At 70.7% G+C, this 55,737-nt stretch carries 52 protein-coding genes, 1 tRNA gene and 2 pseudogenes; 30 read left to right on the top strand and 25 right to left on the bottom strand.

Features of this window, described 5'->3' with window-relative positions:
- Positions 1-76 precede the first annotated feature (76 nt).
- Positions 77-529, bottom strand: coding sequence for a MarR family transcriptional regulator (locus AB0N14_RS04955; RefSeq protein WP_366024312.1), 453 nt, complete (start codon positions 527-529; stop codon positions 77-79).
- A gap of 99 nt (positions 530-628) precedes the next feature.
- Between AB0N14_RS04955 and AB0N14_RS04950 the strand changes: the two genes are divergently transcribed.
- From AB0N14_RS04950 to AB0N14_RS04940, 3 genes are all read left to right on the top strand, one after another.
- Positions 629-1,651 (top strand): NADP-dependent oxidoreductase, encoded by a 1,023-nt coding sequence (locus AB0N14_RS04950; RefSeq protein ID WP_366024311.1) that lies wholly within the window; start codon positions 629-631, stop codon positions 1,649-1,651.
- A gap of 224 nt (positions 1,652-1,875) precedes the next feature.
- Complete coding sequence (locus AB0N14_RS04945; protein ID WP_366024310.1) at positions 1,876-2,739, top strand: hypothetical protein; 864 nt, start codon at positions 1,876-1,878, stop codon at positions 2,737-2,739.
- Between the two features lie 83 nt (positions 2,740-2,822).
- Positions 2,823-3,620 carry an EI24 domain-containing protein gene (locus tag AB0N14_RS04940; protein ID WP_366024309.1) on the top strand — a complete coding sequence of 266 codons (798 nt, stop codon included), beginning with the start codon at positions 2,823-2,825 and terminating at the stop codon, positions 3,618-3,620.
- A gap of 572 nt (positions 3,621-4,192) precedes the next feature.
- Here AB0N14_RS04940 and AB0N14_RS04935 read toward each other — a convergent pair.
- Positions 4,193-5,200 carry an aldose epimerase family protein gene (locus AB0N14_RS04935; protein ID WP_366024308.1) on the bottom strand — a complete coding sequence of 336 codons (1,008 nt, stop codon included), beginning with the start codon at positions 5,198-5,200 and terminating at the stop codon, positions 4,193-4,195.
- Positions 5,201-5,210: 10 nt separating this feature from the next.
- Complete coding sequence (locus tag AB0N14_RS04930) at positions 5,211-6,101, bottom strand: SGNH/GDSL hydrolase family protein (RefSeq protein ID WP_366024307.1); 891 nt, start codon at positions 6,099-6,101, stop codon at positions 5,211-5,213.
- 203 nt (positions 6,102-6,304) lie between these two features.
- Here AB0N14_RS04930 and AB0N14_RS04925 point away from each other — a divergent pair, with 203 nt between their 5' ends.
- Positions 6,305-6,799: a DUF3145 domain-containing protein gene (locus AB0N14_RS04925; RefSeq protein ID WP_366024306.1), complete on the top strand. Its 495-nt coding sequence runs from the start codon at positions 6,305-6,307 to the stop codon at positions 6,797-6,799.
- Between the two features lie 88 nt (positions 6,800-6,887).
- Here the strand turns inward: AB0N14_RS04925 and fabF are convergent, their stop codons facing one another.
- The 5 genes from fabF to fasR form a co-directional block, all read right to left on the bottom strand.
- Entirely contained in the window at positions 6,888-8,159 is a 1,272-nt protein-coding gene (gene fabF, locus AB0N14_RS04920) for a beta-ketoacyl-ACP synthase II (protein WP_366024305.1), read from the bottom strand.
- Positions 8,160-8,279: 120 nt separating this feature from the next.
- Positions 8,280-8,528: an acyl carrier protein gene (locus tag AB0N14_RS04915; RefSeq protein ID WP_043440034.1), complete on the bottom strand. Its 249-nt coding sequence runs from the start codon at positions 8,526-8,528 to the stop codon at positions 8,280-8,282.
- 103 nt (positions 8,529-8,631) lie between these two features.
- The gene (locus tag AB0N14_RS04910) at positions 8,632-9,699 is read right to left on the bottom strand and encodes a ketoacyl-ACP synthase III (RefSeq protein WP_366024304.1); all 1,068 of its coding nucleotides are present in this window, start codon (positions 9,697-9,699) and stop codon (positions 8,632-8,634) included.
- Positions 9,700-9,715: 16 nt separating this feature from the next.
- The gene (locus tag AB0N14_RS04905; protein WP_366024303.1) at positions 9,716-10,660 is read right to left on the bottom strand and encodes an ACP S-malonyltransferase; all 945 of its coding nucleotides are present in this window, start codon (positions 10,658-10,660) and stop codon (positions 9,716-9,718) included.
- Between the two features lie 89 nt (positions 10,661-10,749).
- On the bottom strand, positions 10,750-11,955 hold the full coding sequence (gene fasR, locus AB0N14_RS04900; protein WP_366024302.1) for a fatty acid biosynthesis transcriptional regulator FasR: 1,206 nt from the start codon (positions 11,953-11,955) through the stop codon (positions 10,750-10,752).
- 85 nt (positions 11,956-12,040) lie between these two features.
- Between fasR and AB0N14_RS04895 the strand changes: the two genes are divergently transcribed.
- Positions 12,041-12,694: a pirin family protein gene (locus AB0N14_RS04895; protein WP_366024598.1), complete on the top strand. Its 654-nt coding sequence runs from the start codon at positions 12,041-12,043 to the stop codon at positions 12,692-12,694.
- A gap of 179 nt (positions 12,695-12,873) precedes the next feature.
- On the opposite strand, the gene AB0N14_RS04890 is transcribed toward AB0N14_RS04895, so the two are convergent.
- A complete protein-coding gene (locus AB0N14_RS04890; RefSeq protein ID WP_366024301.1) occupies positions 12,874-13,695 on the bottom strand; it encodes a serine hydrolase domain-containing protein in 822 nt (273 codons plus the stop codon).
- Positions 13,696-13,714: 19 nt separating this feature from the next.
- Positions 13,715-14,212 carry a GNAT family N-acetyltransferase gene (locus tag AB0N14_RS04885; protein WP_366024300.1) on the bottom strand — a complete coding sequence of 166 codons (498 nt, stop codon included), beginning with the start codon at positions 14,210-14,212 and terminating at the stop codon, positions 13,715-13,717.
- 96 nt (positions 14,213-14,308) lie between these two features.
- Here AB0N14_RS04885 and AB0N14_RS04880 point away from each other — a divergent pair, with 96 nt between their 5' ends.
- Both AB0N14_RS04880 and AB0N14_RS04875 read left to right on the top strand, forming a co-directional pair.
- On the top strand, positions 14,309-14,785 hold the full coding sequence (locus AB0N14_RS04880; RefSeq protein WP_366024299.1) for a MerR family transcriptional regulator: 477 nt from the start codon (positions 14,309-14,311) through the stop codon (positions 14,783-14,785).
- On the top strand, positions 14,782-15,798 hold the full coding sequence (locus AB0N14_RS04875; protein ID WP_366024298.1) for an aldo/keto reductase: 1,017 nt from the start codon (positions 14,782-14,784) through the stop codon (positions 15,796-15,798). The genes AB0N14_RS04880 and AB0N14_RS04875 overlap by 4 nt, the downstream gene beginning before the upstream one ends.
- Before the next feature lie 23 nt (positions 15,799-15,821).
- Here AB0N14_RS04875 and AB0N14_RS04870 read toward each other — a convergent pair whose 3' ends face one another.
- The 3 genes from AB0N14_RS04870 to AB0N14_RS04860 form a co-directional block, all read right to left on the bottom strand.
- Complete coding sequence (locus AB0N14_RS04870; protein ID WP_366024297.1) at positions 15,822-16,670, bottom strand: DUF4429 domain-containing protein; 849 nt, start codon at positions 16,668-16,670, stop codon at positions 15,822-15,824.
- A gap of 65 nt (positions 16,671-16,735) precedes the next feature.
- Positions 16,736-17,953: an alpha/beta hydrolase gene (locus AB0N14_RS04865; RefSeq protein WP_366024296.1), complete on the bottom strand. Its 1,218-nt coding sequence runs from the start codon at positions 17,951-17,953 to the stop codon at positions 16,736-16,738.
- 258 nt (positions 17,954-18,211) lie between these two features.
- A complete protein-coding gene (locus AB0N14_RS04860) occupies positions 18,212-18,853 on the bottom strand; it encodes a TetR family transcriptional regulator (protein ID WP_366024295.1) in 642 nt (213 codons plus the stop codon).
- 112 nt (positions 18,854-18,965) lie between these two features.
- On the opposite strand from AB0N14_RS04860, the gene AB0N14_RS04855 reads away from it, so the two are divergent.
- A complete protein-coding gene (locus AB0N14_RS04855) occupies positions 18,966-20,582 on the top strand; it encodes an MFS transporter (protein WP_366024294.1) in 1,617 nt (538 codons plus the stop codon).
- Positions 20,583-20,775: 193 nt separating this feature from the next.
- Entirely contained in the window at positions 20,776-21,075 is a 300-nt protein-coding gene (locus AB0N14_RS04850; RefSeq protein WP_366024293.1) for a small hydrophobic protein, read from the top strand.
- A gap of 171 nt (positions 21,076-21,246) precedes the next feature.
- On the opposite strand, the gene AB0N14_RS04845 is transcribed toward AB0N14_RS04850, so the two are convergent.
- Both AB0N14_RS04845 and aceE read right to left on the bottom strand, forming a co-directional pair.
- Complete coding sequence (locus tag AB0N14_RS04845; protein WP_366024292.1) at positions 21,247-21,990, bottom strand: potassium channel family protein; 744 nt, start codon at positions 21,988-21,990, stop codon at positions 21,247-21,249.
- Between the two features lie 104 nt (positions 21,991-22,094).
- Positions 22,095-24,842, bottom strand: coding sequence for a pyruvate dehydrogenase (acetyl-transferring), homodimeric type (gene aceE, locus AB0N14_RS04840; RefSeq protein WP_366024291.1), 2,748 nt, complete (start codon positions 24,840-24,842; stop codon positions 22,095-22,097).
- A gap of 426 nt (positions 24,843-25,268) precedes the next feature.
- On the opposite strand from aceE, the gene AB0N14_RS04835 reads away from it, so the two are divergent.
- From AB0N14_RS04835 to AB0N14_RS04810, 6 genes are all read left to right on the top strand, one after another.
- Positions 25,269-25,706, top strand: coding sequence for a DUF3052 domain-containing protein (locus tag AB0N14_RS04835; RefSeq protein ID WP_200417185.1), 438 nt, complete (start codon positions 25,269-25,271; stop codon positions 25,704-25,706).
- A gap of 208 nt (positions 25,707-25,914) precedes the next feature.
- Complete coding sequence (locus tag AB0N14_RS04830) at positions 25,915-26,373, top strand: peroxiredoxin (RefSeq protein ID WP_366024290.1); 459 nt, start codon at positions 25,915-25,917, stop codon at positions 26,371-26,373.
- Between the two features lie 162 nt (positions 26,374-26,535).
- Entirely contained in the window at positions 26,536-27,111 is a 576-nt protein-coding gene (locus AB0N14_RS04825) for a TerD family protein (protein WP_366024289.1), read from the top strand.
- Positions 27,112-27,802: 691 nt separating this feature from the next.
- Complete coding sequence (locus AB0N14_RS04820; RefSeq protein ID WP_366024288.1) at positions 27,803-28,378, top strand: TerD family protein; 576 nt, start codon at positions 27,803-27,805, stop codon at positions 28,376-28,378.
- Positions 28,379-28,553: 175 nt separating this feature from the next.
- Positions 28,554-29,702 carry a DUF475 domain-containing protein gene (locus tag AB0N14_RS04815; RefSeq protein ID WP_366024287.1) on the top strand — a complete coding sequence of 383 codons (1,149 nt, stop codon included), beginning with the start codon at positions 28,554-28,556 and terminating at the stop codon, positions 29,700-29,702.
- Positions 29,703-29,811: 109 nt separating this feature from the next.
- Positions 29,812-30,543 (top strand): Tellurium resistance, encoded by a 732-nt coding sequence (locus AB0N14_RS04810; protein WP_366024286.1) that lies wholly within the window; start codon positions 29,812-29,814, stop codon positions 30,541-30,543.
- Between the two features lie 254 nt (positions 30,544-30,797).
- Here AB0N14_RS04810 and AB0N14_RS04805 read toward each other — a convergent pair whose 3' ends face one another.
- The gene (locus tag AB0N14_RS04805; RefSeq protein WP_366024285.1) at positions 30,798-31,697 is read right to left on the bottom strand and encodes a TerD family protein; all 900 of its coding nucleotides are present in this window, start codon (positions 31,695-31,697) and stop codon (positions 30,798-30,800) included.
- A gap of 189 nt (positions 31,698-31,886) precedes the next feature.
- Between AB0N14_RS04805 and AB0N14_RS04800 the strand changes: the two genes are divergently transcribed.
- From AB0N14_RS04800 to AB0N14_RS04785, 4 genes and pseudogenes are all read left to right on the top strand, one after another.
- Positions 31,887-33,053 carry an HpcH/HpaI aldolase/citrate lyase family protein gene (locus AB0N14_RS04800; RefSeq protein WP_366024284.1) on the top strand — a complete coding sequence of 389 codons (1,167 nt, stop codon included), beginning with the start codon at positions 31,887-31,889 and terminating at the stop codon, positions 33,051-33,053.
- Between the two features lie 17 nt (positions 33,054-33,070).
- Entirely contained in the window at positions 33,071-35,515 is a 2,445-nt protein-coding gene (locus AB0N14_RS04795; RefSeq protein WP_366024283.1) for a phosphoribosyltransferase, read from the top strand.
- Positions 35,512-36,324: an HAD family hydrolase gene (locus AB0N14_RS04790; RefSeq protein WP_366024282.1), complete on the top strand. Its 813-nt coding sequence runs from the start codon at positions 35,512-35,514 to the stop codon at positions 36,322-36,324. The genes AB0N14_RS04795 and AB0N14_RS04790 overlap by 4 nt, the downstream gene beginning before the upstream one ends.
- Positions 36,315-36,452 (top strand): annotated as a pseudogene (locus tag AB0N14_RS04785) (O-methyltransferase); the annotation flags it as partial. The gene AB0N14_RS04790 and the pseudogene AB0N14_RS04785, both read left to right, overlap by 10 nt.
- A gap of 71 nt (positions 36,453-36,523) precedes the next feature.
- Here the strand turns inward: AB0N14_RS04785 and AB0N14_RS04780 are convergent.
- Positions 36,524-36,748, bottom strand: a complete 225-nt coding sequence (locus AB0N14_RS04780) for a zinc ribbon domain-containing protein (RefSeq protein WP_366024281.1) — start codon at positions 36,746-36,748, stop codon at positions 36,524-36,526.
- A gap of 545 nt (positions 36,749-37,293) precedes the next feature.
- Here AB0N14_RS04780 and AB0N14_RS04775 point away from each other — a divergent pair.
- The 3 genes from AB0N14_RS04775 (at position 37,294) to AB0N14_RS04765 (ending at position 42,132) form a co-directional block, all read left to right on the top strand.
- Positions 37,294-39,486 (top strand): transglycosylase domain-containing protein, encoded by a 2,193-nt coding sequence (locus AB0N14_RS04775; protein WP_366024597.1) that lies wholly within the window; start codon positions 37,294-37,296, stop codon positions 39,484-39,486.
- Positions 39,487-39,540: 54 nt separating this feature from the next.
- On the top strand, positions 39,541-40,839 hold the full coding sequence (locus AB0N14_RS04770; protein ID WP_366024280.1) for a hypothetical protein: 1,299 nt from the start codon (positions 39,541-39,543) through the stop codon (positions 40,837-40,839).
- Positions 40,840-40,992: 153 nt separating this feature from the next.
- Entirely contained in the window at positions 40,993-42,132 is a 1,140-nt protein-coding gene (locus AB0N14_RS04765; RefSeq protein WP_366024596.1) for an amidase domain-containing protein, read from the top strand.
- Between the two features lie 30 nt (positions 42,133-42,162).
- Here the strand turns inward: AB0N14_RS04765 and AB0N14_RS04760 are convergent, their stop codons facing one another.
- Both AB0N14_RS04760 and AB0N14_RS04755 read right to left on the bottom strand, forming a co-directional pair.
- Positions 42,163-43,512, bottom strand: coding sequence for a hypothetical protein (locus tag AB0N14_RS04760; protein ID WP_366024279.1), 1,350 nt, complete (start codon positions 43,510-43,512; stop codon positions 42,163-42,165).
- Between the two features lie 200 nt (positions 43,513-43,712).
- Positions 43,713-44,309 carry a DUF4097 family beta strand repeat-containing protein gene (locus AB0N14_RS04755; protein ID WP_366024595.1) on the bottom strand — a complete coding sequence of 199 codons (597 nt, stop codon included), beginning with the start codon at positions 44,307-44,309 and terminating at the stop codon, positions 43,713-43,715.
- 354 nt (positions 44,310-44,663) lie between these two features.
- Between AB0N14_RS04755 and AB0N14_RS04750 the strand changes: the two genes are divergently transcribed.
- Positions 44,664-44,735, top strand: a tRNA-Val gene (locus AB0N14_RS04750).
- Positions 44,736-44,897: 162 nt separating this feature from the next.
- On the opposite strand, the pseudogene AB0N14_RS04745 reads toward AB0N14_RS04750, so the two are convergent.
- Positions 44,898-45,296, bottom strand: a pseudogene (locus tag AB0N14_RS04745) (DUF4396 domain-containing protein); the annotation flags it as partial.
- Between the two features lie 148 nt (positions 45,297-45,444).
- Here AB0N14_RS04745 and AB0N14_RS04740 point away from each other — a divergent pair.
- Positions 45,445-45,954: a hypothetical protein gene (locus AB0N14_RS04740; RefSeq protein WP_366024278.1), complete on the top strand. Its 510-nt coding sequence runs from the start codon at positions 45,445-45,447 to the stop codon at positions 45,952-45,954.
- 166 nt (positions 45,955-46,120) lie between these two features.
- Here AB0N14_RS04740 and AB0N14_RS04735 read toward each other — a convergent pair whose 3' ends face one another.
- Entirely contained in the window at positions 46,121-46,474 is a 354-nt protein-coding gene (locus tag AB0N14_RS04735) for a hypothetical protein (RefSeq protein ID WP_366024277.1), read from the bottom strand.
- Between the two features lie 176 nt (positions 46,475-46,650).
- Here AB0N14_RS04735 and AB0N14_RS04730 point away from each other — a divergent pair, with 176 nt between their 5' ends.
- From AB0N14_RS04730 to AB0N14_RS04720, 3 genes are all read left to right on the top strand, one after another.
- Positions 46,651-47,100: a MarR family transcriptional regulator gene (locus AB0N14_RS04730; protein ID WP_366024276.1), complete on the top strand. Its 450-nt coding sequence runs from the start codon at positions 46,651-46,653 to the stop codon at positions 47,098-47,100.
- A gap of 114 nt (positions 47,101-47,214) precedes the next feature.
- Positions 47,215-47,802: a hydrolase gene (locus AB0N14_RS04725; RefSeq protein ID WP_366024275.1), complete on the top strand. Its 588-nt coding sequence runs from the start codon at positions 47,215-47,217 to the stop codon at positions 47,800-47,802.
- A 58-nt stretch (positions 47,803-47,860) separates the two neighbouring features.
- Positions 47,861-48,112: a DUF2277 domain-containing protein gene (locus AB0N14_RS04720; RefSeq protein ID WP_366024274.1), complete on the top strand. Its 252-nt coding sequence runs from the start codon at positions 47,861-47,863 to the stop codon at positions 48,110-48,112.
- On the opposite strand, the gene AB0N14_RS04715 is transcribed toward AB0N14_RS04720, so the two are convergent.
- From AB0N14_RS04715 to AB0N14_RS04705, 3 genes are all read right to left on the bottom strand, one after another.
- Positions 48,084-48,683 carry a VTT domain-containing protein gene (locus AB0N14_RS04715; protein ID WP_366024273.1) on the bottom strand — a complete coding sequence of 200 codons (600 nt, stop codon included), beginning with the start codon at positions 48,681-48,683 and terminating at the stop codon, positions 48,084-48,086. The genes AB0N14_RS04720 and AB0N14_RS04715 overlap by 29 nt on opposite strands.
- A 242-nt stretch (positions 48,684-48,925) precedes the next feature.
- On the bottom strand, positions 48,926-49,378 hold the full coding sequence (locus tag AB0N14_RS04710) for a DoxX family protein (protein ID WP_366024272.1): 453 nt from the start codon (positions 49,376-49,378) through the stop codon (positions 48,926-48,928).
- Positions 49,379-49,691: 313 nt separating this feature from the next.
- Positions 49,692-50,336, bottom strand: a complete 645-nt coding sequence (locus AB0N14_RS04705) for an HNH endonuclease family protein (protein WP_200417163.1) — start codon at positions 50,334-50,336, stop codon at positions 49,692-49,694.
- A gap of 408 nt (positions 50,337-50,744) precedes the next feature.
- Between AB0N14_RS04705 and AB0N14_RS04700 the strand changes: the two genes are divergently transcribed.
- Positions 50,745-51,326 (top strand): TMEM165/GDT1 family protein, encoded by a 582-nt coding sequence (locus AB0N14_RS04700; protein WP_366024271.1) that lies wholly within the window; start codon positions 50,745-50,747, stop codon positions 51,324-51,326.
- A gap of 199 nt (positions 51,327-51,525) precedes the next feature.
- The gene (locus AB0N14_RS04695; RefSeq protein ID WP_366024270.1) at positions 51,526-52,185 is read left to right on the top strand and encodes an HAD-IA family hydrolase; all 660 of its coding nucleotides are present in this window, start codon (positions 51,526-51,528) and stop codon (positions 52,183-52,185) included.
- A gap of 60 nt (positions 52,186-52,245) precedes the next feature.
- Here AB0N14_RS04695 and AB0N14_RS04690 read toward each other — a convergent pair whose 3' ends face one another.
- Positions 52,246-52,914, bottom strand: a complete 669-nt coding sequence (locus AB0N14_RS04690) for a peptidoglycan-binding protein (protein WP_366024269.1) — start codon at positions 52,912-52,914, stop codon at positions 52,246-52,248.
- Between the two features lie 596 nt (positions 52,915-53,510).
- Between AB0N14_RS04690 and AB0N14_RS04685 the strand changes: the two genes are divergently transcribed.
- The gene (locus tag AB0N14_RS04685; RefSeq protein WP_366024268.1) at positions 53,511-55,646 is read left to right on the top strand and encodes an MDR family MFS transporter; all 2,136 of its coding nucleotides are present in this window, start codon (positions 53,511-53,513) and stop codon (positions 55,644-55,646) included.
- Positions 55,647-55,737: the final 91 nt, after the last annotated feature.

The raw sequence follows: 55,737 nt of genomic DNA, 5'->3' as shown, positions 1-55,737 counted from the left end.
GGTACCGGGCGGCGGGCCCCCGCCGATCGATGCCGGGGCGGGCCCCAGGTCAGTGGGCACCGGGGGCGAGCCCCCGTCAGTCGGCACCGGCAGCGGAGCCGTCCAGCATGCGGCGCAGCAGATCCCGCAGGGACAGCCGTTCCTCGCGGGACAGCCCCGCCAGCGGCTCCCGCGCGAAGTCCAGCGAGTCGCGCAGCCCGCGAGCCACCCGCCGCCCCTCCTCGGTCGCCGCCGCCAGCTTCACCCGGCGGTCCGCCGGATCCGGGCGGCGCTCCACCAGGCCCCGGGCCTCCAGCCGGTCCACGATCCCGGTGACGTTCGACGGCTCGCACTTCAGCTTCTGGGCGAGCCGCCGCATCGGCAGCGGCTCCAGCGACAGCAGGCTCAGCAGCCGCGCCTGCGCCCCGGTCAGCGCGTGCTCGGCCGCCGCCTCCTCGTACTCCTCGTGGTAGCGGGCCACGACGCTGCCGATGAGCTCCACGACCTCCAGCGTCACGGGGTCGATACGGGGTGTCTTCTGCGCGGCCATGCCGCCAACACTACCTCTTTACTTGACAGGATGAAATATTCAGGAGCATGGTTGTTTCAGGTACTGAAACATTCTGAGCCGCACGTGAGGAAAGGCGCCATGACCGACACCCCCACGCCCCCCGCCGTCAGCCGCGAATGGCACCTGCTCAGCCGCCCCGTCGGCTGGCCCAAGTCCGAGGACTTCGCCCTCGTCGAGGCCGAGGTGCCGCAGCCCGGTGAGGGCCAGGTGCTGGTCCGCAACGAGTACCTCTCCGTGGACCCGTATATGCGTGGCCGGATGAGCGCCGCGAAGTCCTACGTCGCGCCCTTCGAGCTGAACGAGCCGATGCAGGGCGGCGCGGTCGGCGAGGTCGTCGCCTCGAACGTGGACGGTATCGCGCCCGGCGACCACGTCCTGCACTTCATGGGCTGGCGCGAGTACGGCCTCGTCGACGCGGGGCAGGCCGTCAAGGTCGATCCGGACGCCGCGCCGCTGTCCACCTACCTCGGCGTGCTGGGCATGACCGGCCTCACCGCCTACGCCGGCCTCCTGCGCACCGCCGCCTTCAAGGAGGGCGACTCCGTCTTCGTCTCCGGAGCCGCGGGCGCCGTCGGCAGCCAGGTCGGCCAGATCGCCAAACTCAAGGGCGCCTCCCGGGTCATCGGTTCCGCGGGCTCCGACGAGAAGGTCAAGCTGCTGCTGGAGGAGTACGGCTTCGACGCCGCCTTCAACTACAAGAACGGCCCCGTGAGCGAGCAACTCCGCGCCGCCGCCCCCGACGGGATCGACGTCTACTTCGACAACGTCGGCGGTGATCACCTGGAGGCCGCCATCGGCTCCCTCAACCGCGGTGGGCGCATCGCCGTCTGCGGCATGATCTCCGTCTACAACAACACCGAGCCCGCCCCCGGCCCGAGGAACCTCGCCCGGCTGATCCAGACCCGCGGCCGGATCGAGGGCTTCCTGGTCGGCGACCACTACGACCTGCAGCCGCAGTTCGTCGAGGAGGTCGGCGCCTGGGTCCGCTCCGGCGAGCTGAAGTACCGCGAGACCGTCGTCGAAGGCATCGAGAACAACCTGGAGGCGTTCTTCGGCGTCCTGCGCGGCGACAACGTCGGCAAGATGATCGTCAAGCTCTGACCGGCGGAACACCACCCGCCTCACCGTGACGCCCGCCTGACCACGGTCGTTGCGTACGGCGAAGGCCGCACCCTTGGACGTGGGGTGCGGCCTTCATCATGCCGTCCGCCGGGGGGAATCGCCGCCTCCGGGAGACGGGGACGTGGCCCCGCGGTAACGGATGCCCGAACTCGGCGGCCCCGGCGGCCCCGAGCGGGCATCCTGAGGAGCGAGGAGGGCCGCCCATGTCCCCGATTCCGACGCTCCCCCGCTGGCACGACGTGGTGCGCCTGGCGCGCGGCACCACCGACGTCGCAGGCCAGCTCCTGGACACGGCAGGGAACATCACCACGATCGCCGTCAACACCCTTGATCCCCGCGACGGTTCGGGCGCCGAGGCGCTGCGCATGCTGCGGCAGACGACGGCGGAGCTTGCGGACGCGAGCGGGTCACCGCAGGCGCAGCAGGCGTTCTACCGGATCGTCGACACCCTGACCCGGCTGGGCACCACCGGCGCGCCGCTGGCCGTGCACCCGGTGAGCGAACCTGCGCAGGCCCTGCTGGCCGCCCTCGGCGAGGGCCTGCTGCCAGTGCTCGACGCCGTCGAACCGGCGATGGAGGAGGTCGCGGCGGTCGTCGGGGAACTGATGGAGGCCACCGCCCCGCTGCTGCCCGCGGCGGCCGGCCTCGCGGCGGGCACGCTTCTCGCGCTGACCCCGCTGGTCCGCGCCGCGGCGGAGGTCCTGCGGGACTCGGCGCCCGAACTCACGCGGATCGCCGAGGCGTTGACGGCCGCGCTGGCCCCGCTGCTGCCGCTCCAGGAGGACCTGACGGAACGGGCCGCGGCCACGGGGGCGACCCTGGTCCGGGCGGCCCTGCCACCCCTGGCGGACCTCACGGAAGCGGCCGCCGCGACGACGAAGGCGGCTCGCCCGGTCCTGCTGGCGGGCGAGGAACTCCTCGTCACGGGCCTGGAGCAGATCCAGCCGCTGCTTCTGGCGGCGGCTGCGCGCGCGGGCCACGTCACCAGGGCGGCGGCGGTACGGGTGTCGGCGGCGATGAGCCCGGCGGCGGAGCGGGCGGTCGTGGTGACGGTGACACCGGCATGACGGGGGAGGGGCGACACGAGCATGACGGGCGACGGTGACGCCACCATGACAATCGAAAGGCCGACCGTCGATAGGGTTTTCCCATGCATGATCTGGGCGCGGGACTCGGCTATCTCCTCAAGGGCCAACGCTGGGTGGCCCGTCACGGCAAACAGTACGGCTTCGGCATCCTGCCGGGCCTGATCACACTCGTCCTGTACGCGGCGGCGCTCGTCGCACTCGCCCTGTGGGGCGATGACCTGGTCACCTGGGCCACCCCCTTCGCCGACGGCTGGCCGGACCCCTGGCTCGGGCTCTTCCGCGGTTTCCTCACCGTCGTGCTGTTCGCCCTCGCCCTCCTCCTCGCCGTCCTCACCTTCACCGCGGTCACCCTTCTCATAGGCCAGCCCTTCTACGAGAACCTCTCGGAGAAGGTCGACCGCGACGTCTCCCCCGACGGCACGGCACCCGAGTCGGGCCTGCCCCTCCACCGGGAGATGTGGATATCGGCCCGCGACAGCCTCCGCGTCCTCGTACGGGCCGCACTCTGGGGCGTCCTCCTCTTCGCCCTCGGCTTCCTGCCGTTCGTCGGCCAGACCGTCGTCCCGGTCGTCGGCTTCTTCGTCACCGGCTTCTTCCTCACCGAGGAACTCACCGCCGTCGCGCTCCAGCGCCGGAGCGTCGAACTCCGCGACCGCCTCACCCTGTTGCGCTCCCGCAAGCTGCTCGTCTGGGGCTTCGGCACACCCCTCAGCCTGGCCTTCCTCGTCCCGTTCGTCGCCGCCTTCCTGATGCCGGGCGCGGTCGCGGGCGCCACACTGCTGGCCCGGGACCTGCTGGGCGAGGAGAACGCCCGGGAGACGGAGGACGCCCCCGAGGACGAGCAGATCACCCACCTCTGAGGGCGCCCCCGGGGACGTACGCCGCCGCCTCCCGCAAGGCCGCCACGAACGCCTCCCCGGCCGGAGACAGGACCGGCGCCCGCAGCCGGGGAGTGACGCGCCGGAGGGACGCCGAAGATCTGGGACGAGCGCCCGCCCACGTGGACCTTTGTGAAGGGTTCGTACGAAATCCAGGGCGGACGCTCGATCGCCGACCACCGGGTCACCACGGCGATTAACGTCTGGGGCGGGACCGAGTCCCCCTACGAGCAGCCCCGGTCCGGGACCTGACGGCCGGACCGGGGCTCGTCGCTCGTTCGGGCCGAGCCCCTATGTGCCCCAGCAGGCAACGTTCGCCCCGTCGCGACGCCCGGCACTCCCCCAAGCTCTCGGCTTCGCTCGAGCAGGGGGGACCCCCACCCCCAAGCTCTTCGAGCAGGGGGGACCCCCACTCGCCGCACCGGCCGAAAGCCCAAGTACGTCCAGTACGAGGGCTTCCGGCCGGCACTCCCCCAAGCTCTTCGAGCAGGGGGTACCCCCAGAGCACGCACCGGACGCCGCTCCTTGACGGGCAAACGTTACCTGCCGGGGCACTAGCGCACCGAGAAGCCGTACACCGTCTCCGACCGGTACACCTCGCCAGGCCGCAGCCGCGTGCTCGGGAAGTCCGGGCGGTTCGGGGAGTCCGGGAAGTGCTGGGTCTCCAGTGCGATGCCGTCGCCGGGGGCGAACGGGGCGCCGAGGTGGTCCGCCGTGTACAGCTGCAGGCCGGGCTCGGTCGTGGACACGGTGAGCAGACGCCCTGACGCCGGGTCGTGCAGCTCGGCGACCTCCACCGGGGTGCGCGTCACACCCTTGTCGAGCACGAAGTTGTGGTCGTAGCCGGAGCCCACCTTCCGGGATTCCCGGAAGTCGAAGCGGCTGCCCTCGACGGTCTCCAGCGCTCCCGTCGGGATCAGGTCCGCGTCCACCGGGGTGTACCGGGAGGCCGCGATGCTCAGCTCGTGGCCGCCCGCGTTCCCGGAACCCGCCAGGTTCCAGTACGAGTGGTTCGTCAGGTTCACCACCGTCGGCGCGTCCGTGACCGCCTCGTACGCGATTCGCAGCGCGCCGCCCGCGTCGAGGGTGTACGTCGCCGAGACCTCGAGTCGGCCCGGGAAGCCCTCCTCGCCGTGCGGGCTGACCCGGAACAGCCGGACGCCGTGCTCGACCGGCTCCACGTCCCACACCCGCTTGTCGAACCCTCGCGACCCGCCGTGCAGTGAGTTGGGGCCGTTGTTCGGCTCCAGCGCGTAGCTCCGGCCGTCGAGCGGGAAGCGGGCGCCCGCGATGCGGTTGGCGTACCGCCCGACCAGAGCCCCGAGGAACGGCTCCGGATGGCGCAGATAGCCGTCCAGATCCGGGAAGCCCAGCACCACGTCCGCCCGGCCCCCTCCCCCACTCTCGGCTTCGCTCGAGCGGGGGGACCCCCATCGATCCGGGACCTCCGCCGACTGCACGATCCCGCCGTACGACAGGACGCGCACCCGCACCCCGCCCCGGTCCAGCGTCCAGCGGTGGACCGCCGAGCCGTCGGGAAGTGTGCCGAAAAGTTCGCTCATGTGGGAAACCCTAGGTCACGGGATCCTCGGCGGTGACGGCACGGTAGGCGATCTCGGCGAGTCGTGCCTGACCGTTCCTGCTCGGGTGGAACCAGTCCCAGGGGCTCAACTGCGCGGGCCCGAAGCGGTAGTCGAAGACCGCGTTGCCGTCGAAGCGGCACCGCCGGTCCTTCGCGCACACCTCCTTCAGGGCCCGGTTGTACTCCTCCACCCGCGACTGCACGGTGGCGCGCCGCTGGGTGGACGCGGCGTCCAGCGCGTCCGCGTCGCCCAGCATCGACGGGCAGATGCCCAGCTTCCACACCTGCTTGCCGAGCGCGCTGGTGCGGCCCTCGGACCACAGCCGCATCAGGTTCGGCACGCTGGAGACGTACACCTGCGCCTTGGGCAGCGACCGGCGCAGGACGGCCATCGCGTCCTTGAACTGCTCGCGGAAGTCGTCGACCGGGGTCATCGCCGAGGTGGAGGAGCGGCAGGCGTCGTTGGCCCCGACCATCACCGTGACCAGCTCCGGCCTGCGCTGCACCGCCTCCGCGACCTGCCCGGCCAGGTCGGCCATCCGCGCCCCGGTCACCGCGTAGTTCCAGCTGCGCTCCGCCGCCCCGGTCCCCCCGAGCAGCCGTACGGCCAGGCTGTCGACGCCGGTGTCGGTGCCCGTCGCCCACGACACCTGAGGGCAGTCGGACAGCACGGTGCAGGCGTCGAAGCCGCGCGTGATGGAGTCGCCGACGGCGGCGATCGAGTCGGGGGAGCGGTTCCAGACCGGCTTCGGGGACGGCCGTGACGACGGCGCGGTGCCCCGCCCCCCGTCGCCGCCCGAGGCGTCGCATCCGGCGAGCCCCAGGACGACCGCGGCCGCGACCGCGGCGACGGCCCTGAAGCGGTGGCTTCGCTTCCGCATCCCTGGTCCCCTCGTTCGGCAGCGCTTCGAACACGCTGGGTCAGACCCGCGTCCCCTTGGGTGAAACCTCGGCATTCACGGGCAACGGGACCGACGGTACGTCACACTCCTCGGCCCGCCGCACGGTAGCCTCGCCCCGTGGCCGCCCTTGCCACGCCCGTTCCGTAAAGTTACAAGATGTGGCGCTCTGCCCGGAGGTTCAGGTGACGACACGTGGAGTCCTGTACGTGCACTCCGCGCCCCGCGCACTGTGCCCGCACGTCGAGTGGGCCGTCGCGGGCGTGCTGGGCACCCGCGTCAACCTCGACTGGATCCGGCAGCCCGCCGCCCCCGGCACCTGGAGATCGGAGTTCTCCTGGCAGGGCGAGGCCGGCACCGCCTCCAAGCTCGCCTCCGCGCTGCGCGGCTGGCAGCTGCTGCGCTTCGAGGTCACCGCGGAACCGTGCCCGACCGCCGAGGGCGAGCGCTACAGCTGCACCCCCGGCCTGGGCATCTTCCACGCGGTCACCGGCATCCACGGCGACATCCTGATCCCCGAGGACCGGCTGCGGGCGGCCCTCATCCGCTCCCAGCGCGGCGAGAGCGACCTGGAGGCGGAACTGGCCCGGCTCCTGGGCAAGCCGTGGGACGACGAACTGGAACCGTTCCGGTACGCGGGCGAGGGAGCGCCGGTGCGCTGGCTGCACCAGGTCGTCTGAAGACCTCCGCACACGACATGAGGGGCCCCCACCAGCCGGTGGGGGCCCCTCATGCACAGGGTCCGGGGTCCTGGCGGCGGGACGCTGCTCAGACCGTCCGGAACGCCAGCACCACGTTGTGGCCGCCGAACCCGAACGAGTCGTTCAGCGCGGCGATCCGGCCCTCGGCCCGCAGCTTCCGGGCCTCCCCGCGGACGACGTCCGCGTTGGCCTCGGCCTCCGGGTCGATGTTCTGCACGTTGATCGTCGGCGGCGCCACCCGGTTGTACAGCGCGAGCACGGTCGCCACCGACTCCACGCCGCCGGCACCACCGAGAAGGTGACCGGTCATCGACTTGGTCGCGGAGACCGCGATGTGGTCCGCGTGGTCCCCGAACACCTTCCGCAGCGCCTTCAGTTCGGCGATGTCACCGGCCGGCGTCGAGGTGGCGTGCGCGTTGACGTGCACGATCTCCGCCGGGTCGAGGCCGCTGTTGTCCAGCAGGTTGTGCAGGGCGTGCGAGATGCCGCGGCCCTCGGGCTCGGGCTGCACGATGTCGTGGCTGTCGGCGGAGATGCCCTGGCCGACCGCCTCCGCGTAGACGCGGGCACCGCGCTTGGCGGCGTGCTCGGCGGACTCCAGGACCAGGACGCCCGCGCCCTCACCGAGGACGAAGCCGTCACGGTCGACGTCGTAGGGACGCGAGGCGCCCTGCGGGTCGTCGTTGTTCTTGGACATCGCCATCATGTTGCCGAACGCGGCGATGGGCAGCGGGTGGATCGCCGCCTCCGTACCGCCGGCGACGACCACGTCGGCGCGGCCGGTGCGGATCATCTCGATGGCGTAGCCGATGGCCTCCGCGCCCGAAGCGCAGGCGGAGACCGGGGTGTGCACACCGGCGCGGGCGCCCACGGCCAGACCCACGTTCGCGGACGGGCCGTTCGGCATCAGCATGGGCACGGTGTGCGGGGAGACACGGCGGACGCCCTTCTCCTTCAGCACGTCGTACTGGTCGAGGAGGGTCGTCACACCGCCGATGCCTGAGGCGATGACCGCGCCGAGCCGGTCGGGGTCGACGCTTGCGTCCTCGCCCGCCTTGGCGGTGAAACCGGCGTCCGCCCAGGCCTCCTCGGCCGCGATCAGCGCGAACTGCGCCGAACGGTCCAGACGGCGGGCCTGGGGCCGCGGGATGACCTCGGACGGCTCCACGGCGATCTGCGCGGCGATGCGGACCGCCTGCTCGGCGGCCCACTCCTGCTCCAGGGGTCCGACACCGGACTTGCCGGCGATCAGGCCCTCCCAGGTAGAGGCCGCGTCGCCACCCAGCGGTGTGGTTGCGCCGATACCGGTGACGACCACGGTGCGATTGGTCGAGCTCACGGGAATTCTTTCTCCAACGGATACGAGGATTCAGCGGCGCCACCGCCGGGTGGCGGGGCAACGGCCCGGCGGCCGGACCATCGGCCCGGCGCCTGGCTGTCAGCCCAGGTGATCGGTCGATCAGGCCTGGTGCTTGAGGATGTACTCGGCGGCGTCACCGACCGTCTTGAGGTTCTTGACGTCGTCGTCGGGGATCTTGACGTCGAAGCGCTCCTCGGCGGCGACGACGACCTCGACCATGGACAGCGAGTCGACGTCCAGGTCGTCGGTGAAGGACTTGTCCAGCTGGACGTCCTCGGTGGGGATCCCGGCGATCTCGTTCACGATCTCGGCGAGACCGGCGACGATCTCTTCCTGAGTGGCGGCCATGTCAGGCGCTCCTTCGTAGATATCCATCAGGGTGTGGCGCCCGCCGCGTCAGCGGCAGGTGGTGCAGTTCCCGCACCGGACCGCATGATCCGGCACGGAGTGCCTAGGGGAGGGTAACGACCGTGGCGGCGTAGACGAGACCCGCCCCGAAGCCGATGACGAGCGCGGTGTCGCCGCTCTTCGCCTCGCCGGTCGCCAGGAGCCGCTCCATCGCGAGCGGGATCGAGGCGGCCGAGGTGTTGCCGGTGGTGCGGATGTCACGGGCGACCGTGACGTGCTCCGGCAGCTTGAGAGTCTTCACCATCGAGTCGATGATCCGCACGTTGGCCTGGTGCGGGATGAAGACGTCCAGGTCGTCCGGGGTGATCCCGGCCGCGTCCAGCGCCTGCTGGGCGACCTTCGCCATCTCGAACACGGCCCAGCGGAACACCGCCTGGCCCTCCTGCGTGATCGCGGGGAACTTGACGTTGCCCTCGCTGTCCACCGGGAGCTTGGAGACGTCGCCCGTGGGGGTCCCCCCGCTCGAGCGAAGTCGAGAGTGGGGGAGGAACTCGTTCCACGGCACCGTCTGCTTGATCGTCTCGGACTTGTCGCCCTCCGAACCCCACACCGTGGGGCCGATGTGCGGCTCCTCGGAGGGACCCACGACGACCGCGCCGGCACCGTCGCCGAACAGGAAGGCGGTGGCCCGGTCCTCTAGGTCCGTCAGGTCCGACAGTCGCTCCACGCCGATGACAAGGACGTACTCGGCGGAACCTTCCACCACCATGCCCTTGGCGAGCGTGAGGCCGTAGCCGAAGCCCGCGCAGCCCGCCGAGATGTCGAAGGCGGCGGCCTTGTTCGTGCCGAGCTTGTCGGCGATCTCGGTGGCGACGGCCGGGGTCTGGCTGAAGTGGGAGACGGTGGAGACGACGACCGCGCCGATCTGGTCGGCAGCGATCCCCGCGTCGGCGATCGCCTTCCCGGCCGCCTCGATCGACATCGCGGCGACGGTCTCCTCGTCGTTCGCCCAGTGCCGGGTCTCGATGCCGGAGCGGGAGCGGATCCACTCGTCGGAGGAGTCGATCTTCTCCAGGATCACCTCGTTCGGCACCACCCGGACCGGACGGTACCCGCCGACGCCGAGGATGCGCGCGTAGGGGGCGCCTTTGCGTGCCTTGATCTTCGACATGCTCTCGCTCTCCTGATCAGGCGCCGTGCTCGGCGATGAGTTCGCGAGCCGCGTCGAGGTCGTCGGGGGTCTTCAGGGCGAGGGTCTTGACGCCCGGCAGCGCGCGCTTGGCGATGCCGGTGAGGGTGCCCCCGGGGCACACCTCGATGAGCGCGGTCGCGCCCAGCTTCTCGAAGGTCTCCATGCACAGGTCCCAGCGGACCGGGTTGGCGACCTGGCCGACCAGGCGCTTGAGCACCTCGGTGCCGGTCTCCACGGTCTGCCCGTCCTTGTTGGAGACGTACGTGACCTGCGGGTCGGCGGGCGTCAGCGCCTCGGCGGCGTGCGCGAGGGCGTCGACCGCGGGAGCCATGTGGTGGGTGTGGAAGGCGCCGGCCACCTTCAGCGGAACGACCCTGCGCACACCCTGCGGCTTGTCCGCCTCCAGGGCGGCGAGCTGCTCCAGGGTGCCGGCGGCCACGATCTGCCCGGCGCCGTTCACGTTCGCCGGGGTGAGGCCCAGCTTGTCCAGGTGCGGGATCGTCGTCTCGGGGTCGCCGCCGAGCAGGGCCGACATGCCGGTCGGCGTGATCGCGGCGGCGTCCGCCATGGCCAGGCCCCGCTTGCGGACCAGGGTGAGCGCGGCCGTGTCGCCGAGGACGCCCGCGAAGGCCGCCGCGGTGATCTCGCCGACGCTGTGCCCGGCGACGGCGACGGCGCCGGGGACGCCCGCCGCGTCAGCGGCAAGTGTGTCGGTACCGAGTGCCGCTGCGGACAGCAGCCCGGCGGCCACCAGCAGGGGCTGGGCCACGGCGGTGTCCCGGATGGCGTCGGCGTCGGCCTGCGTGCCGTAGTGGACGAGGTCCAGTCCGATGGCCTCCGACCAGGCGCCGACGCGGTCGGCGGCGCCTGGGAGGTCGAGCCAGGAGGTCAGGAAGCCGGGCGTCTGGGCGCCCTGGCCGGGAGCGACGAGTACGAGCACTCTCACACTCTCTCTTGGAGACGGCCGGGGCCGCCCGTGGGGACAAGGACGAAGAACCGCAGGGGGATTTGTGGGCCCCCGACAAAAGACTAGGTCTGGGGATCACCGTCGGCCAGACGCCCCAGGATCAGCGCGATCCGCAACGTGAACGCGGAGCGTACATCAGAGGGTGACCAACCGGTGACGTCAGTCACACGTCGGAGCCGGTAGCGGACGGTGTTCGGGTGAACGAAGAGCATGCGTGCGGCGCCCTCGAGACTGGACGCCTGCTCCAGATACACGCTGAGCGTTTCCAGCAGCGCCGAGCCCGCCTCTTCCAGCGGTCTGTAGATCTCCTCCACCAGTTGCTCGCGCGCACTCGGATCGCCTGCGATCGCGCGCTCCGGCAGCAGATCGTCCGCCAGGACCGGGCGCGGTGCGTCCTGCCAGGCAGAACATGCCTTCAGGCCCGCGGCGGCGGCCTGCGCGGACCGGGTCGCGGCGAGCAGATCGGGCACGATCGGCCCGGCGACGACCGGCCCGGCGGCGAACGGCCCGATCAGCGACTTGGCGACGGCGAGCGGATTGTCACTGCCGCCGGCGACGACCACGAGCCGGTCCCCGAGCACCCCGGTGAGGACCTGCAACTTGGCGTGCCGGGCAGCCCGTCGAATGGCATCCACCGTCAACTCGCTGTCACCGTCGGGCGCCGTACCGAGCACCACGCACACATGTTCAGGCGAGTTCCAGCCAAGTGCGGCGGCCCGGCTGACGGCCCCCTCGTCGGCCTCCCCGCTGAGCACGGCGTTCACGACGAGCGACTCGAGCCGCGCGTCCCAGGCGCCGCGGGCCTCGGCGGCCTGGGCGTAGACCTGCGCGGTGGCGAAGGCGATCTCCCGCGCGTACACGAGGAGCGCCTCGCGCAGCACGGACTCGTCACCGGGAGCGGCCACCTCGTCGATGGCCGACTCCATGACCTCGATGGTGGTGCGCACCATCTCCACGGTCTGCCGCAGGGTGATCGCCCTGGTCAGCTCGCGCGGGGCGGTCCCGAACACATCGGTGGAGATGGCCTGCGGGGCGTCCGGGTGCCGGAACCACTCGGTGAACGCGGCGATGCCCGCCTGAGCCACCAGCCCGATCCAGGAACGGTTCTCCGGAGGCATCGCCCGGTACCACGGCAGCGTCTCGTCCATGCGCGCGATGGCCTGCGCGGCGAGGCTTCCGGACGATTTCTCCAGCCGCTTCAGGGTCGCGGCGTGCGGATGGATGGAATGCGCTGCGGGCTCGGTGAGGCGGGCTTCGGGTTCGGGCACGGGGACAAGACTGCCTTATCGGGACGGGACCGTGTGGCGGGGGTCCCGAAGCGCGGGAGGTACGGGGGCTACGGTGGGGGCTGTGATGGACGTACGGCGCGCCGGCGAGCGCTACCGCGGAGGGGACCCGGCGGCCGGGATCGAGTCCCTGCACGCCTTCAGCTTCGGCCCGCACTACGACCCGGACAATCTCCGCTTCGGCGCGGTGATCGCCTGCAACGAGGAGCGGCTCGCACCGGGCGCCGGCTTCGACGAGCACCCGCACAGCCACACGGAGATCGTCACATGGGTGGTGGAGGGCGAACTGACCCACCGCGACTCCACGGGCCACACGTCGGTGATCCGCCCCGGCGACGTCCAGCGCCTGAGCGCGGGGGCAGGCGTACGCCACGTCGAACGCAACGACGGTGACGCCCCCCTGGTCTTCGTCCAGATGTGGCTGTCCCCCCTGACACCCGGCGGCGACCCGGTCTACGAGGTCGTCCACGGCATCGCCGACTCCACCCCGTACGCGGTCCCGGAGGCGGGCGCGATGCTCCATGTACGGCGCCTGGGCCCGGGGGAGCGGACGGCGGTTCCGGATGCGGCGTATGCGTACGTGCACGTGGTGCGGGGCGAAGTACGGCTGGACGGGGAGGAGTTGGGGCCGGGGGATGCGGCGAGGGTGACGGGGGCGAAGGGCCTGGAGCTGGTCGCGGCAACGCGGGCGGAGCTGCTGATCTGGGAGATGACCACGTAGCTGCGGGCAGTCGTGCCTCCCCCAGTGCCTCAACTCCTGGGGGGACCCCCAGGGCGGCACGGGTGGCCGCTGGGGGTCCCCCTGCTCGAAGAGCTTGGGGGAGGCACCTCGCACCGCCGAGCCACGGAACCAGCCCCCGGGCACCCCCACCCCCGGGTGCCCCCACCCCCGGGCGCCCCTCAGCCGCGCACCTCCCCGAGCACCGCGTCCGTGAACGGCGTCCACGCCTCGATCGCCCAGGGGCCGAACGCCCGGTCCGTGAGGGCCACGCACGCCACCCCCGCGTCCGGGTCGATCCACAGGAACGTCCCCGACTGCCCGAAGTGCCCGAAGGTCCTCGGCGAGGACGAACTCCCCGTCCAGTGCGGCGACTTCGAGTCGCGGATCTCGAACCCCAGCCCCCAGTCGTTCGGGTTCTGGTGCCCGTACCCGGGCAGCACCCCCTTCGTCCCCGGGTACTGCACCGTCATCGCCTCCGCCACCGTCCGTACATCCAGCAGCCGCGGCGCCTGCACCTCCGCCGCGAACCGCGCCAGGTCCGCCACCGTGGAGACGCCGTCCTTCGCCGGGGAGCCGTCGAGGGTCGTGGACGTCATGCCGAGCGGCTCCAGGACCGCCTGCCGGGCGTACTCGGCGAACGGGATGTCCGTCGCCTTCGCCACATGGTCGCCCAGCACCTCGAACCCGGCGTTGGAGTACAGCCGCCGCTCCCCGGGCGCCGACGTCACCCGGTGTTCGTCGAACGCCAGCCCGGAGGTGTGCGCGAGCAGATGGCGCACCGTCGCGCCGGACGGCCCGGCGGGCTCGTCCAGCTCGATCGCCCCCTCCTCGTACGCGACGAGCACCGCGTACGCGGCGAGCGGCTTGGTCACCGAGGCCAGCGGGAAGCGGTGGTCGACCGGACCGTGCGTACCGAGCACGGTGCCGTCCGCGCGGACGACCGCCGCGGCGACGGTGGGGACGGGCCAGTTGTCGATCAGCGCCAGGCTCTGCAGGGGCATGCCCCCGAGCCTAAGCGGCTCACAGCTGCAACCGCATCGAGGGGTCCGGCTTGCGTACGAAACCCAGCGACGCATACAGCGGCTCTGCCTCGGCGGACGCGTTCAGGTCGACCTGAGGGACGCCCTGCTCCCGGAACCAGCCCAGCAGCTCCTCCATGCAGGCGCGGGCATAGCCGCGGCGGCGCACGTCGGGATCGGTGGCGACGCTGAAGACATGCCCCACCCGCCCGCGTGGATTGCCCGCCCGCCCGATCCGGTACTCGATCGTCCCGGCCGTCAGCGCCGCCAGCGCCCCCGGCCGCTCCGGATGGTCCACGACGAACGCCGCGAAGCCACCGTCCGGATCGGCGAGCCGGCCGCGCAGGGTCGGCAGGGACTCCTCGTGCCACTTTGTGGAGGAGGCGGGGGAGGCGGGGGAGGCGGAGGAGTCGGACGAGAAGACCGAATCGATCATCACCTGGCGCAGGCGCAGCACTTCGTCGGCGTCCTCGGGCACGGCCCGGCGTACGAGACTCATGTCCCGCACGCTAGTCACAGCCCGTCGTTCGGGTCTCGCCATTTTCATTACATTCCGCTTGCTTGGAGTGCACTCGAAGGCCCTAGCGTGGAGGCCATGACGGTGATCGAGACCTTGGCCCAGGCGGCCGAAAACGGGACCGACATCTGCGGCGTACCGCCCGGGCGGCACCCCCGCCCCGATGGGCAGGACAGTTACACGATCAGCGAGGTCGTCGCCTTCACCGGTCTGACGGCGCACACCCTGCGCTGGTACGAGCGGATCGGGCTGATGCCCCATGTGGACCGTTCGCACACCGGCCAGCGCCGCTACTGCAACGCCGACCTGGACTGGCTCGACCTCGTCGGCAAGCTACGGCTCACCGGCATGCCCGTCGCCGACATGGTGCGCTACGCCGAGCTGGTCCGCGCCGGAGACCACACGTACGCCGAGCGCTACGAGCTCCTGGAGGCGACCCGCCGGGACGTGCTCGCCCGGATCGCGGAGCTCCAGGACACGCTCGCGGTGCTGAACCGAAAGATCGATTTCTACGCGGACGCCGGGCGCGCCCTGGCGTCGGAAAGGCCCCGATGACGGACAGCAGGATCACGCAGGTGCGGCTCGGCGACGACGGCCCCGAGGTGGGTGTGCAGGGACTCGGCTGCATGGGCATGAGCTTCGCGTACGGCCCCGCGGACGCCGAGGAGTCGCGTTCCACCCTGGAGCGGGCGCTGGAGCTCGGCGTCACCCTGTACGACACGGCGGACATGTACGGCGCGGGGGAGAACGAGAGGTTCCTGTCGCCGTTCTTCAAGGCGCACCGGGACGAGGTCGTCATCGCCACCAAGTTCGCGATCTCCACCTCGCCCGACGACCCGTTCAAGCGGATCATCCGCAACGACCCGCCCTACATCCGCCAGTGCGTCGAGGCGAGCCTGAAGCGCCTGGACGTCGACGTGATCGACCTCTACTACATGCACCGCCGGGACGTGAACGTGCCGATCGAGGAGACCGTCGGCACGATGGCGGAGCTGGTGCGCGAGGGCAAGGTCAAGCACCTCGGGCTGAGCGAGGTCACCGCCGACGAACTCCGGGCGGCCCAGGCCGTCCACCCGATCGCCGCGGTGCAGTCGGAGTGGTCGCTGTTCAGCCGGGACATCGAGGCGCAGGTGGTGCCGGCCGCCAGGGAGCTGGGCGTGGCCCTGGTGCCGTACTCGCCGCTCGGCCGAGGCTTCCTCACGGGCTCCTTCTCGAACGCGGAGACGGACCTCACGGACCAGGACTTCCGCCGTACGATGCCACGCTTCACGGGCGAGAACGCGGCCGCCAACGTGGCGCTCCTCCAACCGATCCGGTCCGTCGCCAAGGCCCACGGCGCCTCACCGGCGCAGATCGCCCTGGCCTGGGTGCAGCAGCAGGCCACGGTGCGCGGCCTCGCGGTGGTCCCGATCCCGGGCACGACCAAGCGCTCACGGGTGGAGGAGAACGTGACGGCGACGCGGATCGTCCTGACGCAGGAGGAACTGTCCCTGCTGGAGCCGATCGCGGCCAAGGTGGCAGGCGACCGCTACCCGGACATGAGCTTCACGTCGGTGGGGCGGGAGTAGGCGCTCGCCGAACCCGGCAGAGCTCAAAGCTCCGCCAGCAGCTCCGCCTTCTTCACGGAGAACTCCTCGTCCGTGACGAGCCCCGCCTCATGCAGCTCGCCGAGGTGGCGAATCCGCTCGGCGATGTCCGCCGGGTCCCGTCGAGGGGCAGGCACCGCGACCGGTGCGGTGCCCGCGGCGCGCACCGCGGCCAGCACCGCCGCGGCGAACGGCAACGATTCATGAACGGGGCCGTAGCCGAGCCCGAAAACGACGGCCGCGGGGTCCTGATCGGGCTGAGCCGACTGCGAACCGCCATCTCGGCGCAGCAACCGCAGGTACCCGTCGAACACCTCGGGCGACCGCCACTCCACCCCGCTGAGGCCGGTGACCGGGAAACTCTGGTCGCCGGCCTTCCACTTGGCCGAGGACGCGCCCGTCCAGAACCAGCGGAAGGACACCGCCTTGCCGTCGAAGGACGCCTTCCCGTCATATGCCTTGAACTGCAGCGGCGTCTCGGGCGGCGCGACCAGGAACCGCTCGGCCGGAGTGCCGTCCCCGCTGATACGGGCGCGCAGCTCGTCCGCGTAGGACTCGGCCAGGGTCTCGCGGTCGGCGGGCAGGACCAGCCGGTAGGGGTCGGAGGTCTCCTTGAGCTGTCCGTCCGCCGCCTCCATCAGCGGGTCGGCCCCGGGTCTCGGCACCGCGTGCAGGACCACGGTCCCGCGTCTGCCCGGGCCCAGTGCGACCCCCGCGATCGCCTCCAGGGGGATACGGCGCTGCCCGAGCGCCTGGAACAGCTTCGGTGTGCGGATCCCCCGTTCGAAGCGGATGAGCACGGAGTCGGACTCGAACTCCCAGACGGCATGAAATCCGGCCAGTACGTCACCCATGCGGCTCATCGTATGCGGCACGCGCTCCTCCGTCGCTCCCCGAGCAGACCGCAATTCCTGGTCTTCTACGCGCGTCCGACCGGCGCCGTGCCGGGCAGATCCGCCCGGCACGCGTCACCGTCGTGTGCGCAGTGCACCGCGTCGTACGCCCCGACGCCGATCTCGGCGAAGTTGCGCAGGCTCTCGGTGCCCGGCGCGAAGTAGCCGGCGTGCCCCTCCGCCCCCTGTGCGGACAGCACCCTCGCGCCGAAGCCACGGGAGACCGGGTCGGCGCCGTGGCCGAGGCCCCCGACCTCCAGGTACGGCACGTCCTGGATCCAGTCGTCGGCGTCCCGCATGGCCCACACCCGGGCCGTGGTGTGCAGCCCGGTGGCCGACTCGGTGCGCATGCCGGGGCTGCCCGCCACCGTTATGTCGGACACCCGTGCGGGCAGCGTGCGCGCGGCGATCCCGCACAGCACCGAGCCGTAGCTGTGGCAGTACAGCTGGACGGACGAGCGGCCGGGCAGGGCGCGCAGCAGGGCGTTCAGCCGGACGGCGCCCTGCTCGGCGCGCATCGCGGTCGCCGCCTCCATGCCGAGGCCGCTGGGCGAGGTGTAGTCGGCCCAGGCGATCACGGCCGTACGGGTCCCGGGGCTCGCCGCACGCTCCGCCGTGTACAGCGACTGGGCCATGCCGACCGGGGCGGAGTACTTGCGGACGGTGCGCTGGAAGGTGAGCAGGTCGGTGTCGACGCCGGGCACGACGACCGAGACCCGGCGGGCGGAGTCCAGGTCGCCGAAGACCTCCGCGATGCGGCCCGAACCGTCCGGGTCGAAGGCGAGGATCTGCCGGCCCTTCTGCATCAGCGCCTCGAAGCGGTGCATGAGGCGGCCCGCCTCCTGCTGGCCCACCGACGACAGCCGGTCGTCGTGCATCCGGGCGCGCTCGACCCTCCGCTGCTGGTCGAGGGCGATGCGGTTGGCCTCGTAACGCAGGCCCACCGGCGCCCCGTTCATGTTGCCGACCGCGAGCGGGTAACGGTGGGCGAGCCCGGAGCGCTGGTGGGCGCCGAGCGAGGAGAAGAAGCGGGCGAGGTGGGCCGGGGAGTCACCAGGGTCCGGCAGCCCGTGCCCGGCTATCGTGCCGTGCTCCCACGCAGAACGCGACGCCTCGAGGGGCGTCGCGCCACGGTGGCTGCGCACGGCGGTCCAGCCGGTCGTCGCGAGCATCACGAAGACCACGGCCAGCGCGAGCAGTGCGCGCCAGACGTTGAGTTGCGGGGAGGTGTCGAAGGAAGTCACTGGGAGGACACACTAGGAGAACGAGAGAGTCTCGCGTTAACCGAGTGACGCGTCTCACGGTTCTCATATGCCAATTAGGGCAAAAAGGGTAGGCCTTGCATTCGATCGTCACGCTAAGTCGATGAGGCGCACGTCACTTGACACAGGCTGTCACGGAGAGGTCACCCGCCCGGCCACCGCAGCCCCCGGGCGCGCCCGGAATTCACTTGACGCCCACGGGGCCGACACGCAATCAGTTCCTGCGGAATACGTGCGTCGTCACTCCGTGCGCCACTTGTCCGCCAACGCGGGGCCGAGGGCGTCGAGATGCGAGGCCGTCAGCTCGCGGATCGCGTCCACGCTGGTGTCACCGCCCGCGCACCACAGGCGCTCCGTGACCCGGATCACTCCGCTGAACACGGCCACCGCGACACGCGGCCGCGGGTCCGTGTCCACGTCGAGTCCCTCACGGTCGGCGATGATCCGGGCGATCTCCTCCTCCAGCTCCGCCGAGCGGCGCAGATGGGTGGCGAACAGGGAGGGCGTCGACTCGATCAACCGGTAGGTGCGCATGTGGAGTTCCACCGGGACGATCCGCTCGATGGCCTCGCCGATGCCGTCCCAGCCCTCCAGCACCGCCTGCCGCAGCGCCTCCAAGGGGGCCTCGTCGAGCGGCCGTCCGCGCAGGAGGTCGACGAAGTGCTCCTCCGCTACGGACTGGGCGAAGAAGACGACGTCCTCCTTGCCGGCGAAGTACCGGAAGAAGGTGCGTTGCGAGACGCCCACGGCCTCGGCGATGTCGTCGACGGTCGTCTCCTCGTACCCCCGGGCGGTGAACAGCTCCAGGGCGGCACGCAACAGCGCGTCCCGGGTGCGCTGCTTCTTGCGCTCACGCAGGCCCGGCCGCGACGCCGTCTCCATCAGTCCTCATTCCGTTCATCTGCCCCGTTCACACAATCCGGCGACAGCGTGACAGTTACCGACTTGTGAACTGGTTTGTCAATTGTCAGTGGCTGTCACTAGCCTCGAACACATGACTAGTCAGACCGTCGACACGACAGGGCCGGGGGACAAGGCGCCGGCAGCCCCGTCGGACCCCGCGCCGGGCAGGGGGCTGCGCGGGCACCCGTGGTTCACCCTGATCACCGTTGCCGTGGGGGTCATGATGGTGGCCCTGGACGGCACCATCGTGGCCATCGCCAACCCGGCCATCCAGAAGGACCTGGGCGCCAGCTTCGCCGATGTCCAGTGGATCACCAACGGCTACTTCCTCGCCCTCGCGGTCTCCCTGATCACCGCGGGCAAGCTCGGCGACCGCTTCGGTCACCGGCAGACCTTCCTCATCGGTGTGACCGGCTTCGCCGCCGCGTCGGGCGCCATCGGCCTGTCGCACAGCATCGCCGCGGTCGTCACCTTCCGCGTCTTCCAGGGCCTGTTCGGCGCGCTGCTGATGCCGGCCGCGCTCGGCCTGCTGCGGGCCACCTTCCCGGCCGAGAAGCTGAACATGGCGATCGGCATCTGGGGCATGGTCATCGGCGCCTCCACCGCGGGCGGCCCGATCCTCGGCGGTGTCCTCGTCGAGCACGTCAACTGGCAGTCGGTGTTCTTCATCAACGTTCCGGTCGGCGCCCTCGCCCTGGTCCTGGGCCTGCTGATCCTGACCGACCACCGCGCCGAGAACGCGCCGCGCTCCTTCGACGTCCTCGGTATCGCGCTGCTGTCCGGCGCCATGTTCTGCCTGGTCTGGGCACTGATCAAGGCCCCGACGTGGGGCTGGGGCGACGGGAAGACCTGGCTGTTCATCGGAGCGTCCGTGCTGGGCTTCGCCCTCTTCTCCGTCTGGGAGACGAGGGTGAAGGAGCCGCTGATCCCGCTGTCGCTGTTCCGCTCGGTGCCGCTGTCCGCGGGTGTCGTCCTGATGGTCCTGATGGCGATCGCCTTCATGGGCGGCCTGTTCTTCGTCACCTTCTACTTGCAGAACGTGCACGGGATGAGCCCGATCGACGCCGGCCTGCACCTCCTGCCGCTCACCGGCATGATGATCGTCGGCTCCCCGCTCGCGGGCGCGCTGATCACCAAGCTGGGCCCGCGCCTCCCGCTCGCCGGCGGCATGGCGGCCACCGCCGTCGCCATGTACGGCATGTCCACGCTCGAGGCGGGCACGGGGAGCGCCACCATGTCGCTGTGGTTCGCCCTCCTGGGCCTCGGTCTCGCGCCCGTGATGGTCGGTGCCACCGAGGTCATCGTCGGCAACGCGGCCATGGAGCTGTCCGGTGTGGCCGGCGGTCTCCAGCAGGCCGCCATGCAGATCGGCGGCAGCCTCGGTACGGCGGTGCTGGGCGCCGTGATGGCCTCCAAGGTGGATCACGACCTGCCCGGCAACTGGAAGGACGCGGGGCTCCCGCCGCTCGGCCAGGCCCAGCTGGACCAGGCCTCCGAGGCGGTGCAGGTCGGCGTCGCCCCGGTGCCGAAGGGCACGCCGGAGGCGTTCGCCGCGAAGATCACCTCCGTCGCGCACGACACGTTCATCTCCGGGATGAGCCTCGCCTCCCTCGTCGCGGCCGGGGTCGCGGCCGTGGCCGTACTGGTCGCGCTGCTCACCAAGCGCGGGGAGAACGCGGAGGCGGGCGCGGGCACCGCGCACATCTGACGCCGCCAGAGGGCAAGTTCGCTCATCAGGGTGAAGGCGCTCAAGATCCCTCCCGCCGGGCGCGCGCCGCGGGTCACAGTGGGTCACGTCCTGCGGTGCGCTGCTGGAGGGGGGCAGCGCATCGGCAGGACTGAAACGCGAAACGGGGGTACCCGCACATCAGCCCGAACCGACGGCTGAGTTCAGGGAGTTGATGATGGCGGGCTTCGGACACGGCACGCGCAGGTACCCCCGCTCACGGAGCCGGATGTGGTCCCGGAGCGGGCCGGATCGCGCGACGCTCGGGATCGTCGGAGTCATCTGTGCGATCGCGGGCTTCTTCGCCCTCGGCATCATCCTGGGCCCGGTCGCGGTCATCTGCGGCTGGCTGGCCATGGGCCGCACCTGGACGGGAAACCGTTCGGTGCCGGCCCTGGTGGCCGTGGTCCTGGGAGCGATCGACACGCTCATGGCGATCGTGTGGCTGGCGGGCGGGACACCGGGGTTGACGTAGCGAGGCTGCGGGCAGTCGTGCCTCCCCCAGTGCCTCAACGGCCTGGGGGCCCCCAGGGCGGCACGGTGGGCGCTGGGGGTCCCCCCTGCTCGAAGAGCTAGGGGCAGGCACGTCGCACCGCCGAGTGGCGGGCCGCCCCCCGGCCGGCCCCAGCACCGGGCACGTTCCGAGCTAACCCCGCTGCCCCTCCCGCTCCCGCACCAGCGAAGCGACCTCCGCGCGAAGCGCCCGCACCTCCTCCGTCAACGCCTCGATCGCGGCGGTCTGCCGCCGCTCCTCCACGTCGTCCTTCTCGAACCGCGCGATGAACCACGCGGCGATGTTCGCGGTCACCACACCCAGCAGGGCTATCCCCGACAGCATCAGCCCGACCGCGATCATCCGCCCCAGCCCGGTGGTCGGCGCGTGATCCCCGTAGCCCACGGTCGTCATCGTCGTGAACGACCACCACACGGCGTCGCCCAGCGTCTTGATGTTCCCGCGCGGCGACTCCCGCTCCACCGACAGCACGGCCAGCGACCCGAACATCAGCAGCCCGATCAGCGCTCCGCCGACATACGTAGTCAGCCGGATCTGCGAGGCCATCCGCGCCCGCCGCCCCACGAGTATCAGCGTGGCCACCATCCGCAGCAGCCTGAGCGGCTGGAGCATCGGCAGGATCACCGCGCACAGGTCCAGCCAGTGCGTCCGTACGAACTCACGCCGCTGCCCGGACAGCGCCAGCCGCACCAGGTAGTCGGCGGCGAACGCCGCCCACACCACCCACTCCGCCACCGCGCAAGCGGCCGCCAGTGCCCGGCTCGCCCCGCTGTCCACGATCGGCACGGCGTACGCGGCGCCGAACAGGACCGCCAGCGCCAGCAGGGGGCGCTGGGTGTGGTACTCCCAACGGGCCTGCGCCGACTGCTCGTTCATGCCCGCATCGTAAAGAACGTAAAGACATATGACGACGAAGGGCGGCGGGAGCCGGGCCCCGCCGCCCTTCGACCGCTACCGCTCAAGCCGAGCGCAGCGTGACGTCACGCGTCGCCACCCGCCGCGCCCGGGTGCGCCGCCGTCACATCCAGCAGCTGGTACCGGTCGATCGCCTGCTTCAGCACCGAGCGGTCGACCTTGCCCTCCTTCGCCAGCTCCGCGAGCACCGCCACGACGACGGACTCCGCGTCGATGTGGAAGAAGCGGCGCGCCGCACCGCGCGTGTCGGCGAAGCCGAAGCCGTCCGCGCCCAGCGACTGGTACGTCCCCGGCACCCAGCGCGCGATCTGGTCCGGCACCGACCGCATCCAGTCGGACACCGCCACGAACGGACCCTCCGCACCGCTGAGCTTCCGCGTCACGTACGGGACGCGCTGCTCCTCCTCCGGGTGGAGCAGGCTGTGCTCCTCGCACGCCACGGCCTCGCGGCGCAGCTCGTTCCAGGAGGTCGCCGACCAGACGTCGGCCTTCACGTTCCACTCCTCGGCGAGGAGCTTCTGCGCCTCGATCGCCCAGGGCAGAGCGACGCCCGAGGCCATGATCTGCGCCGGGACGCTACCCGCCGTGCCCTCGCTGAAGCGGTAGATGCCCTTGAGGATGCCCTCGACGTCCACGTTCGCCGGCTCGGCCGGGTGCTGGATCGGCTCGTTGTAGACGGTGAGGTAGTAGAAGACGTCCTCGCCGTGCGGGTGCTCGGGCGAGGAGCCGTACATCCGGCGCAGACCGTCCTGCACGATGTAGGCGATCTCGAAGGCGAACGCCGGGTCGTAGGCCACGCACGCCGGGTTGGTGGAGGCGAGCAGCTGCGAGTGGCCGTCGGCGTGCTGCAGGCCCTCACCGGTCAGGGTCGTACGGCCGGCGGTCGCGCCCAGCACGAAACCGCGCGCCAGCTGGTCCGCCATCTGCCAGAACTGGTCGCCGGTGCGCTGGAAACCGAACATCGAGTAGAAGACGTACACCGGGATGAGCGGCTCGCCGTGCGTGGCGTACGCCGAGCCCGCCGCGATCAGCGACGCCGTGCAGCCCGCCTCGGAGATGCCGTCGTGCAGCATCTGCCCGGTCGGCGACTCCTTGTACGCGAGCAGCAGGTCCCGGTCCACGGCCTCGTACTGCTGACCGAGCGGGTTGTAGATCTTCGCGCTCGGGAAGAACGAGTCCATGCCGAAGGTGCGGTACTCGTCGGGCGCGATCAGCACGAACCGCCTGCCGAGCTCCTTGTCCCGCATGAGGTCCTTCAGCAGTCGTACGAACGCCATGGTCGTGGCGATGGACTGCTGACCGGAGCCCTTCTTCACGGTCGCGTACGTCTTGTCGTCCGGCAGCGCCAGCGGCTTCGACCGCACGACGCGCGTCGGGACGTACCCGCCGCACGCCTTGCGCATGTCGTGCATGTACTGGATCTCCTCCGAGTCCCGGCCCGGGTGGTAGTACGGCGGCGGGCCGGACTCCAGCTCCTTGTCGGAGATCGGCAGGTGCAGGCGGTCCCGGAAGTGCTTGAGGTCGGGGACCGTCAGCTTCTTCATCTGGTGGGTGGCGTTGCGGCCCTCGAAGTTCGGGCCCAGCGTCCAGCCCTTGATCGTCTTGGCCAGGATCACCGTCGGCTGGCCCTTGTGGGCCTTGGCCGCGGAGAAGGCGGCGTAGATCTTGCGGTGGTCGTGACCGCCGCGGCCCAGGTGCAGGATCTGGTCGTCGGTCATGTTCTCGACCATCGCGCGCAGCCGCAGGTCGTCGCCGAAGAAGTGATCACGGATGTACGCGCCGGACTCGGTGGCGTACGTCTGGAACTGGCCGTCGGGCGTCGTGTTCATCTTGTTGACCAGCACGCCGTCCCGGTCCTGGGCCAGCAGCGGGTCCCAGGAGCGGTCCCAGATGAGCTTGATCACGTTCCAGCCGGCGCCCCGGAAGACCGACTCCAGCTCCTGGATGATCTTGCCGTTGCCGCGCACCGGGCCGTCCAGGCGCTGCAGGTTGCAGTTGACGACGAAGGTTAGGTTGTCCAGGCCCTCGCGGGCGGCGATCGTCAGCTGTCCGAGCGACTCGGGCTCGTCCATCTCGCCGTCGCCCAGGAACGCCCACACGTGTGACTTGGACGTGTCGGCGATGCCGCGCGCCTCCATGTAGCGGTTCATCCGCGCCTGGTAGATCGCGCCGATCGGGCCGAGGCCCATGGAGACCGTCGGGAACTCCCAGAAGTCCGGCATCGAGCGCGGGTGCGGGTAGCTGGAGAGGCCGTACGGGGACTTGGACTTCTCCTGGCGGAAGCCGTCCAGGTGCTGCTCGGTGAGCCGGTCCAGGAGGTACGCGCGGGCGTAGATGCCCGGGGAGGCGTGCCCCTGGAAGAAGACCTGGTCGCCGCCGTCGCCCTCGTCCTTGCCGCGGAAGAAGTGGTTGAAGCCCACGTCGTACAGTGAGGCCGAGGAGGCGAAGGTGGCGATGTGGCCGCCGACGCCGATGCCTGGGCGCTGGGCGCGGGAGACCATGACGGCGGCATTCCACCGGGTGGCGTTGAGGATCTTGCGCTCGATCTCCTCGTTGCCGGGGAAGAACGGCTCGTCCTTGGTCGCGATGGTGTTGACGTAGTCCGTGCTGCGCATCTCGGGCACGGCCACGCGCCGCTCACGGGCCCGCTCGATCAGACGGAGCATCAGGTAGCGGGCCCGCTCACGGCCGCGCTGGTCCACGGCGGCGTCGAGCGAGTCGAGCCACTCCTGGGTTTCCTCGGGATCGAAGTCAGGAACCTGACTCGGAAGGCCGCCAATGATGATCGGATTGCGATCGGATCCGGAAGCCACGCTGTTCCTTACCTGTCAGAGGGCCACTTTTTCCTGTGCCTGCACCGGTCCCCATCGTGTACCTCGGGGAAGCGAAACGTCATCTCTACCGTGAGGTAATCACGGCGGCGGACCGGATGTTCAGGGGCGGGCCCGATCAAAACGCAACGATACGCCCAGGCCGTGACGCGCCCCGCAAAGTCATTCGGGACTCGTACCCGCGGATGATTCCGGAATGCGCAAACCGGGCAGAACGGTGTGGTGTAGGTCACCTCCCGGCGCGATACCGTGCCTGGAGTTGCGGCGACACGGCCAGGATCGTCACCGTTTCGGCGGTCTGAACCGCCGGGTACTTGCGCGATCCGCCCCGCCCGTGTGGACTACGGCCAATGCTTCGCGTACGCGCGTGGCTGAGATACTCACCAAGACATGATCAGGAGGCAACCCGTGAGCGCGACCGCGGACCACGCGGAGGAGCGGACGAACCCTGCCGTCAGGCTGGGGTTCCAGCCCGAGCAGGTGGTCCAGGAGATCGGCTACGACGACGATGTCGACCAGGAGCTTCGCGAGGCCATCGAGGAAGTTGTCGGCAGCGAGCTCGTGGACGAGGACTACGACGACGTTGCCGATGCCGTGGTGCTGTGGTTCCGCGACGAGGACGGCGACCTGACGGACGCGCTGGTGGACGCCACCACGTACGTCGAAGAAGGCGGCTCGATCCTGCTCCTCACGCCGAAGACCGGCCGAACGGGCTATGTGGAGCCCAGCGACATCTCGGAAGCCGCGACGACGGCGGGTCTGTCGGCGTCCAAGAGCGTCAGTGTGGGCAAGGACTGGAGCGGCTCGCGTCTGGTGACGCCGAAGGCCGCGAAGTCCAAGCGGTGACGCTCCGTCGGGGTGCCGGCCACTGAGTGGTGCCCCCGGGCGGGGTGGCCGTTGCCGGCGGCCTCGCCCCCAGACCCCCTTTCGGCCTGAACGGCCTCGTTCTCAAGTGCCGGACGGGCTGGTTTCGCCCAGCCCGTCCGTGGGCGTGCCCTGGTCGCTGCGTAGGGTGGTCCTGCCTCAACCGTCCCGTCGAAAGGGAAGCAGGACCATGGCGATCCAGGTCGGCGACAAGGCCCCCGACTTCGAGCTCAAGGACAACCACGGCAGGGCCGTGAAGCTCTCCGACTTCCGCGGTCAGCAGAACGTGGTGCTCCTCTTCTACCCGTTCGCCTTCACCGGCGTGTGCACCGGCGAGCTGTGCGCGCTGCGCGACAACCTGCCGAAGTTCGTCAACGACGACACCCAGCTGCTCGCCGTCTCCAACGACTCCATCCACACCCTGCGCGTCTTCGCCGAGCAGGAGGGCCTGGAGTACCCGCTGCTGTCCGACTTCTGGCCGCACGGCAACATTTCGCGCGCCTACGGCGTCTTCGACGAGGACAAGGGTTGCGCGGTGCGCGGGACCTTCATCATCGACAAGGAGGGCGTGGTGCGGTGGACCGTCGTCAACGGCCTGCCGGACGCGCGTGACCTGAACGAGTACGTGAAGGCGCTCGACACCCTGTGATCCCGTGTCGAAGGGTCCGCCCGAGGGGCGCGGCCCTTCGGCTTACTTCGGTTCCAAGACCTGTGGGGCGTGGGAACCCGTCACTAGGATCGACTCGTTGATCCGGCATCCGGTACATCGCACGACGGGGCTCCCCGCCCCTGGACACCAATGGAGGGACTCGTGGGAGTCAGCCTCAGCAAGGGCGGCAACGTATCGCTGACCAAGGAGGCCCCCGGCCTGACCGCGGTCCTCGTGGGACTCGGCTGGGACGTCCGCACCACCACCGGCACCGACTTCGACCTGGACGCCAGCGCTCTGCTGCTGAACTCGTCGGGCAAGGTGGCCAGCGACCAGCATTTCGTTTTCTTCAACAACCTCAAGAGCCCCGACGGTTCCGTGGAGCACACGGGTGACAACCTCACGGGTGAGGGCGAGGGCGACGACGAGGTGATCAAGGTCAACCTCGCGGGGGTGCCGGCGGACGTCGACAAGATCGTCTTCCCGGTCTCGATCTACGACGCCGAGAACCGTCAGCAGTCCTTCGGCCAGGTGCGCAACGCGTTCATCCGCGTGGTGAACCAGGCCAACCAGCAGGAGATCGCGCGGTACGACCTGAGCGAGGACGCGTCCACGGAGACCGCCATGGTGTTCGGCGAGCTGTACCGCCATGGCGCCGAGTGGAAGTTCCGCGCCATCGGCCAGGGCTACGCCTCGGGCCTGCGGGGCATCGCCCAGGACTTCGGCGTCAACGTCTGAGTCGAGCGCACCAGCCCACGGACTCCTCCGCACCGTCCGGCGCGGGCGGTGCGGGGAGCCGTCTGTTCCGCGAGGGCCGTGTGCCCTCGCGGGCTCGTCGGCCTGCCTCCGGCCTGCGACGACTCCGCCCACGCGGCACCAGGCCCCGGACCGCCGAGGGTTTCCCCTCCGGCCACCGGGGGAGAAACCAGGACCACCGGGGGGGGGGAGCCCCCGACCAGCCGGGGGAAGAAACCCTCATCGCCGGGGTCGACCCCATCGCCGGGGCCAACCCATCAGTGGGGCCAACCCCATCAGTACGGCGAGGCCCTGGCACCGGGGTCGAGTCCTAGTGCCGGGGTCGAGCCCTGGCACCGGGGTCGAGTCCTAGTGCCGGGGTCGAGCCCTGGCACCGGGGTCGAGCCCTAGTACTGGGGCCGAGTCCTAGCGCCGGGGTCCAGCCCGAGTACCGGGGTCGAGCCCTAGTACCGGGGCCAAGCCTTAGCACCGGGGCCAAGCCTTAGCACCGGGGCCAAGCCCTAGTACCGGGCCCAAGCCTTAGCACCGGGGCCGACCTCTAGTACGGGGGCAGTCTCATCACCGGGGCACCGGCCCCGGCCACCGGGGGAGGAACCCCCGCAACCGGGGGACCAACTCCCGGCCACCGGGGGTTCTCGCCCCCGGCAACCACGTATCGGGGAGGATCAGGATCATGGGCGTCACGCTCGCCAAGGGAGGCAACGTCTCCCTGTCCAAGGCCGCGCCGAACCTCACGCAGGTGATGATCGGGCTCGGCTGGGACGCGCGCTCCACCACCGGGGCCCCCTTCGACCTCGATGCCAGCGCACTGCTGTGCAGCGGCGGTCGGGTCCTCGGTGACGAGTGGTTCGTCTTCTACAACCAGCTCAAGAGCCCCGACGGCTCCGTCGAACACACCGGCGACAACCTCACCGGTGAGGGTGAGGGCGACGACGAGACCATCCTGGTGGACCTCTCCAAGGTCCCGACCCAGTGCGACAAGATCGTCTTCCCGGTCTCCATCCACCTCGCCGACGAGCGCGGCCAGACGTTCGGCCAGGTCAGCAACGCCTTCATCCGCGTCGTCAACCAGGCCGACGGCCAGGAGCTCGCCCGCTACGACCTCAGCGAGGACGCCTCCACCGAAACGGCCATGATCTTCGGCGAGGTCTACCGCCACAGCGGCGAATGGAAGTTCCGTGCCGTGGGTCAGGGGTACGCGTCCGGCCTGCGCGGCATCGCTCTGGACTTCGGAGTGAACGTTTCGTAAAGGGGCTCTCCGCTTTGTGCGCTCCAGGCCTTCGCCCTCCCGGACCTGCGGTGTTCCAGTCCGGCTGGACCACATGTCCCGGCCGGACCGAGACCCCTCTAGACTCTGTGGTCAATGTTGGGTAAAGCCGGGTACGGCGACGGGTAGCCCCGTACACATACGGATTGGGTAGCCAGTGCTTCTGAAAACCTTCGGCTGGTCGTTCGTGGTCACCGCGGTCGGGTTGGCCCTGGCGGTCCTCTATGGGGGGTGGACCGCCTTCGGCATCGTGGCGATCCTCTCCATCCTCGAGATCTCGCTGTCCTTCGACAACGCGGTGGTCAACGCCGGGATCCTGAAGAAGATGAATGCCTTCTGGCAGAAGATCTTCCTCACGGTCGGCGTGCTGATCGCGGTCTTCGGCATGCGACTGGTCTTCCCCGTCGTCATCGTCGCCGTCACCGCGAAGAAGAACCCCATAGACGCCGTCAACCTCGCGCTGACGGACAAGGACCAGTACCAGCAGCTCGTCACCGACGCCCACCCGGCGATCGCGGCGTTCGGCGGTATGTTCCTGCTGATGATCTTCCTCGACTTCATCTTCGAGGACCGGGACATCCAGTGGCTGCGCTGGATCGAGCGGCCGCTCGCCAAGCTCGGCAAGGTCGACATGCTGTCGGTCTGCATCGCGCTGATCGTCCTGCTGATCGCCTCCATGACCTTCGCGGCCCACGCCCACCAGCACGGCGGCGCGCACGTCGACAAGGCGCAGACGGTCCTGATCTCCGGTATCGCCGGTCTGATCACGTACATGATCGTCGGCGGTCTCTCCGGCTATTTCGAGGACAAGCTCGAGGAAGAGGAGGAACGCGAGCACGAGGAGGAGGAAGAGGCCGCCCGCAGCGGCAAGCCGCGCTCGGCGGTGATGCTGGCCGGCCAGGCCGCGTTCTTCATGTTCCTCTACCTGGAGGTCCTGGACGCGTCCTTCTCCTTCGACGGCGTGATCGGCGCGTTCGCCATCACCAACGACATCGTCCTGATGGCGGTCGGCCTCGGCATCGGCGCGATGTACGTGCGGTCGCTGACGGTCTACCTGGTCCGCCAGGGCACCCTCGACGACTACGTCTACCTGGAGCACGGCGCCCACTACGCGATCGGCGCGCTCGCCGTGATCCTCATGGTCACCATCCAGTACCAGATCAACGAGGTGGTCACGGGCCTCGTCGGCGTCGTCCTGATCGCCGCGTCCTTCTGGTCCTCCGTGCGCCGCAACCGCGCGCTCGCCGCGGCCGAGGGAAAAGCGACGGCCTCGGACGAGGAGACTGAGGTCTCGTCCGGGGTGTGATGGGACGCGGGGTGAGGAACGCTCTGTGCGGGGCGGTCGCGAGGAGGCGTCCTCGACGGCCGCCCCGCGGCTGTGGAACCGGTGGGACGTGTAGGTGCAGGGGGCGGGCATGGGCTTGTGGGACGGCGTGTGGCGCGGGCGCGCGATGGACTTCGACTCGGGCAGCGCGGCGACCAACGCGATCGAACTGACCAAGCGGCACCACCGGGTCTCGCTCACCAAGCAGGGCGCGGCGAGCGGCAACCTGCGCATCAACCTGTCGTGGCGCATGCGGACCTCCGACATAGGCGGCCCCGAGCGCGGCAGCCTGCTCCGCAACCCGCTGCGGTTCTTCACCCCCGAGGTCGTGCAGGCGCACACCCAGAGCATGGTCAACGTCGACCTCGACCTGGGGTGCCTGTACGAGCTGAGCGACGGCACGAAGGGCGTGGTGCAGCCGCTGGGCAGCTTCTACGGGGAGCTCAACGACCCGCCGTACATCAAGCTCAGCGGCGACGACCGGTTCGGCTCCGGCTCCGGTGAGACGATCTTCGTCAACCTCGACCACCGGGACGACTTCAAGCGGCTGCTGATCTTCGTCTACATCTACGACCAGACCCCGGCGTTCGACCGTACCCACGCCCACGTGACGCTCTACCCGAGCAGCGGCCCCCGCATCGAGATCGGCCTCGACGAACGCCATCCCCAGGCCCGCTCCTGCGCGGTCGTCCTCATCGAGAACGTCAAGGGCGATATCATCGTCCGCCGAGAGGTGAGGTTCGTCTACGGCTTCCAGGCAGAACTGGACCGCCTGTACGGCTGGGGCCTCCAGTGGGGCCGCGGCTACAAGACCAAGGCGTAAGCCGCCGTACGTAGCTGCGGGCCATCGTCAGCCGTAGCTGCGGGCATTCGGCCGCTGGGGCGTCGGCCCACTCGGCAGCGGCGGTGCGGCTGTCGTAGCTGCGGGCATTCGTGCCTCCCCCAGAGCCTTGACGGCCTGGAGGGACCCCCAGGCGGCACGGGTGGGCGCTAGGGGTTACCTCCGGGGGGAGGCGCCTCGTACCGCCGAGCGGCGGAACCGACCCCCCGGCAACCGAAGCCACCGGGTGCGTGCGTCTACCCCTGGCGCCCAATGAATTGCGGCCCCTGCGGCGGCAGCTCGAAGTCGGGGTCCGGCAGCGGCGCAGCCGTCTGCGGATACCCGTACGCGGGCACCGGCGCAGTCTGCGGATACCCGTACGCCGGCTGCGGGTACCCGTACGCGGGCTGCGCCGAAGCAGTCCCAGGCGCAGCCACGACCGCAGTCCCCGCCTCCGCCGGATACCCGTACGCCGCAGGCGCCCCCACCGGCCGCTCCGGCGGCAGCGGCACCGACGCCTCCGACGCGGAGACCGGCGCATCCGGCGCGGGAACCGGCACCTCCGGCGCGGGAACCGGCACCTCCGGCGCGGCCGCCGACGCCGCGGCCTCCTGCGACTCGTCCACCGAGATGCCGAAGTCGTTCGCGAGGCCCTTCAGCCCGTTGGTGTATCCCTCACCCAGCGCCCGGAACTTCCAGGTCTCCCCCCGCCGGTACAGCTCCCCGCAGATCAGCGCCGTCTCCGCGCCCGTCTCCGGCTTGACGTCGAAGTACGCCAGCGGCTCCCCCTCGGAGACCCCCGCGTCGTACAGCAGGATCCGCAGCCCCCGTACCCGGTCGAACGTGACGTCGTCCGCCGAGGCGACCAGCAGGATCCGCCCCACCCCGGGTTCGACGCCCGCCAGGTCCGTCTGGATGGTGTCGGTCAGCCCGTCCGTCTCCCGTTTCTTCCCGAGCAGCCGTACCTTCCCGGACGGATGCCGGGGCTGGTTGTAGAAGACGAAGTCCTCGTCGGACCGCACACGACCGTCGGAACCCAGCAGCAGCGCCGAGGCGTCGACCTCGGGCACGCCCTGCCTCGGCGCCCAGCGCAGCACCGCCCGTACCGCCGTGGCCTCGAGCAGTACGTTCGACCCCTTCAGCATCGCGTGCGTCATGCCCGTCATCCTGCCCTCTCCGTCCTGATCACGACAACGCGGGGGCCATCCGTCCGCATGCTCTCCGCACGGTCGTAGACACGGCCGAGTTACCCGAACTTCATGCCCGAGGGGAACCCGTGACACGGAGTTGTACGTACTATTACCGGCCACGTCTTTCCGGGCAGTCCTGCATCACGGGGGAGTCATATGCGTCATTTCGGGCACATCGCCCCTGAGGAGCGGCAGCGCCTCTTCTACCGCGAGCCGGCCGTCTTCACCGCCGACTCGCCCGCCCCCGTTCTCGCGGCGGCCCTCGGCGCCACCCTCTACAGTCCGGCGACCCGCCCGCACCTGGCCGACGACGTGGTCAAGCAGGCGGCCCGCGGTGTCGTCTCCATGGTGCTGTGCCTGGAGGACTCCATCGACGACGCGGAGGTCGCGCCCGCGGAGGAGAACCTGGTCCGGCAGTTCAACGACCTCGCCTCGCGCGGGGACGTCGAACTGCCACTGCTCTTCGTCCGCGTCCGCGTCCCGGAGCAGATCCCGGACCTCGTCGCCCGGCTCGGCCCGGCCGTCCGGCTGCTGTCCGGCTTCGTGCTGCCCAAGTTCACCGAGGAACGCGGCGTCCCCTTCCTGGAGGCGCTCACCACGGCCGAGACGGCGAGTGGGCGCCGCCTGTTCGCCATGCCCGTCCTGGAGTCGCCCGACCTGCTCTACCTGGAGTCGCGCCGGGAGACCCTGGACGGGATCTTCCGCACGGTCGACAAGTGGCGCGACCGCGTCCTCGCGCTGCGCCTCGGCGTCACCGACTTCTGCTCCTCGTACGGTCTGCGCCGGGCCCCCGACATGACCGCCTACGACGTCCAGATCGTCGCCTCCGTGATCGCCGACGTCGTCAACGTCCTCGGCCGCGCCGACGGCACCGGGTTCACGGTGACCGGGCCCGTGTGGGAGTACTTCCGGGTTCAGGAGCGCATGTTCAAACCGCAGTTGCGCCGCAGCCCCTTCCTCGAGGGCCACGTCGAGGAGCTGCGCGAGACGCTGATCGAGCACGACATGGACGGGCTGCTGCGCGAGATCTCCCTCGACCGTGCCAACGGCCTGCTCGGCAAGACCTGCATCCACCCCTCGCACGTGATGCCGGTGCACGCGCTGTCGGTCGTCAGCCACGAGGAGTACAGCGACGCCCAGGACATCCTGCGGCCCGAGCGACTCGGCGGCGGCGTCCTGCGCTCGGCGTACACCAACAAGATGAACGAGGTGAAGCCGCACCGCGCCTGGGCCGAGCGCACCCTGCGGCGCGCCGAGGTCTTCGGCGTCGCCAACGAGAACGTCGGCTTCGTCGAGCTGCTGGCCGCCGGGCTGCCGCAGTGACAGCCGCGAAGGAACCGATGAAGAACGTGGTCTGGTCCGGGACCTGGGTCGCCGAGCGGCTCGGGGTCGAGCTCGTCGGCGACGAGCGGTTGACGGAACTGCTGGGGCTCGCGTTGCGCCGCAACCCCAAGCGGGCCCACCTGCTCGTCTCCAACGTGCTGGGCAAACACGTCCCGCAGTTCCCGTCCGTCGTCCACGGCCACGGGGTGGCGCTCGGCCGGCGGGTGCGGGACCTGCTGGGGGAGGAAGAGGCGGGCCACGCGGTCGTCCTCGGGTACGCGGAGACGGCAACCGGACTAGGCCACTCCGTCGCGGACGGCCTCGGCCCGGTGCCCTACCTGCACTCCACCCGCCGCCCCGTCGAGGGCGTCGCCCGCGCCGGCGGTTTCGAGGAGTCCCACTCCCACGCCACCTCGCACCTGCTGCTCCCGGAAGACCCGGTGCTGCTGGCCGGCGACGGCCCGCTCGTCCTGGTCGACGACGAGTTCTCCACCGGCAACACCGTCATGAACACGATCCGCGACCTGCACGAGCGGTACCCGCGCGAGCGGTACGTCGTCGTCGCCCTGGTCGACCTGCGCTCGCCCGCCGACCTGGGCCGGCTCGAGGACTTCGCCCAGCAGATCGGCGCCCGCGTGGACCTGGTGGCCGCGGCCTCGGGCTCGGTGAAGCTGCCCGAGGGCGTCCTGGAGAAGGGGCAGGAACTGGTCGCCCGGCACGAGACGCCCGTACGCCCCGAAGAGGCCCACGGGACGATCACCCGCGTCGACCTCGGCTGGCCCCACGGGCTGCCCGAGGGCGGACGGCACGGTTTCACCCCCGAGCACCGCTCCCGCCTCGAGCGCGCGCTGCCCGCGATGGCGGCGCGGCTCGCCCGGGCACTGCCCGCGGGCGCCCGCCGCGTCCTCGTACTCGGCTTCGAGGAGCTGATGTACGCGCCGCTCAGGCTCGCCCGCGAGCTGGAGGAGACGGTGCCCGCCGAGGTCCGCTACTCCACCACCACCCGTTCGCCCGTCCTCGCGGTCGACGACCCCGGCTACGCGATACGCACCCGCATCGTGTTCCCCGCGCACGACGACCCGGCCGACGGCCCCGGCGAGCGCTACGCCTACAACGTCGCGGGCGCCGGCTTCGACGCCGTCGTCGCGGTCGTGGACTCGGTGGCCGACACCCCCCGACTGCACGCCCCCGGCGGGCTCCTGGACCGGCTCGCCGCGCACACCCCGCACGTCCTGCTCGCGGTCGTCCCCGCCTACGTCCCCGCGCCGCCCCCGCACGTCGCCGCCTCGTCAGAAAGTTCCGCCATGCTGCCCGAGCCCCTCCGTGGCCCCGCCTTCTCCTCGTACGCGCCCGACGAGGTCGGCTGGCTGCTCCAGGACCTCTCGGACGTCACCCTGGAGGCGCCGACCGAGGAGCGCGAGGAGGCCATCCAGAGCGGCGGCGCGCACTACGCGGAGTCGCTGCCGGTGGAGTACCAGCCGAGCGAGCAGTACCAGGAGCTGTTCCACGCGGCCCTCGAGGCCTCGGCCGCCCGTCTGGCGCAGGCCGTCGGCGTGGTCACCGAGACGATCCTCGCCGAGCGGTCGCCACGGCCCGTCCTGGTCTCCCTGGCCCGCGCCGGCACCCCCGTCGGGGTCCTCATGCGCCGCTGGGCCCGGCACCGGCACGGCCTCGACCTGCCGCACTACGCCGTGTCCATCGTGCGCGGCCGCGGCATCGACGCCAATGCGCTGCGCTACCTCGCCGACCGGTACGACCCCAGCGACGTCGTCTTCGTCGACGGCTGGACCGGCAAGGGCGCCATCGCCCGTGAACTCGCCGAGGCGATCAGGGAGTTCGAGGCGTCCGACGGCATCACCGGCTTCGACCCGGAGATCGCGGTACTCGCCGACCCGGGCTCGTGCGTACGGACGTACGGGACCCGGGAGGACTTCCTCATCCCGTCCGCCTGTCTCAACTCCACGGTCTCCGGCCTGATCTCCCGCACGGTGCTGCGCGCCGACCTGGTCGGCCCGCACGACTACCACGGCGCGAAGTTCTATCGCGAGCTGGCGGGAGCCGATGTCTCGGTGGCCTTCCTCGACGCCGTCTCGGCCCGCTTCACCGAGGTCGAGGAGGCGGTCGATCTCCAGGCCAAGGAACTGCTGGCCGGCGACCGTACGCCGACCTGGGAGGGCTGGGCGGCCGTGGAGCGCATCAGCGAGGAGTACGGCATCCACGACGTGAACCTGGTCAAGCCGGGCGTCGGCGAGACCACGCGCGTGCTGCTGCGCCGGGTGCCCTGGAAGATCCTGGCCCGCGCCGGGACCGGCACCGACCTGGACCATGTGCGCCTGCTGGCCGCCCAGCGGGGCGTGCCGGTGGAGGAGGTCGACGGGCTGCCGTACACCTGCGTGGGGCTGATCCACCCCCAGTACACGCGGGGTGCGACGGGCGCCGACGGCAAGGCGGTGGCCGGATGAGCCCCGTACTGGTCGCCAGCGACCTCGACCGCACCCTGATCTACTCCTCCGCTGCGCTCGCACTGACCATGCCGGACGCGCGGGCGCCACGGCTGCTGTGCGTGGAGGTCCACGAGAGCAGGCCGCTGTCGTACATGACCGAGACCGCGGCCGGGCTGCTCACCGACCTCGGCGACCGGGCGGTATTCGTACCGACCACCACCCGCACCCGCAAGCAGTACCAGCGCATCAACCTGCCGGGCCCCACCCCGGCGTACGCGATCTGCGCGAACGGCGGCCATCTGCTCGTCGACGGCGTCACGGACCTCGACTGGCACGCCGCGGTGCTGGCCCGGCTGGCGGACGAGTGCGCGCCGCTGGCCGAGGTGCGCGAGCATCTGGCGGCCACCGCCGACCCGGCCTGGGTGCGCAAGCACCGGGTCGCGGAGGACCTGTTCGCCTACCTCGTCGTCGAGCGGGAGCTGCTGCCCGAGGAGTGGGTGAAGGAACTGGCCGTCTGGGCGGAGAACCGGGGCTGGACGGTGTCGCTGCAAGGCCGCAAGATCTACGCGGTTCCCAAGCCGCTCACCAAGAGCGCGGCCGTGCGCGAGGTCGCCCGCCGCACCGGCGCCGCGCTGACGCTGGCCGCCGGGGACTCGCTGCTCGACGCCGACCTGCTGCTCGCAGCGGACCGCGGCTGGCGCCCGGGCCACGGCGAACTGGCCGACAGCGGCTGGACGGCCCCCGGGATCGGCGCGCTGCCGGAGCGGGGCGTGGCGGCCGGGGAGCGGATCCTGCGGGAGTTCCTGAAGGCGACCAAGGAGGCGTGACGGACCCGGACGCCACCGGGCTCGCCGCGGCGATCAGGGACTTCAACGCCCATGTGAAGGCGGACGACCGGGTGGACAGCGTGATGCCGTCGATCGCGGACGGCCTGACCCTGGCCCGCCGCCGCTGACGGCGCCTCGGCCTTGCGGCAGCCGTCGCTGACGGCGCCTCGGCCTTGCGGCAGCCGTCGCTGACGGCGCTTCAGCCGCAGCAACCGCCGCCGCAGCAGCCGCCCCCCGAGCCACCACCCGCCCTCGGTGCCGGCGCCGGGGCGGACGCCGTGCCGCCGACCGCCACGGTGGACAGCAGCTTCACCGTGTCGTCGTGGCCCTGCGGGCAGTTCGCGGGGGCGGAGGACTCCGCCATCGGACGGCTGAGTTCGAACGTGTCGCCGCAGGTACGGCAGCGGTACTCGTAGCGTGGCATGTGCACAGATTAACGGGCGCTCACCGGCGATCACAGGACTTCCGGCGCCCGCACCGCTTTGTGAATGCCGCGCGATCTCCTCAAGATCTCCTTAATATTCTCTCCGCGACCACGTACTGGCCGGTACCGATCGAGGACATCACAAAGGTCGCTGCTAATTTAAGGAAGCCGCGATGAGCCGCAAGGTCGGGGAGGGGGGCTCGCTGCCGCATGTCCGGCCGCTGCATCTACCGCGCGTGCAATTCCGAGTGCGGAGGGAGACGCAGTCGTGACCGAGGCATGGCATCGAACAGCTGACAGGCCGTCCCAGAGCCGTCCGCACACCGGGGCGTGCCGTGGCTAGCCAGGACGGCGGCCGTCCGGACCGTCGCACCGGGGCCGACGAACCGGCGGAGACGCCCTTCGACCCGGACGTCACCATGCAGTTGAAAGCCGGGGCACCTTCCGACGCCGATGGCGCCGGGCAGGTGAGGGCCGCCGAACCCGTGGCGCCGGACCGGACCGCGCAGTTGAGGCCCGTCAGGCCCCTCGCGCCGGACGAGACCATGCAGTTGAAGGCCGTCGCGCTCCCGGCTCCGGACGAGACCGTGCAGTTGAAGGCCGTCAGGCCCGTGGCGCCGGACGAGACCATGCAACTGCGGATGCCCCGCCCGCCGGAGGCGCCCAAGTCTCGGAGCGCGCGGCGCAAGGCCGCACGCCCCTCCGCCCGCACTCGTGTCACCTCGTACCTGACGCCGTACGTCCGCGAACTGGCCCCGTACGTTCAGCGTTTGCCCCCGTACGCCCGGCGGCTCGCCCCGTACGCCCGCAAACTCAGGCCCGTCTATCCGCGGCCCGGCCGCGTCGGCTGGCGCCGCTGGATGCCCTCATGGCGGCAGTGGCTCGGCGCCGTGCTCACCTCTTTCGGCCTGAGCAGCGTGTTCCTGGTCGTCGCGTACGCCGTCACCGACATACCGGACAACCTCAACTCGTACGCCACCCAGCAGGACAACGTCTACTTCTGGTCCGACGGCACGCCCATGGCCCGCACCGGCTGGGTGCAGCGTCAGGCCATGCCACTGAAGGACATACCCGAGCAGGTCCGCTGGGCGGTGCTGGCGGCGGAGAACGAGAGCTTCTACTCCGACCCCGGCATATCCGCCAAAGGCATCACCCGCGCCCTGTGGAAGACGGTCGGCGAGGGTGATACCGAAGGCGGTTCCACCATCACCCAGCAGTACGTGAAAAACGTCTATCTGACGCAGAACCAGACCATCAGCCGCAAATTCACCGAGGCGATGATCGCCCTCAAGCTCGACAACAGGATGAGCAAGGACCAAATCCTCGAGGGATACCTCAACACCAGCTGGTTCGGCCGCGGCACCTACGGCATCCAGCGCGCCTCCCAGGCCTATTACGGCAAGGACGTGAGCCAGCTCAACGCGAGCCAGGCCGCCTTCCTCGCCTCCCTGCTCAAGGGCGCCGGCCTCTACGACCCCACCCTCGGCAAGGCCAACCACCACCGGGCCGTCGAACGCTGGAGGTGGATCCTCGACCGCATGGTCAGGATCGGCAAGCTGTCGAAGGCCGAGCGGGCCACGTACACGACCTTCCCCGAGCCGCTCGAGCAGAACCCGCTCTACGACACCGGTCAGCAGAGCGACTACCTGGTGGAGTTGGCGTCGAGTTACGCCAAGAAGGCCGCGCACATCTCTGACCAGCAGTTCGACCTGGGCGGCTATCAGATCTACACCACCTTCGACCGCAAGTGGGAGAGCGCGCTCACCGACGCCGTCAACAAGGCCCGCAAACAGGCGCGGAAGGACCACCCGGACACGGCGCCGACCGCCCACTTCGGCGCCGCCTCGGTGAGCACCGACGGCCGGATCCTGGCCGTCTACGGCGGCCCCGACCACCGCACCCAGGGCTACAACGAGTCCAACGCCGCCACCGTCCCTGCCGGTTCTGCCTTTCTGCCGTTCGTCTACGCCGCCGGCCTGGAACACGGCGTCCACAAGACGCGCGGCGGGCCCGCGACCCCGGTCACCCCGGAGTCGGTCTACGACGGCCGTGACAACATCCCCGTCACCACCCCCGAGGGGCCGTACTGGGACCGCAGCGGCAAGAAGGTCTCCGCCCACAACGACGGAAACAAGTCGTACGAGCACATCACCCTGCGCCAGGCCCTCGCCCAGTCGGTGAACACGCCGTTCATGCAACTCGGCATGGACACCGGCCTCGACAAGGTGCGCGCGACGGCGGAGGCGGCCGGGCTGCTGCCCGACAGCATGGGACCACAGGTGCCCGCGCTGTCCCTGGGCAACTCCACACCGAGCGCGATCCGGATGGCGAGCGGATACACCACGTTCGCCGCGGGTGGCACGCACACCGAGCCGTACTCGGTACGGCGCGTCACCCGCAACGGCGCCACGGTGTCCCTGAACGCGCCGAAGCCCCGCCGCGCGGTGGGCGCCCAGGTGGCCGGGGAGGTCACCGAGGCGCTCACGGATTCCTTCCGCGCCGCCCACCCGGGTGCGGCGTCCGCCTCCGCGCAGGTCGCCGGGAAGGCCGGAACCACCCAGGACGACACGGCCTCTTGGTACGTGGGCACGGCCCGGTCCGTGTCCACCGCGGTGGTCGCCTACCGCATGGACCTGTCCCAGAGCCTCGAACCACTGCCGCTGAAGGGAGTCGCCGGCACGCCGAACGACGGCGCCGCCTACGGCATCTGGTCCGCGGCCATGAGTCCGCTCGGCTGACGCCACCGGCCGAGCTTGCCACCCCCCACCTTCCTCCTCGGAGAACGAGCCGCCATGACCACGAGAAACGGCCGTCGCCGCCGCCCCCGCTCGTCCCGCATCGACCGATGGAAGAGCCGCCCGAGCTTCATGACGCTGGCGGCCCTCCTCGCCGTCGCGTCGGTGACGGTGACCTTCCTGGCGGTGTCCCGGCCGGACAGCACCGCGGCGACCGCCACGGCGGACGCCGGCAAGAGCACCGGCAGAGGATTCACTCCCCGGCCCACCACGGAACCCAAGTGGGACGGCAAGACGAAGATCATCGGTGATGGATCCACCGCCTACACCGGGCCCCAGAAAGGCCAGTTGAAGCCAAAACCGCTCAAACCCGGCGAGAAACCACCCCAGTTCGTCGTCTTCTCCTGGGACGGCGCACTGGAGGGCGACGACCACCTCTTCTCCCACTACCGGGAGATGGCCGAGAAGTACAACGCCCACATGACCTTCTTCCTCACGGGCATCTACCTGCTGCCCAAGAGCAAGAAGGAGCTCTACCACCCGCCGCAGCACCCGGTCGGCGCCGCGGCGATCGACTACGCCACCGACGGGCACATCCGCGACACCCTGCAGCAACTCCGCCTCGCCTACGACCAGGGCAACGAGATCGGCACCCACTTCAACGGCCACTTCTGCGGCGCCAAGGGCGGCGGCGACTGGAGCGTGGAGGAGTGGAAGAGCGAGATCGACCAGTTCTACTCCTTCGTGCAGAACTGGAAGACCAACACCGGCTACAAGAACGTCGCTCCGCTGCCCTTCGACTTCCAGAGGGAGGTCACCGGCGGCCGCGCACCCTGTCTGGAGGGCCAGCCCAACCTGCTGAAGGCCATCAAGAGCTACGGCTGGCGCTACGACGCCAGTTCCCCGGGCGACTTCCAGATATGGCCGACGAAGAAGAACGGCATCTGGGACTTCCCGCTGCAGATGCTCCCCTACGAGGGCGGCAAGTACCAGGGCCTGTCGATGGACTTCAACTTCCTCTACAACCAGTCCAAGGGCGAGACCAACGGCGATCCCGCGAAGCACACCCAGTGGGAGCAGCAGACCGTCGACTCCTACATGGCCGGCTTCAACCGCGTCTACTACGGCAGCCGGGCGCCCCTGTTCATCGGAAACCACTTCGAGAACTGGAACGGCGGCATCTACATGAAGGCCGTCGACCAGGTCGTCAAGAACGTCTGCACGAAGGAGGGCGTCAAGTGCGTGTCCTTCAAGGAGCTGACCGACTGGCTGGACGTGCAGAAGCCCGCCACCCTCCAGCGGCTCCGCACCCTAGACCCGGGGCAGTCGCCGGACTGGACGACCGTCGTGCAATGACAACCGGGCGTTCCGCCAAGCCTCTTGGGTCACCCCCTTCACACAAGCCACACACGGCGTGCGAAGATGCGGCCCCCGGTATCGGAGTACCGGTGGTAGAGGGGAACATCATTGAAATCAAGAAGATTGAGCCGTAAGCGGCGCCGCGCGACCATAGTCACCGCGGCCGCCGCATCGGTCGTCGCCGGCGCCGCGCTGCTGCCCAACTGGGGCGCGAACGCGGCGAGCGTCGCGGAACCCACGGTGGACCCGGGGACCAGGGCCACCTTCCAGCGGCTGGCGGACGCGGTCTTCACCGACCGTACGGACGCCCTGGTCGACAAGAGCGACAGCGGACGGGGCAAGCCGCTGGCGTCCCGCTTCTCCGGCGACGTACGCCTGTCGTCCACGCTGTCGCATCAAGAGGACTCCGCCCTGTCCACGCTGCGCGGCCGCAAGTCCCGCCTCGCCGCGCTGGGCGAGAAGTACAGCAACGCCGACACCACGGTCTCGCTGGACCGGACGCGGGTGAAGGGCCGGCACGCCACGGTCGACGTCACCGAGACCACCACCCTGACGTACGAGAAGGCCAAGGCCAACGGGCCGGCGACCACCGGCTTCCAGGCCCACCACCAGCTGACCTTCCAGGCCGACCGGCAGGGCACCTGGCAGCTGACCGGCATCCGCGACACCGACGACGGCTACCTCGCGGTCAACCAGGTCGCCAAGCCGGCCGTCGCCGCGCCGCAGACCGCCGCCGACGCCGGCCCGCCGGACGCGCCCCGCGCGTCCACCTCGCGGAACGCGCCCGCCAAGCCGAAGAACTTCTCCGCCACCGGCTACGACTACAAGGCGATGGCGGCGTACGCGCAGAAGTACTGGAAGAACTACAACCCGGCCTACCCGGACTTCAACGGGGAGGCCGACGGCGGCGACTGCACCAACTTCGTCAGCCAGGTCCTCAAGGCGGGCGGCTGGAAGCACGTCCCCGGCGACGGGACCGACTACCACAAGTGGTTCGGCAACTCCGAGATCCAGTCCGACTCCTTCGTCGGCGTCAACGAGTTCTCCTGGTTCGCCCTGTCCTCCAAGCGGGTCACCAGCCTCGCCAACGTCTACCAGATGGACGTCGGTGACGTGCTCCAGATGGACTTCAACAGGGACGGGTCCAAGGACCACTCCATGATCGTCACCTACCGCAGCCCGCAGGGCGTGCCCTATGTGACGTACCACTCCACCAACACCTACAACAGGTCGGTGGCGAGCATCATCGCCTCGTACCCGAACGCGTACTACTACGCCTACCGCACCTGACCGGTGGTCCTCCGGGGCGGGGGCCGGGCCTCAGTGGCCGGCTCCCCGCTCCTCCCGGATCCGCGCCACGACCTGGGCGACCGTGTGCCGCACCGCTTCGGTCTCCGTCAGAAAGTGCCAGTAGTCCGGGTGGCGACCCTCCAGCGTGGCGATCGCGCGCTCCAGCCGCGCCACCGAGTCGTCGAGCGGGCGGGCGTGCCGCGGATCGGGCGTCGTGCGGCCCGCCATCGCCAGCCGCTGCGCGTCCCGGATCGCGAACCGGGTGCGCTCGATCTCCTGTTCCGGATCCTTCTGCACGGCGTTGAGCCGCCGCAGACGCTCCCCGGCGGCCGACACGGCCTCGTCGGTGGTGTTCAGCAGCGCCCGCACGGTCGACAGCAGCGAGGTCGCGTCCGCCCAGCGCTGTGCGTCACGCGCGCCCTGCGCCTGCCGCAGTTCGAGCTCGGCCTGCCGTACGTTCTCGACGGCCTGCTCCGGCACGTGCTGGAGATCCTGCCAGCAGGCCGCCGCGAACCTGCGCCGCAGCTCGCTCAGCACGGGCTCGACCTGCCCGGCCCGGGTGGTCAGCGCCTCGGCCCGGGTGCGCAGCGACACCAGCCGGCGGTCGATCTCGGCCGCCTTCTCCGGCAGCCGCTCGGCCTCTGCCCGAACCGCCGCCGCCTCCCGCGTGACCCGCTCGGCACGCTCCAGCGTCTGCTGCACCCCGTGCTGCCCCGCGCCCTGGTTGAGCTTGGTCAGTTCGGGGCCGAGGGCGGCCAGCCGGGCGGCCAGGTCGTCGGCCTTCAGCCCAGAACCCCGTACCCCGTCCAGGGCGTTGCTGGCGGCGAGCAGCGCCTGCCGGGCGCGCTCCACGGCCGGGGCGAGACGGGCCAGTTGGGTCTCGGCCTTGCCGAGCAGCGGCCCGAGACCCTGGGCGAACCGATCCAGCTCCTGCTTGACCCGGACCAGCTCGTCCTTGGCGGCGGTGAGATCCGCCCGGGCCCGGGTAGCGGCGGAGGCCTCCAGATCCACCCGGTCGAGATCCGTTGCGTCCACGGCCTGGATGTACCGGTGGCTGACCTCGTCGATGCGCCGCCCGAGCGCCTCGAAGTCGGCGAGGGCACGGCGGGCGGCCGGGGAGTCGTCGACAGCGGTGATGGTCTCGACGGAGATCCGCGCGTCCCGCTGAGCGGTGTCCAGCTCGTAGAACGCTTCGGCGGCCGCGTCCTTGGCCCCCTGGGCCTCGGCCCGCTGAGCCTCGCCCCGCCCCCCGAACCACCGCCGGGTACCGCCCGAGGCGAAGGCGGCGGGGAGGACGAGGGCGACGAGGAGAGGGAGGAGGAGGACTCCGGAGACGGGCCGAGCGACGCGGTCGGACTCCTGCCGTGGTGTCGCCGTCACATCCCTCTCCCGTACCGTGATCCACCCTGCCCGGTGTCATTCTCCCACCGGTAGAGGACGAACACACGGGCCGGTCGGTTCGCGGTGCCGCCGGACTCATGACGGTCGGTTCGCGGTGTGCGGCACCCGCGACGGTCGGTTGGCGATGCGCCGTGCCGGTGACGGTCGGTTCGCGGTGTGCCGTGCCGGTGACGGCCGGCTCAGCCCGCCGTCCGTACGCTGACCGACCCGTCACGGGTCCGGGCGTCGATCAGGTGGGAGCTCTTCGCCTCCGTCGGGACGGACACGTGGACGGAGCCGTCGGCGGAGTGCGTCGTCACGCGGTACGTGCTGTGCGGCAGCGCGATGGCGACCGACCCGTCGTGGCTGCTCGACTCCACCCGGTCGGGCACGTCACGGAACTCCAGGCTCACCGACCCGTCACTGGTGGCCGCCCGCACACGCCGCGACCGTACGCCTGTAGCGCGCACCGACCCGTCGTCGCTGGCGAGCGCCAGTGGTCCCGTGGAATCGCTCACCCGCACCGATCCGTCCCGCGTCCGGATGTCCAGCGCCGTGGCGAAGCCCTCCGCCCGCACGCTCCCGTCACCGTCCTCCACCGTGACGGCGACCCCGCGCGGCACCTCGATGCGATGCCGCGCGGAACAGTCCGCGACGATCCCCGAGCACTTCAGCCGCAGCACGAGCCGGTCACCCTTCATGGCCCAGGTCACACGCGGATCCCCACCCACCACGACCGTCCCCCGGAACCAACGGGTGACCTGCACCTTGTCCACATCGGCCGAGACGATCTCCAACGCCGAGTCGTCGGAGTCGACGGTGAGCGTACGGCCGTCGAGCGCGAAAGCCGCGTGGTCCGGTGAGGGTCGTCGCGGGCGTCGTTCCCGCAGGCGGCGACGGTGCCGATGAGCACGGCGGCGAGCCCCGCGACGGCGACCACTCGGGTGCGCTGCGCGAGCGCCGTCGTACGAGCCATGATGTTCCCCCTGAGAGCCGGAGGGCGGGAAGCCCTCAACGCCGAAGTACTTCGACGGTACGGAGCCATGGCTACCAGGAGGATCCGGCGTGCTCCCGGATTCGGGGTGGGGATATCCCCCGGTTACGGGTTTGCGAGGCATCCCCTCCGGCAATGTAGGCTGTCGACTCGTCTCGGGTGCGTAGCTCAGCGGTAGAGCGCCTGCCTTACAAGCAGGATGTCGGCGGTTCGAAACCGTCCGCGCCCACCGGAAGATCGCGGCAGAGCCCCGGAAGTGCCTGTGCAGGCCGCTTCCGGGGCTCTCACCTGTCGGGCGCGGGTCAGTGGTAGGCGTGGACGACGGCATGCCCTTGCCGCGGCCGATCATCCACCGGTTGACCGGGGTGGTCAGTACGAAGGCCAGGGCCAGGGAAAGGCCGAGCGAAGCCCAGAAGAGGACCTGGCCGAGACCGGCGTCCATGGCCCCGGGCACGCCCACCATGATGGTGTTGTCGATCAGTTCCATCACGGCGATGGACACGGTGTCCGCGGCCAGCGCGACCTTGAGCGCCTGCCGGACCGGCACCCCGGCGCGCAGCACGCCGCGCATGGTGAGCGCGTAGCCGAAGACGAAGGCCAGCGCTATGGAGATGACTACGGTGGCCGCGTTGTGCAGGCCGGCGGCGGTGCCGATGACCATGCCGAGGACCTCGCCGATGGCGCAGCCGGTGAGGCAGTGGAGCGTGGCTTGTGCGGCCGTGCGCCAAGAGGTGCCGGGTGCATGGTGATCGTGATGTCCGTGCCCGTGCTCATGTGCGCTGTGGTCCATTGCTCTATTCCCCTCGCACGCTCAGGTCTTTGCTGCTGCCGAACGATATACCCCCCGGGGGTATTCCCAAGCCGGTCTGAACTGGCAATCGCAGTGCACTTCCGGTAGGCAGCACAACCAGGGAGACAGCCGAGGAGTCGTACGCGGCATGATCAGCACGCGCGCACGGCAGGCTTTCGGCGGCTCAACGCTCGTCGTGGTCCTGGCGTCATTGTTGCTCTCCTGCTCCAGCAGCCCAGGCACGACGTCCAGCGATGAGGAGTCGCCCGCCCGTGATGTCCGCCAGGCGGCATCGGCCCCCGCGACCCAGGAACCGTCCGCCCCGAGCACGGCAGAACTGGCACCGAGCACGGAGAAGGTCCGCGATGTGTTCGCCCGGCTTCAGGCCACTTACAACGACGGGTGCACGACCCCGGGGAACTGCGAGTACTTCCTGGGGCGCGTGCTCGATGAGCTCAGCAGCCTCGACGAGGCGATGAAAGCTGACCGTCAGGGGCCTGGACACTTCGAGGAACCCCTCGCGTGGATCGCGAAACTGCGGGCCGAACTGGGCGACGACAGGTCCTTCGAGAACCTCAAGAAGCACCAGGGCCTGCTCACCGGGACGCGCGACAAGATCAATGCTTGGATGCAGGGCCACCCGGAGGACTATCGATGACATCGAGGCCGAGCGCAGGTGTCACGAAGCGGATCCGGTCAGCGCACCGAGCCGTTGAAGTGGTTGACGGCTGACCAGCCATACAGCGCCGCCTGCGGCTCCCCGTCAGGCGAAACCGTCACGCGAAACCGAAGGCCCCGGCCGCTCCCGGCCGGGGTCTTCGCGGTCAGTTCTCCTTCTGCTCGTCGTTCCCCTCGCCCTCGTGCACGTGCTTCAGGCGCGTCCGCGCGTCCATCCTGTCCTCGGCCGCCACCACGTCCCAGAAGCGGTGGCAGGAGACGAACACCGCGAGTTCCCGCTCGCGCCGGCGGAGCTTTTCCACCTCCGCCTGTTCGTCCTCGGTCCAACCCGGGGAGGCGGGGCGCTCCACCTTGCGCCAGCCGGTGTCGTCGCTGAATCCGTCCAGCGGTTCCACCGACCACGGCAGCCGCTTCAGCAGGGCCAGGAGCTCTGCCCGGACCTGATGCAACTCCTCCTGGCCGGCCAGGAGGTCACTCGGAAACTCATAGCTCGCAGCCACAGGCCAATGCTACGCCTGTTCGATTTTCGGGTGCGACCCTCTTCCCTCGGTTCACTCGAACGGCGTCCGTCTCGCAGATCACGTGCCGGCCCGGGATGCGCGCCTCCCTTAATCTTCAGGTAAACCTGCTCAGTTCAAACTGGACAGCCGCACCTGGCGGATCTAGCGTGAAGCCCATGGACCACAACCCGGAAGGCGTCTCCGAGTCCGCCGCCCGTGCGGCGCGTGACCTGAGGGTGGTCGTCAGCCGACTGCGGCGCCGTATACGTGAGGTGGCCGGGGACGACGACCTCACGCCCTCCCAGGTGTCCGCGCTCACCCTGGTCAGTAAGGGCGGTGCCGCCACCGCCAGCACCCTGGCGTCCGCCGAGGGCGTGCGCCCGCAGTCCATGGCCGCCACCCTCGCCGTCCTCGAACAGCACGGCCTGATCCGGCGCAGCCCCGACCCCGACGACGGCCGCCGCCAGTTGGTCACCCTCACCGAGGCCGGCCGGGAGCGCGTCGAGGGCGACCGGCAGGCCCGGCAGGAGTGGCTCGCCCGCGCCCTGCAGGACCGCTACAGCGAGGAGGAGCGGCAGACCGTCCTCGCCGCGCTCTCCCTGCTGGAACGGCTGACCCAGTCGTGATGCCGGAACTCCGTTCATGGCGGCGGGATCGGCGGGATCCGTCCTGCTCGTGCCGGTAACCCCGCTCGACCGCTCCCTGTCCGCTCTCACCCCCACCTCCCGAAAGGCCTGACCATGGCTCTCACCACGCTCGACCCGCGCACGGCTCTCGTCGTGATCGACCTCCAGAACGGCATCGTGGGGATGCCCACCCAGCCCCACACCGGCCCCGAGGTGGTCGCCCGCACCGTCGAGCTCGCGGACGCCTTCCGGGCCCGGAACCTGCCGGTGGTCCTGGTCCGGGTCTCCTTCGCCGCCGACGGCTCCGACGCCGTCCCCGGACGCACCGACCAGCAGCGCGGCGCCCGCGCCTTCCCGGAGGGCTGGGACCTCGTCGTCGACGAACTCTCCGGCCACCCCGGTGACATCCACGTCACCAAGCACAACTGGGGCGCCTTCCACGGCACCGACCTCGACGTCCAGCTGCGCCGCCGCGGCGTCACCCAGATCGTGCTGACCGGCATCGCCACCAGCATCGGCGTGGAGTCCACCGCACGGGCCGCGTACGAGCACGGCTACCACGTCACGCTCGCCACCGACGCCATGGCCGACGCCTCCCCGGAGGCGCACCGGAACAGCCTCGAACGGATCTTCCCGCGCCTGGGCGAGTCCGGTACGACGGCAGAGGTCCTGGAGCTGTTGGCCAAGACGCACGCGGTCTGACGCCGGCGGAAGCGGAAACCCTCCTCGCCTCGCGGGGCGAGGAGGCCACACTGGAGTCATGTGCCGCAGCATCAAGACGCTTCGCCCGCCCGCCCTGCCCGAAGAGGCCACGGAGGAGGAGATCCGCGCCGCCGCGCTCCAGTTCGTGCGCAAGGTCTCCGGGTTCCGTGCCCCGGCCGCCCACAACCGCGAGGTGTTCGAGCACGCGGTGGACGCGGTCGCCGCGGCGACCGCGGAGCTGCTCGCCGGCCTCGAGGTGCGTGGCGGGCAGCCCCGGCAGGCTACTTCGACGACCCCGGGCCGCGCATGAGGTGGGCCGCGCCCGCGCCCGCCGCGAACAGGGCCGCGACCGAGACACCGGTCGCCAGCCAGCTGGCGCCCAGCCACTGGGCGCCCAGGTAGCCGAGGGCCACGCTGTAGACGGCCCAGACGATGCCCGCCAGCGCCGACCAGGGCAGGAACTCGCGGGCGCGGCGGTGGGCGGCGCCCGCGCCGAGCGAGACGAGTGAGCGGCCCGCGGGCGCGAACCGGGCGACGATCACCAGCGCACCGCCGCCCCGGGCGAGTGCCGCACCGAGGCGTTCCTGTGCGTGCGTCAGGCGGCGGGAGCGGGCGATGGCGCGGTCCAGTCGCTCACCGCCGCGCCAGGCCAGGCCGTACGCCACCAGATCGCCGAGGACCGACGCCGTGGCCGCGCACAACGTGAGCCCGACGATGTCCGGTATCCGCGCGACGGCGGAACCGGCGGCCGCCGCCGTGGCCGCGGTGATCACCAGCACGCCGCTCGGCAGCAGCGGCAGGAAGACGTCCAGCAGGACCGACACGGCCACCACGGGGTAGATCCAGGGGCCACCGGCCAGCGACCCCACGCTCTCCATCACCGGAACTCCCCGTACGACTCCCCAGCGGCAACCACGTGCCGCGATGTGGCGGGGGAGCGGCAGGAGCGGCCTTCGACAGCCGTACAGCGTACGCGGGGGTGTGACTGGCGGTGCGGAGGGGGTCGCTGAGACGGTCGCCGCACCAGTTGTACGGCGCGCGAAGCGGTCGAGGTACAGGCCGAACCCGTCGGACACGCCGACGGCGCCCGCAAGGCGGGCGCCGCCGTCCGTACGGAACTCGATCAGGCCGCGACGGGCTCCGACGCCCGCTTCTTCTCGCCCGCCGCCGACCGGGAGGCGAACAGGCGGTCCAGGCCGAGCGCCCCGGAGCCGGTGAAGACCAGCAGGAGGAAGGCCCAGCAGAACAGCACCGGCAGCTCGCCGCCGTTCTGGATCGGCCATGGGGCGTTGGACTGGTGCACGTCGAAGTACGCGTACGCCATCGAGCCGGACGCTATGAACGCGGCACCGCGGGTGCCGAGACCGACAAGGATCAGGGCGCCGGCGACCAGCTGGATCACCGCGGCGTACCAGAAGGGCCAGGTCCCGGTCGGGACGGTGCCGCCGTTGGTGCCCGCCGCGCCGCCGAGGACGCCGAACAGCGAGACGGCGCCGTGGCAGGCGAAGAGCAGGCCGACGACGATGCGGAACAGTCCGAGGGCGTAGGGCTGCGCCTGGTTGAGGCGTGCGGTCATGTGGGGGCTCCTTCGGTCTGGTTCGGTCCGCGGACGGACCGGTCTGGGGGACGGAAACCGAGTGAGCCCCCAGGTTAGGCAGCCCTAATCAATACTTGCAAGTTCAACATCCGGCCGATGGCTGATCCGCTTTGCATGCTGTCGCGATTGGGTCACTCAATGCGCAAGGTCGCGAGTGTTTTTGACGGTTGCTCAGGTCGTGACCGGTCGCCGAACCGCCGGCCGCCCGCGCGGCGCGGCCGGGGGCGGGGCGGTGGCTCCGCGGTCCCCGGCGCGTCGGCGGGCCCGCTGGGCTCGGCGCCCGCGAGGCGGCTCAGCAGCTCGCGAGGTAGTTCTGCAGCGCGCTCTTCTCGGCGGAGTCGACGGAGAGGTCGTAGTAGTACTTCACCTGCACCCAGGCACGGACGTAGGTGCAGACGTACGACGACCGGGACGGGACCCAGGTGGCCGGGTCCTGGTCGCCCTTGGCCTGGTTGACGTTGTCGGTGACCGCGAGCAGCTGCGGACGGGTGATGTCGTTGGCGAAGGCCTGGCGCTGGGACGTCGTCCACTTGCTCGCGCCGGAGTCCCAGGCCTCGGCGAGCGGGACCAGGTGGTCGATGTCGACGTCGGAGGCGGCGTACCAGGTCGCGCCGTCGTACGGGGAGTACCAGCTGCCGCTGGTGGCGGCGCAGGAGGAGTCGGTGACGACGTTGGAGCCGTCGCGCTTGAGGATGTACTCGCGGGTGTTGCAGGTGCCGCTGATGGTGATCCAGGTCGGGAAGAGGTCGCGACTGTAGCCGGTGCGGTTCTCGGTGGCCACCGTGAGCGAGGCGAGGTAGCTGCGGGCGGTGGCGGCGCTGACCGGGGTGGGGAGGGCGGCGGAGGCGGTCGGACCGTTGAAGAGTCCGACGCAGGCTATGAGCCCGGTAAGAGCGGCGAGTATGCTGACGCGTCGACGCGCGTAGACCTTGGGCATGCCAACTTCCTTGTCATGTGGGGATGTTGAGGTGCGAGCGAGGGAATGCTCGCGGGGGCGTGTTGCCTCCAGGTGTGTGTTTGGTAAGAAGGTAATGACGCGAACATGACGCAACAAGGGGTCCGGCGGGGTCGGCCGTGTGACCGGCACCCTTTGGTGTGGGTTGTGCCGTCCCGTACGATGGGCGGCGCAGAAGGGGAGTAGCTCTTCGCCGGACCGTCGACATACTGCTCAGCTCCGCTGAGCCGGCGCCCGGAGGCGGACCTCGATCAGGGGTCGGTCAGCGAGACCTTCGGCAAGCAGTGCACGCCCGTGCCGTACGGCACGGGCGATCCGTGTGCTGCCGTGCCGAGGTGTCGAAGCGTTCACAGCACTCTCGGTGGGGCGGCCCCGACCGATTGAGGAACCTTGATCAGCATCACCGTCCTGGCGCTCGTCTTCGGCGTCATCTTCCTGGCCGAGCTGCCGGACAAGACGGCCCTCGCCGGACTCGTCCTCGGCACGCGCTACCGCGCCTCGTACGTCTTCGCCGGCGTCGCCGCCGCCTTCACGCTGCACGTCGTGCTCGCCGTCGCGGCGGGCAGCGCGCTGACCCTGCTGCCGCAGCGGCTCGTGCACGCGCTGACGGGTGTGCTGTTCCTGGGCGGTGCGGCGGTGCTGCTGCTGAAGAAGGGGGACGACGAGGAGGAGATCCGCAAGCCGGAGGACCAGTCCTTCTGGAAGGTGGCCGGCACCGGCTTCATGCTCATCCTGGTGGCGGAGTTCGGCGACCTGACCCAGATCATGACGGCGAACCTCGCGGCCCGCTACGACGACCCGCTGTCCGTGGGCCTCGGCGCGGTGCTGGGCCTGTGGGCCGTCGCGGGGCTCGGCATCGTCGGCGGCAAGGCGCTGATGAAGCGGGTGCCGCTGGGGCTGATCACGAAGATCGCGGCGCTGGTGATGCTGGCGCTCGGGGTGTGGAGCCTGTACGAGGCCGTGGCCCGGTGACGTCGATGGGCCCGGCGGGGGTGGCCGAGCGGCGAACGGCCGGTGACGTCTTGGCGGGAGCGCTGGCGGGATCGCCGACGGTTTTGTACCGTGGAGGAACAAAGTGGCTCCCGCCCGCTTCCCCTGACCGGCGGGCGGGGCCGCCTTGTCCCCGCGGGGCCCGCACGTGCGGCCCCTCCGCTGTGTCTTGGAGCTGCCGATGACGGCCACCACCGTGCTCACCGCCCGCGCCCTCCTGCTGGACATGGACGGCACCCTCGTCAACTCCGACGCCGTCGTGGAGCGGATCTGGCGCCGCTGGGCCGACCGGCAAGGCCTGGACGGCGACGAGGTGATGAAGGTGGTGCACGGTCGGCAGGGTCACGCGTCGATGGCGCTGCTGCTGCCCGACCGGCCCGTCGAGCAGAACCTGGCGGACAACGCCCGCATGCTCGCCGAGGAGACCTCGGACATGGACGGGGTCGTGGCGATCCCCGGGGCCCGGGAGTTCATGGACGCGCTGCGGGGGCTGCCGCACGCGCTCGTGACCTCGGCCGACGTGGCCCTGTCGACCGCGCGGATGGCGGCGGCGGGTCTGGAACTGCCGCCCGTACGGATCACCGCCGAGTCGGTCGGTGCGAGCAAGCCCGACCCCGAGGGCTTCTTGAAGGGCGCCGCGGAACTGGGCGTGGCCCCGGAGGACTGTGTGGTCTTCGAGGACTCGGGCGCGGGCATCGCGGCGGGACGCGCCGCGGGGATGCGGGTGGTGGGGGTCGGCCCCCGCGCGGGGCTGCACGGACCGGACGCGCTGGTGCCGGACCTGACCGGGGTGCGGGTGGGCACCGCCGGGGACGGCACGATACGGCTCCACCTCGCCTGACGGCCCGCTCGCGCGTGGGAGTTCCGACCACAGGGCCGGCCTCGCAGCGGAAGCCGTCGACTACGGCCGCGTCGTTTCCGATTCCAGCCTTGTTCTCGTTGCCGCGCCGTACACCCCTGGCTCGTCCTGTGTGATGCCCCGGCTGATCTGGTAGTTGCGGACCGCGCTCTCCACCTGGGCGTCGTAAGTGCCGTTCGCGGGGCCCAGGTACAGGCCGAGCTGACGCAGGCGGAGCTGCAGTTCCCTGACCTCCGGGCCCTTGTCGCCGGTGCGGAGGACGGAGGCGCCCTGGTGGGGCTGGGCGTGCGAGCTCGGGGACGCCGTTGCGGTGGCCGGCGCGGTCGGCGGAGTGCCGCTCGGGGTCGGCGGCGTGGACGGCGTGGGGGACGGACTCGACGGTGACGGCGACGGCCTCGCACTCGGCGACGGCTTCCTGCTCGCCGGGGGCGCCGCCACGGACACCGTTGCGGCCGGCGCCGACGTACCGGCCGGCGACGACGCCTCCGGCACGCTCGCCCGTACCTCCTGCGGCAGCGCGCCGTCGTGCTTCGGAGGGTCGTAGGAGAACAGCCCGCTCGCGTAACCTGCCGCCGCCACGACCGCGACCATCGCACCCCCGGTGGCCAGCAGGACGGTGCGCCGCAGGCGCCGTGGCCGCGGCTCGGCGTCCGTGGGCGCGGCGGCGGCCCGGTCCTCCACGTCGGGCACGGCCGGGAGAGCCGTCGTCATCTCCGGTACGGCAGCCGACCGCGCCGTCGCGTCCGGCTCGTCCGATACGGCGCCCAGTAGCACTGTCGCGTCCGACTCGCCCGATACGACAGCCGACTGCGGCGTCGCATCCGATACATCCGACACGGCAGCAGACTGCGGCATCGCATCCGACCCATCCGATACGGCGCCCAGTCGCACCGTCGCGTCCGGCTCCTCCGGTACCGCCCCCAGCCGTACCGTCTCGTTCCCCAGCTCCACATACGGCCTGATCCGCAGCGGATCGAAGTCCTCCGCCGCTGCCGCCTCCGCCGTGCGAGCCTCCCGGAGTGCCTCGGCCGCCCGCCGGGTGCATCCGCACGACGGTGTGCCGTCCCCTCGTCGCGGTGCCGCGCACTCCGGACAGGCCTGTGCGTTCGGTCCGTTCACGCGTGGGTCCCCTCCCCGCCGAATTCCAGAAATTATGCAGATCTCCCTCACGGAATCTCCCGGCAGCCCCCGGAACTCTTCCTTCCCATCAGGACTCAACAGGCCATAACGGGTCACACCCACCACGATGAGAGTGCACGATGGACGACAGCGCACGGAGGTCGTACGACCGTCCACGGGAGGCCTTCATGACCGATGACACCCAGGGCAGGGCGGCGGGGGAGGGCATGCGTCCCACGGAGCCGGCCATACCCGGCACCGCCACCGGGGCGGGCACCGGCGGCTCCGTCGCCGCACGCCACGCGCCCGGCGACGACAGCGTGCACGGCGGCGTCCTCGTGTCCATCGGCGCACTGCTGCTCGGCATGCTGCTGGCCGCCCTCGACCAGACGATCGTCTCCACCGCGCTGCCCACCATCGTCAGCGACCTCGGCGGTCTGGAGCATCTGTCCTGGGTGGTGACCGCCTATCTGCTCGCCTCCACCGCGGCCACGCCCCTGTGGGGCAAGCTCGGCGACCAGTACGGGCGCAAGAAGCTGTTCCAGGCCGCGATCGTGCTCTTCCTGATCGGCTCCGCGCTGTGCGGCATGGCGCGCAACATGCCCGAGCTGATCGGCTTCCGCGCCCTGCAGGGCCTGGGCGGCGGTGGCCTCATCGTGCTGTCGATGGCCATCGTCGGCGACATCGTCCCGCCCCGGGAGCGGGGCCGCTACCAGGGCCTCTTCGGTGCCGTCTTCGGTGCGACCAGCGTGCTCGGCCCGCTGCTCGGCGGCCTGTTCACCCAGCACCTCAGCTGGCGCTGGGTCTTCTACGTCAACCTGCCCGTCGGTGTGATCGCCCTCGCCGTGATCGCCACGGCCCTGCACATCCCACGGAAGGCCGAACGGCACGTCATCGACTACCTCGGCACCCTCCTCATCGCCTCCGTCGCCACCTGCCTGGTTCTCGTCGCCTCTCTCGGCGGCACCACCTGGGCCTGGGGCTCACCGCAGATCGCCGGCCTGGCCGCCCTCGGCGCCGTGCTGCTCGTGGCGTTCCTTCTCGTCGAGCGCCGCGCCGCCGAACCCGTCCTGCCGCCGAAGCTCTTCCGCGTCCGCACCTTCACGCTCTCCGCCGTCATCAGCTTCATCGTCGGCTTCGCGATGTTCGGCGCGATGACGTACCTGCCGACGTTCCTGCAGATCGTCCACGGCATCAGCCCCACCGTGTCCGGGGTGCACATGCTGCCGATGGTGGCCGGCATGCTGCTGTCCTCCACCGCCTCCGGCCAGATCGTCAGCCGCACCGGCCGCTGGAAGGTGTTCCCGATCGCGGGCACCGCCGTCACCACCATCGGCCTGCTCCTGCTGCACCGGCTCACCGAGAACAGCAGCACCGCCGAGATGAGCGGCTACTTCTTCGTCTTCGGCCTCGGCCTCGGTCTCGTCATGCAGGTGCTGGTGCTGATCGTGCAGAACGCCGTCGCCTACGAGGACCTGGGCGTCGCCACCTCCGGCGCCACCTTCTTCCGCTCGATCGGCGCCTCGTTCGGCGTGGCCGTCTTCGGCACGGTCTTCGCGGGCCGCCTCGCCGACAAGCTCGTGGCCGCGCTCGCCGGGCATCCGCTCCCGCCGGGCGTCAGCCCGGCCGCCCTGAAGGCCGACCCGCGCGGTATCGCGGCCCTGCCGCCCACCGTACGGCCCTCCGTGCTGCACGCGTTCTCCTCCTCCATCACCGACGTCTTCCTCTACGCCGCCCCGGTCGCCCTCCTCGGCTTCGTCCTGGCCTGGTTCCTGCGCGAGGACAAGCTGCGCGGCTCGGTCACGGCACCGGACGTGTCGGAGACCCTGGCGAGCAACCCGGTGCACCGCTCGTCGTACGAGGAGGCCAGTCGCGCGCTGTCCCTGCTCGGCTCCCGGGAGGGGCGCCGGCAGATCTACGAGAAGATCACCCGGCGGGCCGGGTACGACCTGCTGCCCGCGACGAGCTGGCTGCTGCTGCGGATCAGGAAGCACGGCTGGGCCGAGCCGGCGGTGCTCGCCGAGCGCAGCTCGGTTCCGCTGCCCGTCATCATCGCCGCCGCACGGCAGGTGGAGGAGCGGCGCCTCGGGGTGCGCGAAGGGCTCGACCTGGTCCTGACCGAACAGGGCCGCGAGGTCGCCGACCGCCTCACCGAGGCGCGTGAGGAGTCCCTGGCCGAACTGCTCGGCGACTGGTGGGGGCCCGACCGCCCGACCGACCTGATCAAACTGGTCCAGGAACTGAACGCGGAACTGTGCGGCTCGGACGCGGAACGCCCGCGCAACGGCTCGACGACGCCGCGGCAGCTCGGCCGGGCCGTCTAGAAGGCTGCTGAAAATCTTGGTTGTGGGGCTGTCCGGTCGTAGGCCGGGCGGCCCTTGCTTATGCGGTGGCCGGGGTGAGGTGCCAGCTGCC

Source organism: Streptomyces sp. NPDC051104 (assembly GCF_040682835.1).
Lineage (GTDB): Bacteria > Actinomycetota > Actinomycetes > Streptomycetales > Streptomycetaceae > Streptomyces > Streptomyces cynarae.
The sequence above is the reverse complement of the archived record's forward strand: the minus strand, read 5'-3'. Positions and strand labels throughout refer to the sequence as shown.

Coding starts and splice junctions, on each gene's coding strand:
- AB0N14_RS04955 (WP_366024312.1), bottom strand. CDS start 529: ATGGCCGCGCAGAAGACACCCCGTATCGACCCCGTGACGCTGGAGGTC.
- AB0N14_RS04950 (WP_366024311.1), top strand. CDS start 629: ATGACCGACACCCCCACGCCCCCCGCCGTCAGCCGCGAATGGCACCTG.
- AB0N14_RS04945 (WP_366024310.1), top strand. CDS start 1,876: ATGTCCCCGATTCCGACGCTCCCCCGCTGGCACGACGTGGTGCGCCTG.
- AB0N14_RS04940 (WP_366024309.1), top strand. CDS start 2,823: ATGCATGATCTGGGCGCGGGACTCGGCTATCTCCTCAAGGGCCAACGC.
- AB0N14_RS04935 (WP_366024308.1), bottom strand. CDS start 5,200: ATGAGCGAACTTTTCGGCACACTTCCCGACGGCTCGGCGGTCCACCGC.
- AB0N14_RS04930 (WP_366024307.1), bottom strand. CDS start 6,101: ATGCGGAAGCGAAGCCACCGCTTCAGGGCCGTCGCCGCGGTCGCGGCC.
- AB0N14_RS04915 (WP_043440034.1), bottom strand. CDS start 8,528: ATGGCCGCCACTCAGGAAGAGATCGTCGCCGGTCTCGCCGAGATCGTG.
- AB0N14_RS04910 (WP_366024304.1), bottom strand. CDS start 9,699: ATGTCGAAGATCAAGGCACGCAAAGGCGCCCCCTACGCGCGCATCCTC.
- AB0N14_RS04895 (WP_366024598.1), top strand. CDS start 12,041: ATGGACGTACGGCGCGCCGGCGAGCGCTACCGCGGAGGGGACCCGGCG.
- AB0N14_RS04890 (WP_366024301.1), bottom strand. CDS start 13,695: ATGCCCCTGCAGAGCCTGGCGCTGATCGACAACTGGCCCGTCCCCACC.
- AB0N14_RS04885 (WP_366024300.1), bottom strand. CDS start 14,212: ATGAGTCTCGTACGCCGGGCCGTGCCCGAGGACGCCGACGAAGTGCTG.
- AB0N14_RS04880 (WP_366024299.1), top strand. CDS start 14,309: ATGACGGTGATCGAGACCTTGGCCCAGGCGGCCGAAAACGGGACCGAC.
- AB0N14_RS04875 (WP_366024298.1), top strand. CDS start 14,782: ATGACGGACAGCAGGATCACGCAGGTGCGGCTCGGCGACGACGGCCCC.
- AB0N14_RS04870 (WP_366024297.1), bottom strand. CDS start 16,670: ATGGGTGACGTACTGGCCGGATTTCATGCCGTCTGGGAGTTCGAGTCC.
- AB0N14_RS04860 (WP_366024295.1), bottom strand. CDS start 18,853: ATGGAGACGGCGTCGCGGCCGGGCCTGCGTGAGCGCAAGAAGCAGCGC.
- AB0N14_RS04855 (WP_366024294.1), top strand. CDS start 18,966: ATGACTAGTCAGACCGTCGACACGACAGGGCCGGGGGACAAGGCGCCG.
- AB0N14_RS04850 (WP_366024293.1), top strand. CDS start 20,776: ATGATGGCGGGCTTCGGACACGGCACGCGCAGGTACCCCCGCTCACGG.
- AB0N14_RS04845 (WP_366024292.1), bottom strand. CDS start 21,990: ATGAACGAGCAGTCGGCGCAGGCCCGTTGGGAGTACCACACCCAGCGC.
- AB0N14_RS04830 (WP_366024290.1), top strand. CDS start 25,915: ATGGCGATCCAGGTCGGCGACAAGGCCCCCGACTTCGAGCTCAAGGAC.
- AB0N14_RS04820 (WP_366024288.1), top strand. CDS start 27,803: ATGGGCGTCACGCTCGCCAAGGGAGGCAACGTCTCCCTGTCCAAGGCC.
- AB0N14_RS04810 (WP_366024286.1), top strand. CDS start 29,812: ATGGGCTTGTGGGACGGCGTGTGGCGCGGGCGCGCGATGGACTTCGAC.
- AB0N14_RS04805 (WP_366024285.1), bottom strand. CDS start 31,697: ATGACGCACGCGATGCTGAAGGGGTCGAACGTACTGCTCGAGGCCACG.
- AB0N14_RS04800 (WP_366024284.1), top strand. CDS start 31,887: ATGCGTCATTTCGGGCACATCGCCCCTGAGGAGCGGCAGCGCCTCTTC.
- AB0N14_RS04795 (WP_366024283.1), top strand. CDS start 33,071: ATGAAGAACGTGGTCTGGTCCGGGACCTGGGTCGCCGAGCGGCTCGGG.
- AB0N14_RS04790 (WP_366024282.1), top strand. CDS start 35,512: ATGAGCCCCGTACTGGTCGCCAGCGACCTCGACCGCACCCTGATCTAC.
- AB0N14_RS04780 (WP_366024281.1), bottom strand. CDS start 36,748: ATGCCACGCTACGAGTACCGCTGCCGTACCTGCGGCGACACGTTCGAA.
- AB0N14_RS04775 (WP_366024597.1), top strand. CDS start 37,294: ATGCAGTTGAAGGCCGTCGCGCTCCCGGCTCCGGACGAGACCGTGCAG.
- AB0N14_RS04770 (WP_366024280.1), top strand. CDS start 39,541: ATGACCACGAGAAACGGCCGTCGCCGCCGCCCCCGCTCGTCCCGCATC.
- AB0N14_RS04740 (WP_366024278.1), top strand. CDS start 45,445: ATGATCAGCACGCGCGCACGGCAGGCTTTCGGCGGCTCAACGCTCGTC.
- AB0N14_RS04730 (WP_366024276.1), top strand. CDS start 46,651: ATGGACCACAACCCGGAAGGCGTCTCCGAGTCCGCCGCCCGTGCGGCG.
- AB0N14_RS04725 (WP_366024275.1), top strand. CDS start 47,215: ATGGCTCTCACCACGCTCGACCCGCGCACGGCTCTCGTCGTGATCGAC.
- AB0N14_RS04720 (WP_366024274.1), top strand. CDS start 47,861: ATGTGCCGCAGCATCAAGACGCTTCGCCCGCCCGCCCTGCCCGAAGAG.
- AB0N14_RS04710 (WP_366024272.1), bottom strand. CDS start 49,378: ATGACCGCACGCCTCAACCAGGCGCAGCCCTACGCCCTCGGACTGTTC.
- AB0N14_RS04705 (WP_200417163.1), bottom strand. CDS start 50,336: ATGCCCAAGGTCTACGCGCGTCGACGCGTCAGCATACTCGCCGCTCTT.
- AB0N14_RS04695 (WP_366024270.1), top strand. CDS start 51,526: ATGACGGCCACCACCGTGCTCACCGCCCGCGCCCTCCTGCTGGACATG.
- AB0N14_RS04690 (WP_366024269.1), bottom strand. CDS start 52,914: ATGACGACGGCTCTCCCGGCCGTGCCCGACGTGGAGGACCGGGCCGCC.
- AB0N14_RS04685 (WP_366024268.1), top strand. CDS start 53,511: ATGACCGATGACACCCAGGGCAGGGCGGCGGGGGAGGGCATGCGTCCC.